This window comes from Kineosporia sp. NBRC 101677 (assembly GCF_030269265.1).
Taxonomy (GTDB): domain Bacteria; phylum Actinomycetota; class Actinomycetes; order Actinomycetales; family Kineosporiaceae; genus Kineosporia; species Kineosporia rhizophila.
On the sequence record NZ_BSTA01000001.1, the window covers coordinates 576037 to 633707 of the forward strand.

The following is a 57671-nucleotide window of genomic DNA, read 5'->3' on the forward strand; positions in this document are numbered from 1 at the left end:
AAATGTCGCTAGCCTAGCGTAACGGGCCGGTTCCACCACGAACCAGGCGATCTCGCCCGCGCGTCCTCCAGAAGCCGCAGCTCAACCGGCGGGCGCCGGTGGTCCGCGGGTCGTCGGCAGGTCTGTCCCGCGCGTGGCAGAGTCAGCGGCAGTCCCCCCGACCGACAGTAAGGACCCCCGTGCCGACCCTGCTGCATCTCGACTCCTCCGCCGACCTGCGCAATTCCGTCAGCCGCGCTCTCACCGCCCGGTTCGCCACCACCTGGACCGAGATCAGCACCGACCACCTGGTGGTGCAGCGCGACCTGCACCTCGACCCGCTGCCGCACCTGCCTACCAGCGCGCTGCACTGGGCGCCGCGACTGCGCACCAGCGAGGAGGTCGTGCCGCCGGGGGCCGAGCGGCTGCAGAAGGTCCTGATCGACGAACTGCTGAACGCCGACGTCGTCCTGCTCGGCGCCCCGATGTACAACTGGGCCATGCCCTCCACGCTCAAGGCGTGGCTGGACTACGTCCACGTCGGGGGGCTGACCTCCACCGTCGACGACCAGCCGAGCCAGCCGCTGGCGGGAAAGCCGGTGGTCGTGGTCTCCAGCCGGGGAGCCTCCTACGGGCCGGGCACCCCCGGCGAGCACGCCGACCACGAGGTGCCCGGCATCGTGCAGTGTCTGGGCACCTCGATGGGCATGGACGTCACCGTGGTCACGGCCGAGCTCACCCTGGCCACCCGGCTGCCTGCGCTGAACCAGTTCGCCGGCCAGGCCGCCGACGAACTGGAGAAGGCCGCGAAGGCGATGGTCGACCTGGCCCACACGCTGGGCAAGCACAAGTAGCAGGAGCGCTACAGCAGCATGGCGACCAGCAGCGTCGAGGCGAGCACGGCGACCGTGAGCACGGTCAGGCCGAGCATCGCCCGGCGCGGCCGGCGGCGGCGTTCCCGGAGCTCCCGCCGATGCGGCAGCTCCCCGGAGCCGTTGCCGATGGCCCGCCGGGGCAGGCCGTTGGGGTCGGTCCGCGGGATGGTGCGCGAACGGCGGTTTGAAGACGCATGTCGCCCCACCGGGGAATGCGTCGGTTCCGAGGGGGACGGCTGGAGGAGGGTGGACACCCCAAAGTCGGCTGCCAGCGCCTCCAGCTCCGGACTGGCCTGGGCAGGACTGCCCCCGCGGGACCGGCGCGGCTGCGCAGGCACCCCCACGTCCGGCGACTCCGGCCCGGACAACAGCGGCGCGGGCAGGTTGACCACCTCGGTGACGTTGGCCGCCGTTCCCTGCCCCTCCAGTTCGTGGAAGGTGCGCAGGTGGTCCGCGACCTCACCGGCCTCCGGGCGCTGCTGCGGGTCGCTGTCCGTCATCGCGGTGAGCAGCCCGGCCAGACCGGCCGGGATGTCCACGTCGATCCGGGGCGGGTTGAGCAGCCGGGCCACCGCGACCGCACCCGGCTCGCCCTGGAACGCGGGCTTGCCGCTGAGCGCCTCGATCAGCACCAGGCCGAGCGAGTAGATGTCGCTGGACTCCCGGATCTCCTCGCCGCGTACCTGCTCCGGAGAGAGGTAGCCGGCCGTGCCCATGGTCAGGCCGGTCCCGGTCAGGCGCTCGGCGCTGTCCAGGGCCCGGGCCACACCGAAGTCGCCGAGCTTGATCGTGCCGTCCTCGGCCATGAGCACGTTGCTGGGCTTGACGTCGCGGTGGATGATCCGCTGGGAGTGCACGTAGTCCAGGGTCTCGCCGAGCCGGGCCCCGACCCGGCTGACCTCGTGCGGTGACAACGGCTCCGGACGGCAGCGCCGGCTCAGCGTCTCGCCCCGCACCAGCTCCATGGCTATATAGGGCGAGTCACCGTCGGTCGCGGCGTCGTAAAGAGCGATCAGGCCAGGATGGTCCAGCCCGGCGAGCGTGTCCGCCTCGGAGGCGAACCTCGCTCGGTTGACCTCGTCCTCCAGGGCCACCTGATGCAGCACCTTCACCGCCACGTCGCGTTGAAGCACCGAGTCCCAGGCCTGGTACACCAGGCCCATCCCACCTTTGCCGATCACGTCCCCCAACGCGTACCGGTTGGCGAGCAAGTGGGGACCCGGGTTGTGGGTCTCGTCCCGCACGCTGCCTCCTCTGCGTGTCCGTCCGCGCTCGTCACTCTGCCCGTGATCACCGGGAGTGGCACTTCGGGACTGCACCTGTCGGTCTCCAGGAGCGTGCGAGAGGTGGTGGCCGGTCAGTTGCCGGCGGCCTGGTACTGCTCGATCACGTGGGCCGGGATCCGGCCGCGCTCGGACAGCTCGATCCCGTTGCTCGCGGCCCAGGCCCGGACCGCCCGATTGTCGACACCTGTCGAAACTCGCTTCGGCGCGTTCTGCTTACGCCCGCCGACCCGGCGCGCGACTTCCTGGTAGGGCGCCAGGGCCTTTCGCAGCGCGGCGGCATTCTTCTTGGTCACGTCGATCTCGTACTCGACACCGTCGAGACCGAAAGTCACCGTTTCATCGGCCGGCTGTCCGGTCAGGTCGTCGAGCAGTTCGGTCACTGTTCTGGTTGCCATGGCAGTATGTTTTCGTTTCCTGACTGCCCCGTCAAAGCGCGGCGGGCCATTTCCGCCGGCCGGACGGGACATGATGAATTGTTCCGCAGATAACCTGCCCGGCCGCCAATTCGACCTCGTGCCGGTAGGTTTGACCACTCCCCGAGCAGTGCCCGGTCAGTACCCGGCCACTGTCCGGCCGCTGTTCGACCGATCGGCGAGGTGCGCCGAAATCCGAATACCCGAGAAGGTACGCACCGAGGCTCCCACAGCCGGGGCCGGCAGTGTTCCGTTTTTGCCGCACCAGAATTTCCGGGCGCGAGAAATCCTTCGTTTCGGCAACGGATTCACGGAGTCAATCCGAACTCCACCTCGGCCGGCCCTTCACCCGTCCAGCCCTCTTCGCTCACTTTCGGCGACTCCGGTGTCACACCGCTGCGGAACTGGCACACCAGTCATTGACTTGGACCGATGTTCAAGTCTTGACTGGCGGCATGCGGGCATATCGACCGATCGCCGACCGGCGTCGGCAACTCATCGACGCCGGAATTGCCATCGGCGAACGTGAAGGTGTGGCGGCGGTGACCGCCCGCCGGGTCGCGTCCGAGGCCGGGGTCTCCCTCGGGCTGGTGTCGTACTGCTTCGCCACCAAGGACGACCTGACGGTCGCGATGGCCGCCCGTATCGCCGAGGACACGGCCGAGGCCGCCGAGGCGCCGGCCGATCTGCGCCCGCCCCCGATACCCACCCTCGTCCCCGCCGGAGCCACGGCCGAGCGCGCCGGCTCAGCCCGAGCTACCGCCCTCCGGGGCCCCGCGGAACGGTCCGCCGAACTGGAGGTGGCCCTGCGGGCCGCCCTGGAACGGCTGTGGGCGGTGCACGAGGCCAGCCCCGGGCGCCAGCTGCTGACCTACGAGATCACCACGCGCGCGTTGCGCGAGCCCCGCCTGAACGATGTGGCCCAGCAGCAGTACGACACCACCGTGCGCTCCTGCGCAGAAGTGCTGCAGCACGTGGCCGCCCAGGTGGGGGCCACCTGGGAGCGGGAGATCGACGACGTGGCCTCGCTGGTGGTGATGGCGATCGACGGAGCCACCCTGCGCTGGCTGGTGGACAAGGACTCCGCCGCGGCGCTGCGCCGGCTGAACGACGTTGCCCGGATGCTCGTCACGATGGCCCGCTGAGCCGATGCCGGCGCCGGGGGCAGGTCCGGAGTCAGGATCAGCACCGCGGGCCGTGCTGGAGCGCTCGATGGTGCACGCGCGCCTGGCCACCTCGGCCGCGTTCGTGGCGCAGGGGCTGCTGTTCACCGTTCTGCTGACCCACCTGCCCCAGTTCAAGGACCGGTTCGCGCTCGCCGACGGCACGGTCACCCTGATCGTCGTCATGGTCACCCTGATCGCCGGGGTCGGCAGCCTGGCCAGCGAGGCGCTGGCGGCGCGCACCTCCAGCCGGCTCGCTCTGCGACTGGCCCTGCTGCTGGCGGCCGTCACCGCCACGGTGATCGGTACGGCCGGCGAACTGTGGCTCTTCATCGCCGCTTTCGCGATGTACGGCATAGCCCTGGGCGGGATCGACGCGGCCTCCAACATGCAGGGCGTGGCAGTGCAGCACGGCTACGGGCGCAGCGTGCTCAACTCCTTCCACGCGGCCTGGAGCGCCGCTGCGATCGCCGGGGCGCTGTACGTGGCGGCCGGCGAGGAGGCCGGGCTGGATCTCGGGCTCTCGGTCGCCCTGGCCGCCGGCGTGGTGCTGATCATCGCCGCCGGGCCGGGGGCCTGGTTGCTCGAACCCCGATTGAAGACGTCCGGGGGCCTGGATGCGCGGTCGGCACCGGATGCGGTGGCACCGGTCGGTGAACTCCCGGGCTTCCTCAGCCGGGGGCCGCTGCTCATGCTCGGGCTGGCCCTGGCCGCCTACTGGGCCGTGGACTCGGGAGCCTCCAGCTGGGGCGCCATCTATCTCACCGACGTCCTTGACTCCTCGGACAGCGTGGCCCCGCTGGCCTACGGCGCCTACCAGGCCCTGGCTCTGGTTTCGCGGCTCTTCGGCGACCGGGCCGTGCAACGGGCCGGGGCGGTGACCACGGTGCGCGCGGGCGCGTTGATCGGCATCGCCGGCACGCTCCTGCTCGTCCTGGCGCCGGCGCCCGCGGTGGCCGTGACCGGCTTCGCCCTCGCCGGCCTCGGCCTGGCCGTGGTGCCCCCACTCTGCTTCGCCGCGGCCGGCGCCCGGGCCCGCGACCAACTGCAGGCCGACCAGCTGGTGGCCCGGCTGAACGTGTTCAACTACCTCGGCGCCCTGCTCGGAGCAGCGTTGATCGGGGCGGTGGGCAGCGGCCTGGGCCTGCGCGGCGGGTTCTTCCTGGCCGTCCTGCTGGCCGGATCACTCCTGCTCCTGGCCCGGGCCTTCCGTCCGACACTCACCGACCCGGCAGGAGCCGGATCAGCACCCCGGTGAACACCAGCACGCCGGCGACCGCGCCCAGGCTGACCGCCATCGCCTCGGGCACCGGCTGCGACTGCACCTGCGCCAGGTAGAGCGTGGTCACCCCCGCGACCCCGACCGCCCCGGCCAACTGCTGCACCGCCGTCATCACCCCGGAAGCCCCGCCCGCCTCCGCCTCGGGCACGTCGGCGATCACCAGGTCGAAGAGCGACCCCATCCCGGTGCCCATCCCCAGCCCGATCACCAGCATCGGCCCGACCAGCCAGAGCAGCTCCAGATCGGCCCCCTGCCAACGGATCACCAGAGCAAGAGCCACCACGCCGAGCACGTTCACGGCGGTGCCCACGGCCAGCAGCAGCCGCGGCCGGGTGGCGACCAGGCCGGACACCAGCCCGGCAGCGATTGCCATGCCCAAGGCCATCGGGGCCATGGTCAGGCCGGACCGGAAGGCGGAGTAGCCCAGGAAGCTCTGGGTGAACAGGGACAAGGTGAGCATCAGTCCGGCCATCCCCGCGAACACCCCCAACAGCACCAGCAGCCCGTTACGGAAACCGCTGAGGCGCAGCAGTTCCGGGGCGATCAGGGGATTGCGGCTGCGTCGTTCCCAGAGCGCGAACAGCCCGGCGAACAGCGCCCCGGCGTTCAGGCTCAGCCAGGTCCAGGCCGGCCAGTCCCGTTCCGGCCCCTGGATCAACGGGTAGATCACCAGCAGCAGGGCAGCGCCGAGCAGGGCTGCCGAGACCAGGTCGATCACCGCCCCCGGGCGCGGCCGGTCGCGCGGCATCCAGCGCAGGGCCCCGGCCAGGGCGGCCAGCCCCAGCGGCAGGTTGATCAGGAAGATCATGCGCCAGTGGGTGCCCCACAGGTCGAGCTCGATCAGGCTCCCGGCCAGGATCGGCCCACCCACCGCGGAGAGCCCGATCACCGGCCCGAACAGCCCGAACGCCTTGCCGGTCTCGGACGGCGGGAAGACCGTCTTCACGATGCCCATCCCCTGCGGCAGCAGCAGCGCCCCGAAGGCGGCCTCGAGCACCCGGAAGGTGATCAACTGGCCGGGTGAGGTGGCCAGGGCGCAGGCCAGCGAGAACACGGTGAACCCGCTGACCCCGATCAGGAAGAGACGCCGCCGGCCGAACCGGTCGCCCAGCCGGCCGCCGACCACCAGCAGCACCCCGAACGTGAGCGTGTAGCCCGCGGTCAGCCACTGCATGGTCGAGGGCGCGCCGCCCAGATCGGCCCGGATCGACGGGGCGGCGATCGTGACCACCGTGGCGTCGAGAAGATCGAGGATCTCGGCCACCAGAACGACAGCGAGGATCCGCCAGCGCCAGGGGTGGCCGGTTCCCTGACCCACCCAACCAGGCTCACGGACGTCTTCAATTGAGGCTCTGACCTGCTCCGACATACCAACCCCGCTCCGACCGGCGACCAGACGAACAGTGTTCGTTACGAACACCGTACGCCGCGAACGCCGTTCGTTCAATCGGGTTCGGCCCTATGCTGGGCCCGATGTCCGAGAAGGGGCCGGTCAGCCGGCGTGAGCGCCCGTCCAAACCCGCCCTGAGCCTGGAGACGATCCTGGACACGGCGATCGCCCTGCTCGACGCGGACGGCCTGGACGGGGTCACCATGCGCCGGGTCGCCCAGCAGCTCGACACCGGCGCGGCCTCGCTCTACGTCTACGTGCGCAACCGCGAGGACCTGCTGACCCTGGTCTGGGACCGGATCGCCGGGGAGATCGAGGTGCCCGGGCCGGAGTCCGGCGACTGGCGCGCGCGGCTGGTCCAGCTCGTGCTCAACTCGATCGAGAACCTCGGCCGGCACCGCGACCTGGCCATGCTCGGCCTGGCGGTGGTGCCACTGGGCCCGAACTCGCTGCAGGTCAGCGAGGCCATGGTCGGGATCCTGGCCGAGTCGGGGCTCGGCCGGCGGGCCCAGGTGTGGGCGGTCGACCTGCTCGCGCTGTACATCGTGGCCACTGCCGCCGAGAACGCGGCCCGGCAGCGCGAGGGCTCGCACGAGGTGGCAGAGTCGCAGACGATCCTGGCCGGTGTGGCTCCGCAGACGTTTCCGCACCTCCATGAGCTGCGCACCGAGTTCGCAGCCCTGGGCCCGGAGACCGGGGCCCGTCAGCGCTGGATGGTCGAGGCCCTGGTGAACGGCATCCTGGCCACCCCCACCAGCGAGAACTGACCTCGGGCTTCACCCGGGACCAGATCTGCCCGAAAGGACGAGATGAACGGCGTTCAGCTGCTGCTGGTGGTGATCGCGGCGATCGCGGTGACCGGTCTGGCCCACCGCAAGGGCCTCCAGGCCCCGCTGGTGGTGCTGGTGATGGGGCTGGCCGCCTCGTTCATCCCGGGCATGCCGCGGCTGGAGCTCGAGCCGCACATCATCCTCAGCATCGTCCTGCCCCCGCTGCTGTACTCCACGGCCCTCGACTTCTCGGTGCCCAGCTTCATCCAGAACATCCAGCCGATCCTGCGCCTGGGCGTGGTCCTGGTGCTGATCACCGCCTTCGCGGTGGGCGGGGTCGCCTTCTGGTCGGTGCCGGAGCTGACCTTCGGCGCCGCGCTGGTGCTGGGCGCCGCGGTCGGCCCGCCGGACGCGGTCACCGCCGTGGCCATCGGCCGGACCCTGGGGGTGCCGAACCGGGTGATGACCATCCTGACCGGCGAGAGCCTGATCAACGACGCCGCCGCCCTGACCCTGTTCAGCGTGGGCGTCGCGGCGGTCACCGGCAGCCACACCGTGGTCGACAACCCGGTGCTGTTCTTCGTCTACACCTCGGTGGTCGGTGTCCTGGTCGGCCTGGCCCTGGCCGTGGTGGTGCTGTGGGTGCGCCGGCGGCTGCACGAGCCCGGCCTGGAGACGGTGCTGGGACTGGTCGTGCCGTTCTCCGCCTACCTGCTGGCCGAGGAGTTCCACGGCTCCGGCGTGCTGGCGGTGGTGATGGCCGGCTTCTGGATCGGCCACAACCAGGCCACCTCGGGCTTCGCCACCCGGCTGCAGGAACGCCAGCTCTGGCGCAGCATCGACATCCTGCTCGAGGCCTTCGTGTTCGCCTACATGGGCCTGCAGATGCGCTTCGTGATCGACGACGTGTTCAACGTCCACCACGAGCCCGTCGACCTGATGATCATGTCGTCGCTGCTGGTGCTGCTCACCGTGCTGGTGATCCGGCCGCTGTGGGTGTTCGGCTTCGCCGGTGGCCGGCAGTTGGTACGCAAGGGCCTGGCCTCCACCCCGCCGGTGGAGAACCCGAAGGTGCCGTTCCTGGCCCACAGCATGGACAAGGCCCGCGACCGCACCGCCCGCGGCGCGAACTGGCAGACCAACGCGCTGATCTCGTGGACCGGTATGCGCGGGGTGATCACCCTGGCGGCGGCCTCCGGGGTGCCGTTCTACACCGAGAGCGGCGAGCCCTTCCCCGGCCGCTCGGCCATCCAGTTCATCGCCTTCGTGGTCGCCGTGGGCACCCTGCTGCTGCAGGGCCTGACCCTGCCCTACCTGGTCAAGCGGCTGGACATCTCCGGCGAGATCGAGCACCAGAAGGAGATGCAGCAGCGCCGGTTCGCCCGTGAGGTGGCCCGGAAGGCGTCGAAGAAGGCCGTCAAGCAGACCCTGGCCGATCCTCCCGACGGCTGTGACCCGACACTGCTGGAGGGCATCGCCGAACGTTTCCGGCACGCCCAGGAGACCCGCGAGGACCTCCTGCCGGACGACGAGGACGACCCGGCCCTGCGCGAGCTCGCCCGCAAGGACCTGACCCGCGCGGTACGGCTGCTGCGCGAGCGCATGCTCACCGCCCAGCGGCAGGCGCTGATCGCCGAGCGCGACGCCGGCAACCTCGACGACGAGGTGCTCCGCGACCTGCTGGAGCACCTGGACTACGAAGAGGCCGCCACCGCCACCGGTTCGGCCGCCCGTCTGCACTGAGCCTCAGCGCTGGCCGGGCAGCTCCACGGTCATCGTGGTGCCCCGGCCGGGGGCGGAGTCGACGCGGATCGTGCCACGGTGCGCGTCGACCACGCCCTTGACCACGGCCAGGCCGAGCCCGGTGCCCGGGATGCCCCGCTCGATCACCGAGTTCGACCGGAAGAACCGGGTGAACAGGCGGGCCTGCTCGCCCTGCGGGATGCCGATGCCCCGGTCCCGCACCTCCAGCCGTACTCCGCCGGGCCCGGCCGACACCTCCAGATCGATGACGTCGGCCCGGCCCCCCAGCGGACGGTTGCCGGTGGGTGGGGGCGAGAACTTCACGGCGTTGCTGAGCAGGTTCACCAGCACCCGCTCCAGCTGCGACGCATCACCGAGGACGACCGGGAGCCGTTCGGCGATCTTCACTTTCAGGGTCATCCCGGCCTGCCGGGCGGCCGGTTCCACGGTGGCCACCGAGGCCTCGACCAGGTCGGGGAACGAGACGGCGCGGAACTGACCGGATCCGGCGTGCCCGGACTCCATCTTGGACAGCACCTGCAGGTCCTCGACCAGGCTGAGGACGTTCGCACTGTTGCGGTCGATGATGTCCAGGAACTTCTGGTTCAGCTCCGGATCGAGGTCACGGTCGCGCAGCATCTCCACGTAACCGCGGACCGAGGTCAGCGGGTTGCGCAGCTCGTGGCTGACGGCGGCGACGAAATCGGTCTTCATCCGGTCGATCTCGCGCAGCTGGTTGTTGCCGGCAGCGAGCTTCTCGGCCCGCGACATGATGTCGGCCCGGGCCGCCCGCAGGTCCGACTCGACCCGCTTCTGCCGGGTGATCTCGGTGTAGATCGCGCCGATGCCGAAGATCTCGCCGTTCTCGTCGCTGATCGGGTAGCGCACGCACAGCAGATTGCGGGAACCGTCGCTGCCGGGGAACTCCTCCTCCCGCTCCACCACGATCGAGGTGTGCAGGCAGCGGGCGTCGAGTTCGGTCATCTCCCGGGCCTTCTCGGCCGGGAAGATCTCCGCGTCGATCTTGCCGGCCAGGGTGTCCGGGGCCAGCCCGCACAGCCGCTCGAACTGCCGGTTGGCCAGCAGGTAGCGGCCGTCCACGGCCTTCACGCTGATCGCGGCCGGGGAGTGGTCCACCAGCCCGGCCAGGATGGCCGCGGTCTCCCGCTCACGCCGCTCGGCCTCCCGCTTCTCGGCGGTGAGCCGGCGGGTGGCCAGGGCGTGGTCGACGGCCGGGCCGAGCCGGGCCAGCCGGTCCTTCAGCAGGTAGTCGACCGCGCCCAGGCGCAGCGACTTGACGCAGGTCTCCTCGTCCATCTGGCCGCTGACCACGATCACCGGCACCTCGAGGTGCATCTCGTGCAGCCGGGCCAGTACGGTCGGCGCGTCCAGACCGGGCAGCGAGTAGTCGCACAGGATCACCCCGGGCGGCGGGTCCAGGGCGGCCAGCATCGCGTCCAGGGTGTCCACCCGGGTCCAGTCCGGGCCGAAGCCGCTGCGGACCAGTTCGGCCACCATGAGCTCCGCGTCGGCCGGCTGGTCCTCGATGATGAGCAGCCGGAAGCTCCTACTCACGAAACCTTTTCCCCCATGCAGTTCGGCCGCGACGGTACCGGCGCTGCTGGCCGAGCGGGCACCGATGCGGGAGCCAGTTAACACCCGGCGGTCCCGTCGGCCCGGGAGAATCGCCGGGAGAAGGCGAGCCCGCCCCCCAAAGACGCCCCGATCGTCCGTTATTCGCCGATCGCCCGAGCCAGGCCCCACTGATGGTGGATCGGCCCCTGAGTGCGCCCCAGCGGCTGCACCAGTCCCACGCCGGAGCGCTCGGCGATGATCTCCGCGCAGATCGACACCGCCGTCTCCTCCGGGGTGCGGGCGCCGAGGTCGAGCCCGATCGGTGAGTGCAGCCGGGCCAGGTCGGCCTCGACGGCACCGGCGGCGCGCAGGCGGCTCAGCCGGTCTTCGTGGGTGCGGCGGCTGCCCATCGCACCGAGGTAGCCCACTTCGGTGCGCAACGCGGCCAGAACGGCGGGCACATCGAACTTCGCCTCGTGGGTGAGCACGCAGATCGCGTCGCGCCGGGTCAGGGTGGGCCCGATCCGGCCGAGCAGACGGTGCGGCCAGTCCACCACCACCTCGTCGGCGTGCGGGAAGCGGGCGCGGGTGGCGAACATTTCCCGCGCGTCGCACAGGGTGACCCGGAAGCCGAGCACCGAGGCCACCTGGCTGAGCGCCGCGGCGAAGTCGACCGCCCCGAAGATGATCATGCGAGCCGGGGGCAGGAACGACTGCACGAAGACACTCACGTCGCTGCGCCGGGCCTCGCCCCGGGGGCCGTAGCGACGCACCCGGGAGCTGCCCACGCCGAGCTCCCCCTCGGCATCCCGGGCCACCACCCGGTCGAGTTCGGCGTTGCCCAGAGAGCCCAGCAGAGGACGTCCGGGGCACAGCACGGCGGTCGCGCCCGACTGGTCGAGCGTGGTGAGCAGCGCCACCGGCTCGCCCGCCCGCACCGCCTCGGCCAGCCGGTCGTACCCGGACAGCCGGCCGGCCGGCTGGATCAGCAGGTGGATCGTGCCTCCGCAGGTCAGGCCGACGGCCAGGGCGTCGTCGTCGGAGTAGCCGAAACTGACCAGCTCACACTCGTCGCGCTCGATCAGCTCCAGCGCGGCCGCCACCACGGCCCCCTCGACGCAGCCGCCGGAGACCGAGCCCAGCACCTCGCCGTCCTGGTTCACCGCCATCGCGGCCCCGGGCTCACGAGGACCGGAACCGTCGACGTCGACCACCCGGGCCAGGGCCCAGCGCCGGCCCTGGGCGCGCCAGCGGTCCAGGCCGGTCAGCAGCTCACGCATCAGCCCTCCCCATCTGGGACGGAAGCCTACGGTGCGGGTGGGGCGCTGTCCCGGGTCGATCGACGTACGGGCGCTCAGGGCGCGGGGCGGCGCAGGGCCTGGGGCAGGAACGCGGCGCCGGGACCCCACTGGGCCGCCTGGTCCTCCAGGTTGGAGATGCGGCAGCGGGCCAGCGACAGGCAGCCGCAGCCGATGCACGAGTCGAGCTTGTCGCGCAGCGCCACCAGCGCCTCGATCTGCTCGTCGAGCCGCTGCGACCACGACTTCGAGATCGCCGTCCAGTCGGCCTTGGTCGGGGTGCGGGAGGCGGGCAGCCGGTCCATCGCCTCGCGCACCTCCTCGAGCGAGAGGCCGACACTGCGGGCTGCGCGGATGAAGGCCAGCCGGCGCAGCACCGCCCGCTCGTACCGGCGCTGACCGCCCGCCGTGCGCGTGGCCGAGATCAGGCCCTCGCGCTCGTAGAACCGCAGCGCGGAGGCGGCCAGGCCGCTGCGCCGGGTGAGCTCGCCGATGGTGAGCAGCTGATCGGCCCGGGGCTTCGGGTCGGAAGTCATGCCGCCAGGATACTAGACCTAAAGCTGAATTCAACTAACAAGATGGGACCGGGACGAGAACCCCTCAAGCTCAGGAGAAGACATGCCCACTGCACTGATCACGGGCGCCTCCAGCGGCCTCGGCCGGGCCCTGGCCACCGACCTGGCGCAGGACGGCTGGGACCTGGTGGTAGATGCCCGCGACGCCGACCGCCTGCACGCCGCCCTGGCCGGCCTGGGCCCGAAGGTGCACGCCGTTCCCGGCGACATCACCGATCCGAGTCACCGTCAGGCCCTGGCCGAGCACGCCGCCGAGCTGGATCTGCTGGTCAACAACGCCGGTGGCCTGGGCCCCAGCCCACTCCCCCCACTGTGCGAATTCCCGCTCGCAGCACTGGAAGACCTCTACCGCGTCAATGTCGTCGCCCCACTGGGCCTGATCCAGCTCACCCTGCCGGCCCTCAGCGCCCGCAACGGCACGATCGTCAACATCACGTCGGACGCGGCCAGCGCCGTCTACCCCGGCTGGGGTGGCTACGGCTCCTCGAAGGCCGCCTTGGAACAGATCGGCGCCGTACTGGGAGCCGAGAGCACAGGGGGCCTGCGGGTGTACTCGTTCGATCCTGGTGATCTTCGAACTCCCATGCACCAGGCCGCTTTTCTCGGCGAGGACATCTCCGACCGCCCGCTGCCCGAGACCGTCGTACCGGCCTTCCGCCGGCTGATCGAGCGCCGCCCACCCAACGGCCGTTACACCGCGGCCGAACTGAAGAACCGCGAAGGAGCGCCCGCGTGAGCACAATGATCCAGCCGTCGACCAGTTTCGAGCTTCCCGAGGGGTCCGAGGCCACCGAACCACCCGAGGCCCGCGGCCTGGCCCGGGACGGCGTCCGACTGCTGGTGGCCGGGCGGGACGAACTGCACGACACCCGTTTCCACCGGATCGGCGAACACCTCGACCCTGGCGACCTGCTGGTGGTGAACACCTCGGCAACCCGGGCCGCCGCGATCCCCGGTGAGCACACCCGGCTCGGCCGGGTGATCGTCCATTTCTCTCTCGAACTGCCCGACGGCTCCTGGGTGGTCGAAGTACGCACGTCGCCACATGCGTCCAAAAGCATTCGTACCTGCGTGCCCCGCGACGAGATCCAGCTCGACGCCGGCCCGCTGCTGCACCTGTCCACCCCGCACGGGCGATCCGGCCACCGCAGCGGCACCCGGCTCTGGCGCACCCGCCCGATCGACGCCCAGGCGCTGCAGAACGCTCCGGCTCAGCCCATCCGCTACGGCTACCTCGAGCGGCCCTGGCCCCTGGAGACCTACCAGACGGTCTTCGCCGACCCCCGGGACGTCGGGGCCAGTGCCGAGATGCCCAGCGCCGGGCGTCCGTTCAGTACCGATCTGGTGACCCGCCTGGTCTCCCAGGGCGTCCGCCTGGCCCCGATCACCCTGCACGCCGGGGTCTCCTCGCTGGAGACCGGCGAGGCTCCGCCCGCCGAACCGTACCGGGTGCCGGAGTCGACCGCGGCCCTGGTGAACTGGACCCGCCGGACGGGTGGCCGGGTGATTGCAGTGGGTACCACCGTCACCCGGGCCCTGGAGTCGGCGGTCGGGCCCGACGGACGGGTACGGCCCGCCCGCGGCTGGACCGACCTGGTGATCTCCCGCGAGCACCCGGTGCGGGTGGTCGACGGTCTGGTCACCGGCTGGCACGACCCGCAGGCCACGCACCTGCTCATGCTCGAGGCGGTGGCCGGGGCCGACCTGGTCCGGCGGGCCTACCAGCAGGCGGTGAGCAGCGGCTACCGGTGGCACGAGTTCGGCGACTCGTGCCTGTTCCTCCCCCAGGGGTGAGAGGACGGCCGTAGGCAATTCACCCTGTAGGCCATTCGGGTCCACGTCGATGCGGTGGGGAGTCGGGAAGCAGACCGCTTCCCCGGCGGAAACCGTCGTACGACCGAGGAGCCCACCATGAGCAGCATCGTCGTTGTGGACGACGACTCCGACATCCGGGGTCTGCTGGAATTCAAGCTGTCCGCGGCTGGTCACACGGTGACCGCCGAGGCCGACGGCGAGGCCGGACTGGCCGCCATCATGGACGTCCGCCCGGACGTCGTGGTGCTGGACTGGATGATGCCGCGGATGAGCGGCATCGAGGTCTGCCTGGAACTGCGCAAGGACCCGTCGATGGCCGACATCCCGGTGCTGTTCCTGACCGCCAAGGCCCAGGAGTCGGACGTCCAGCGCGGCTTCGCGGCCGGCGGCAACGACTACGTGATCAAACCTTTCAGCCCGCGCGAGCTTTCCAGCCGGATCGACGCGCTGTTGGCTCGGACACCACGATGAGCACCGAGGCGATCCTCCTCGTCGCCGCCACCCTGAACCTGGCCCTGATCATCGGGCTGTCGGTCAGCACCGCCCTGCTGAAGGCCCGGCGCGAGCGCCGGGCCCGTCGGCACGAGGAGGAACTCGCCCTGCTGCGACCGGTGATGATGCGCTACCTGGCCACCTGGGAGGACGGGGACGCGCACGACCTGGCCGACATGCTGATCGGCTACCGCGGCGTGACCACCTCGTTCGAGGAACTGGTGGCCGGGCTGCTGCCCAAGCTGAGGGGGGCCGACCGCAGCATGCTGGTCGACATCCTGCGCCGGCGGGGCACCATCGAGGAGGCCCGCCAGGGCACGTTCTCCCGCCTGCCGGTGCACCGCTACCGCGCGGTGGAACTGCTGGGCGCGGCCGGGGTGAGCGAGGGGATCCCGGAGGCCGGACGGCTGCTGGGCGACCGCAACACCGACGTCCGGCTCGCCGCGGTGCGCGCCCTGGGCCGGATCGGCACCGGGGAAGCGGCCACGGCGCTGCTGGAACACCTGGACTCGGAAGCAGTGCAGAAGTACCCGATCCCGCCGCACCCGGTCACCATGGCCCTGCTGCGGATCGGTACCGACGCGACCGAGCCGCTGACCCGGGCCCTGGAGGCCGACTCGGTGGAGGTCCGGACCATCTCGGCCGAGGTGCTCGGCGTGCTCGGCGTGTACCCCGCGGTCTCCGGACTGCAGGTGCGGATGCGGGTCGACCCGAGCGTCTCGGTCCGCCTGGGCGCCGCCCACGCCCTGGGCCGGCTGAGCATGCCCGGCTCGGTCGACGACCTGACCGCGATGCTGCGCACCGAGGAGGACGTCGAGGTCCTCGCGGCCGCCTGCACCGCCCTGGGCCGGATCGCCGATCCGGCCTCGATCCCCGACCTGGAGCAGGCCGTCGCCCACCCGCACCCCACCGTCCGGGTGGCCGCCGCGATGGCGCTGGCGGCCTTCGGGGACACCGGCCTGGACCGGCTGCGCCAGATCGCCCAGCAGGACGCCGAGGGCGGTGACGCGGCGAGGGAGGTCCTTGCCCGGAACTCGATCGCGACGGACACCACGCCGTTGATCTCCTACTGAGGGGGACTGGCCGAACCATGAGAGATTTCCTCGAATCCGCGGTGATCGGATTCAACTCGTTCGTGATCATCTACTTCCTGGCCCTGAACTCGCTGTACCTGGTGATCGTCCTGATCGCCGCGAGGGCCCAGCGGCGGGCCCAGCGGATGTCGTCGGAGACGGCGCTGGAGGACCTGTTCGCCAACCCCCTGACCCCCGGCGTCTCGGTCCTCGTCCCCGCGTACAACGAGGAACCGAGCATCGTCTCGAGCGTGCACTCGATCCTGGACCTGCGTTACCCGCAGCTGGAGGTGGTGATCGTCGACGACGGTTCCACCGACGGCACGTTCGACGTGCTGCAGCAGGAGTTCGAGCTGCAGCCGAGCACCCGGGTGGCGGCCGGCGTGGTGGAGACGGTGGGCACGGTGAACTCCGTGCACATCTCCCGCGACGGTCAGATCGTGGTGATCCGCAAGGAGAACGCCCGGCGCCGCGGCGACGCCCTGAACGTGGCCCTGGAGTACTCCCGCTATCCGCTGGTCTGCATGATCGACGCGGACTCGGTGCTGGAGAAGGACGCCCTGATGCACGTGGTGCGGCCGTTCGTCGACGACCCGGAGCGGGTCGCCGCCTCGGGCGGGGCGATCCGGCCGATCAACGGCTGCCCGACCGAGCGCGGGATGATCCTGGAGAAGCGCCTGCCCAAGGCCTGGGCGCCGCGGATCCAGGTGGTGGAGTACCTGCGCTCGTTCCTGCTCGGCCGGGTCGGCTGGTCGGCGTTCAACGGCCTGATGATCATCTCCGGCGCGTTCGGCCTGTTCCGCCGGGACCTGGTGCAGCAGATCGGCGGCCTGACCGCGGACTCGCTGGCCGAGGACGCGGACCTGGTCAACAGCCTGCACCACCGGCTGCGCAAGGAGAAGCAGGACTACCGCATCGTCTTCGTGCCGCACCCGGTGTGCTGGACCGAGGTGCCGGAGAACCTGAAGATCCTGAGCCGGCAGCGCCGTCGCTGGTCGCACGGGCTGATGGAGGTGCTGTGGCGCTTCCGGGCGATGATCGCCAACCCGCGCTACGGCCGGATGGGCATGCTGGTGCTGCCCTACTACGTGGTCTTCGAGCTGCTCACCCCGATCGTCGAGATCATGGGCCTGATCTGCCTGCCCCTGGGGCTGGCCTTCGGCATCCTGAACTGGCAGGCGGCGGTGCTCTACGCCCTGGTGGCGATCGGCTACGGGATCCTGTTGTCGGTGGTCGCGATCGCGGTGGACGACGTGTCGTACAAGACCTACCGGCGCTGGAAGGACCTGGGCATCCTGCTGGTGGCCGCGTTCCTGGAGAACTTCGGTTTCCGCCAGTTGCACGCCTTCTGGCGGCTGCGGGGTCTGTGGTCGGGCCTGCGCGGTTCGAACGCGGCCTGGGGAGAGATGCCCCGGGTCGGCTTCAAGGACACCTCCGGGGCCGCTGCGGGCTGATCGCGACAGGCCTTTCGGTTGACGGGGCTGACAGTTCAAGGGGCTTCCAGCCAACGGGGCTTCGAACAGAGGACGTCGGTGAGCACCTCAGGTGCCCACCGGCGTCTTTCGTTGTGGGTGGGGTTGGGCCAGTCGCGCCGGCGCCCACCCATGTCACTAGTTTTATTCTCGACTAGTCGTGTACTGTGACTAATCAAGGAACGGGTTAGAGCACAGGGAGTGCGTTCGATGGGGCGGGAACCGGGTGCGACATGGCGGAAAGCCGCCCTGGAACTGGCGATCCTGGCGGTTCTGACCCAGGGCGAGGGGCACGGTTACGCCCTGGCCCAGCGGCTGAGTGAGCTCGGCCTGGGGCAGATCAAGGGCGGCGCCCTCTACCCGGTGCTGAACCGGCTCGAGAGCGAGGGGTACGTCGAGGCGAGCTGGCAGGCCGGTGAGGGCGGTCCCGGCCGCAAGGTCTACGCGCTCACTGCCGACGGCCGCCGGAAGCTGACCGAGGAAAGGCAGCAGTGGCGCGACTTCTCGACCGCGCTGGACACGATGCTGAGCGATCTCGCCCAGGAGGGGCTGTGACGAGTTTCCGGAAATGGCAGAGCGAGGCCAGGTCGGCACTCCTGAACCGAGGGGTCGACGGGGACACCGTGCAGCACCTGCTGGACGAGGCCCGGGAGCACCATCGCACCAGCGGGACAGACCCGGCCGAGGCCTTGGGCACTCCGGCCGAGTTCGCTGCGTCGGTGGCCGCCGAGCAGGACGACTCACAGGTCGGACGGGTCGACACCCAGGGCCTGACCGTGGCCGAGTACCTCTGCGGCAGCGGGCTTCTCCTGGTGGTGATGACGTTCGTGATCACGGCGGTGCGAACCGTTCTGGGCCCGACGCCGCAGTTCCGGGTGTCCATTGCCGGTCTGGCGGGAACGGCTTCGTTCGTCCTGGCGTGGCTCGCCATCACCATCGGGGCCGACGCGCTCCGGGCTGCCGGACGTCCTCGGCTGGCCCCCTGGAGTTTCGTTGCGGCGGTGGCCCTGGTTCCGGTGACGGTTCTCGCGGCAACAGCACTTCCGCAGGACGAATGGTTCACGCTGTCGGCGCCGGTCATCCTGGTGGGGCTGTTCCTGATGGCCGCGGCCATGACCATCCCGCTGGGGCGAAACCTGCGCCCTGGAAAGGCAGATCCGGATCCGGCCGAGCCCGAGGCCTGGTTCTCTCGGCTGGAGGGGCTGCTGGTGGGCCGCCACGACCTGCCCGAGGCCCGAGCGGCGGAACTGGTGGCCGAGGCCCGCAACCACGCCGCCAGCAGCGATGCCGATCCCCGCTCCGAGTTCGGCGCACTGAACGCGTATGCGCAGCGTCTGGCCGAGAGTCTTCCCGACCGGCGACTGCCCTGGTGGCGGCGGCCGGAGCCGAGAGTCTGGTACTACCTCGTGCTCACGCTCATCTTCGTGGCCATCTCCGCGAACGCCTGGGTGCACTCGGAGGGCTGGAACACTGTCTGGCCCGTCCTGCTCGCGGTCGGCAACGCCGTCGCTGCCCTGAGAACCTACCGGCGCACGGGCAGACGCACCGTGACCGTGCTGCCCTGACCCAGCACCGAGTCCATCGTGACGCTGCCGCCGTGGTTCTCGACGATCTCGCGGACCACGGCCAGCCCCAGTCCGGTGCCCGGGATCTTGTGCGCGGCATCGCTGGCCGAGCGGAAGAAACGGTTGAACAGCTTGGGCAGTTCCTCTGCGGAAACGCCCAGGCCGCTGTCGATCACCCGGATCACCACCTGCTGGTCGGACGCCTCACCCTCCACCGTGCCCCGCACGATCACCCCGCCACCCTCGTTCGAGAACTTGACGGCGTTGCTCAGCAGGTTCAGCAGCACTCGTTCCAGCTGGCCCCGGTCACCCAGAACCGGTAGTTCACCGTCCATCTCGAGCTTCAGGCTGACATTGGCCGTCTCGGCGCTGGGTTTCAGCACCAGCAGCGCCCCCTCGGACAGGTCGGCCAGGTCGACCTCCACGGCCTCGTGGGTCAGCGTGCGTGAGTCGATCTTCGACAGCAGCAGCAGGTCCTCGACCAGGTTCAGCAGCCGGCGGGCGTTGCGGTCGATGATGTCGAGCATCTTGGTGGTCTGGCTGTCGGCCCCCTCGGCCTCGTCCAGCAGCAGCTCGGCGTAGCCGCGGATGCTGGTCAGCGGGGTGCGCAGCTCGTGGCTGACCGACGCGACGAACTCGGTCTTCAGCCGGTCCACCTCGCGCAGCTCGGCGTTGGCCACGTCGAGTTCCTGGTTCCGGGCCTCCAGTTCGGTGCGGGCCCGGCGCAGGTCGGCCTCGACGCGTTTCTGCTCGGTGATGTCGACCAGGATCGACCCGACCGCGAACACCGTGTCGGTGCCGTCGCGCACCGGGTAGCGCACGGCGTGGAACGTGCGCTGCTCACCGTCGATCGCGAACAGTTCCTGGCGCTGCACCACCTCGGCCCCCGCGGTGCGGATCGGCGCGGCGCTGGCCAGGGGCGGGTGGTCGGTGGAGAGCTGGTTGTACAGGTCGTTGCTGACCATCGTGCGGCCGCTCAGGTTCTGCACGCTGATCGCCGCGACCGAGTGCTCCACCAGGCCGAGCAGGATGTTCATGGTCTCGTCGCGGCGCTGCTCGGCCAGCCGGGCCACCCGGTCCAGTTCCCGCCGGGCCAGGGCGTGGTCGATCGCCGGGCCCAGCCGCGACAGCCGGTCCTTCAGCAGGTAGTCGGCCGCCCCCAGGCGCAGCGAGTTCACGCAGGTCGCCTCGTCCATCGTGCCGGAGACCACGATCAGCGGCAGGTCCGGCTGCTTGGCCTGCAGAATCGCCAGCGCGTCGGGCGCGGTCATCGTGGGCAGCGTGTAGTCGCAGATCACGACCTCGGGCTCGTCGTCGAGCGCGCGCAGGAACTTGCCCGCCGTGTCCACGATCGTCGCCACCGGTTCGTACCCGGCCCGCCGCACCTCGGTCAGGATCAGCTCGGCGTCCGGCGGGAAGTCCTCAGCGACCAGCAGGCGCAGTGGTGTTGGCACGTGGGTACTCCGTGGGGGTTCGGTTCAGGGCGACCCAGTAGCGTCCGACGTCCGCGATCGACCGGAAGTACTCGTCCATGTCGACGGGCTTGACGACATAGCTGTTGGCGCCGAGGGCGTAGCAGGACGCGATGTCCCGTTCCTCCGCCGAGGAGGTCAGCATCACCACCGGGACCACCACCAGGTTCGGCGTGGAGCGCAGTTCCCGCAGCGTCTCGATCCCGGTCATCCGGGGCATCTTCACGTCCAGGAAGACCGCCCGGGGCAGGTCGGCCGGGTCAGCGTCGGCCCAGCGGCCCCGGCAGGTCAGCCGGTCCATCGCCTCCAGGCCGTCCCGGGCCTCCTCGATCCGCCCCCGGAACTTGTTGCGCCGCAGCGTGTGCTGCAGCAGCTCGCGGTCCTCCGCGGAATCGTCGACCAGCAGGATCCAGTCCTGCTGGCTCGCCACCTCGTTCATCGTGCTGCCCCCCGCTCGAACCCGAGTCGTCCCTCACAGCACGAGCCGGACCGGCCGTCCCCGCCGGCCTGGTTCGGGCAGCGCCCTCTGCTGGGCCGCCCGGCGAGAATGCTCCCAGATGATCACAGTTCGGCGACGTCGACCACGTCGTGCGTCCGGGTGATATTGACGTCCACCACCACGTGCTCCCGGGGTGAGCTGTTCAGCCAGCCGCGCACCCGGGCGATCCGTACCGCCTCTTCCCGGCTGTGCACCCCGAGCTTGCGATAGAGGTTGCGGCAGTGCGACTTGAGGGTGTTCTCGGAGACGAACAGCTCGGCGGCGATCTGGGCGTGGGTCAGTTCGCCGGTGAGCTTCTCGAGCACCACCAGTTCCCGTCGGGTAACCCCCACCCCGTCGTCCGGCTGGGCCCCGGCCTGGTCCAGCCGGGCGATCAGGGCCCGGCGCCAGGGCGAGGCCTCCGGGGATCGGCGCAGCATGGTCGAGGCGAGCACCCGCAGCGGCGCGGGCCCGTCGAGGAAAACCCGTATCTGACCGTCGGGTTCGGCAGTCACCAGGGCCTCGTTGAGAATTTCGGACGCTTGTGCGCGCCGGCCGGCAGCGAGCGCCGCGGCGGCTTCGCCGAGGATCCGGCGCAACCTGTCCTCCAGACCGGTCCCGGTAGGCCAGTTCTCGAGGACCTCGGAGACCTGGTTCCCGTCCTGGCGCTGGAGAGCGAGCCCCAGGCGTACGGCGGCCGTGGCGGGCACGGTCGGGGCAGCATCCAGGCAGGCCTGCGCCGCAGCGTGGTCCCCGTCCAGTTCGGCCAGGCGGGCGCGAGCCAGGGCCAGGCGCACCCGCAGGGCGGCGGGCAGGTGGTCGTCACCGTCGGCCCGTAGACGTTCCAGCTCGGCACGGGCCTGGGGCAGATCACCGAGATCGAGCAGGAGTCGCGAACGCAGCACCCGATGGGCCTGGGCCAGAACCGCTCCCCCGTCCTGGTTCACCACGAACTGCGCTGGACCGTCGGACGATTGGGCCAGGCACCGCAGCCCCTGCTCCGGTTCCCCACGAGCCCGGAGCACCTCGGCCCGGGCCAGGTCCACCAGATTCGCCAAGGCAGAATCCGTCAGGCCGGCCTGAGCAGCCAGCCGGGTGGCGCGCTCGGCCAGGCGCTGGGCGGCGGACAGTTCCCCAGCCCAGGCCGCGGCCAGGGCCTCCACCCCGAGCCCGATCAGGAGCACATAGGACGGAAGGCGATCGGCGCCCATTTTCCACGCGGCGGAGAGGTGACGGGTAACGGCGAGCTGGTCCCCCTCGAACAGCGCCGCCCGAGCAGAGAGCACATTCAGCACCGCAGAGACGGATTCGTGATCACGCATGCCGAAGAAGGCCGGCAGCGCATCCGCCGAGGCCGGCAGAGGGCCGATACGTCCGGCGAAAGATCTGATCACGACGACCGCAGTGGCCCACCAGGACGCCGGCCGGTCCCCACCGAGAACCTGGGCCGCGAGCAGATGGTCTCCACAGCCGGCAGCGGCCAGGGCGACCAGAGCCCGATGTGAATCGTCGGGCTCCCACGAGCCTGCTGGCAGGGCCGACAGGACGGTATGCAGTTGCGCTGCCTTCCAGTCCCGAAAGCCTTGAGGTGCAGCCCGTTCCAGTTCGGCCAGCACCTGGGGCCAGGCTCGGGCGACCAGGAAGCAGTCCACCGCCAACCGCCCCTGCCCCGCCCCCGAGGCCGCTTCTCCGGCCCGGCGGAACGCGTCTGAAGGTCGATCCCCCTGCAGCACTGCGACCTGGCGGGCGGCGGCCAGAACGAACGGATGATAGTCGTTACGCGGCAACGCTTCCTGCGAACGACCAGGCCAGTGCTCGTTGGTCAGCCCCCAGCGACGGGCCTCTTCCAGCAGAAGGGCCGGGTTCCCGCCGGGCACGAGCGCCTCGCACAGGCCAAGGTCCTGCGTGATGCCGGGAACGACGCTGGTCCGGAGCACGAAGTCGCGCAGATCCGACGGCAGCTCATCGAGCACGAGATCAGCCGCCAAACGGGCCAGTTCGTCATCGACGGCCAGTTCGGCAGTTGGGTCGTCGGGGCTGACCCGGGGCAGGGGCACACCCCTGCTGCGGCCGAGCGCCAGCACCCCGGCCGGCCAACCCCCACTGTGCCGATGGATTCTCTCCACCCGGGCAGCATCTACGCGTATTCCACTCAGCGCCGCCAACTGGGACTGCACCACGTCGACCGGCCACCACAGGTCGTCCCCGCGGACCTCGGCCAGCTGCCCGGCCAGCCGCACCGCCAGGGCAGCCGGCAGCACCTCTCCGCGACCGACGAGAACCAATTGTGGACGTCTCTCAGCTGCCAGTACGAGGTCCACGACCCGCTCCAGCCCGGCCGGGCCCAGCGACTCAGCGCCGTCGAGCACCACGAGACCGGCCAGATCCTGAGCCGCATGACCACGAACGGCGGGCTCGACGACGTCTTCAAGCAGACGCTCTTCGGCCGCCCCCCGCAGCGACACCCAGGTCCACGCGACCCTGGGCTGCCGGGACAGCCAGCTACGCACCAGACGGGCCCGGCCCGAGCCCGGAGGGGCGGCGACCACAATCACCCGGAGTCCGGGACGCGCCTGGGGCAGGCGCAGCACCGACTCCCGGAACCACCAGCCCTCGGCCTCGTCCGATCCGGGCAGGGCTGAGCTCCGGTCATGGCGCCACACTCTCGACACCTGACAAAACGTAGCAGGCTATTGACAATGCGTGACGACGCGCCACGACGTGCCGCCGCCCGCCCGGTCCGAAATGATGTCCGGGACAGTGATGACGACACCGGCTCGAAGGACAAGGAAACACTGATGCCCGAAGCTCTTTACAGTGCGACGTCGACGGCCTGGGGCGGGCGTGAGGGCCGGGCCGCGTCGTCCGACGGCCGGATCGACGTGTCCCTGTCGATGCCGGCCGGTCTGGGCGGCGACGACGGGCCGGGCACCAACCCCGAGCAGCTGTTCGCCACCGGCTACGCGGCCTGCTTCCACAGTGCGCTGAAGGGCGCCGCCCGCAGCCAGCAGGTCGACCTGAGCGACTCGGCGGTGTCGGTGACGATCAGTCTGCTCGGTTCCTCCGAGACCGGGCTGGACCTGGCCGCGCGGATCGAGGCCCAGGTCGGCGGGGTGGATGCGGCGACGGCCGGGCGTCTGCTGGAACTGGCCCACCAGATGTGCCCCTACAGCCGGGCCACCCGGGGCAACATCAGCCAGGAGGTCGTGCTGATCGGCCCCGATCCCGAATAGACCCCGAACAGAGTTATGGACGTCATCCGGCGGGAGGGTGCCCGGGTCATCCTGCTCGACGCGCTCGGGCGGGTGCTGCTGATCCAGGGCGGCGATCCGGCCGCACCGGAAGTGGGCCTGTGGTGGTTCACTCCGGGCGGCGGGGTGGACGAGGGTGAGAGCCAGCAGGCGGCGGCGGTCCGGGAGCTGCGCGAGGAGACCGGCTTCGTGGTCACCGGCGAGCTGGGGCCGGTGGTGCACGAACGCACCGCCGGTTTCACCTTTCAGGGCCGGCCGCACCTACAGCACGAGGTGTTCTTCCGGGCCGTGCTCGGCGAGAACGTGCAGGGCGGTGACCTCGACCGTTCCGGCTGGACCGAGCTCGAGCGCGACTCGCTGACCGACGTCCGCTGGTGGTCCGCCGAAGAACTACGCACCACCAGCGAGACGGTCTATCCCGAGTACCTCGTCGAACTGCTCGACCTACTCGACGGGTAGGAGCCCCCGACGTTCCAGCAACGGCTCCAGACGCGGCGGGCGTCCGAGCACCTTCTCCACCGCGGCCATCGGATCCACTCCCCCACCGCGGGAGAGCAGCTCGTCGCGGAACTTCTGGCCGGAGCGGCGGTTCAGCCCGCCCTGCCGCAGGAACCACTCCTCGGTGTCCGCGTCGAGCACCTCGCTCCACAGGTAGGAGTAGTAGCCGGCGCTGTAGCCGCCGCCGAAGATGTGCTCGAAATACGTGCTGCCGTACCGCGGAGCCACCGCGGGCAGGTCCAGGCCGTGCCGGGCCAGCACCTGCCACTCGAACTCCTCCACCTGCTCGGGAGTGATCGGCGGCTGATCGGCCCGGAGCTGGTGCCAGGCCTGGTCGAGCAGGCAGGCGCCGAGCATCTCGACGGTGGCGAAACCCTGCCCGTACGACTGCGCCGAGATCACCGAGTCCAGGGCCGACTCCGGCAGCGGCTTGCCGGTCTCGTGGTGCACCGCGTAACGACGCAGGAGTTCCGGCTGCCAGGCCCACATCTCGTTGACCTGGGAGGGGAACTCGACGCAGTCGCGCGGCACCTCGGTGCCGGAAAGAGCCGGATAGCGGACGTCCGACAGCAGACCGTGCAGCACGTGACCGAACTCGTGGAACGCGGTGCGCACCTCGTCGAGGGTGAGCAGCGTGGGGGCGCCGGTGGGTGGGTGGCTGAGGTTCAGATTGATGACGATCACGGGCGCCTGTCCCAGCAGGCGGGACTGGTCGGCGAAGGAGCTCATCCAGGCTCCGCCACGCTTGGCGTCCCGGGTGTACCAGTCGGTCAGCACCAGGCCGAGCCCGGCGCCGGAGTCGCTGAACACCTCGTAGACGTCCACCTCCTCCTCGTAGCCGGCCAGGTCGTCACGCCGCACGAAGTGCAGCCCGTAGAGCCCCTCGGCGGCGGCGAAGATGCCGTTGCGCAGCACCGAGTCGAGCTCGAAGTACGGCCGCAGCCAGGCCGAGTCGCGGGCGAAGCGCTCCTGCGCGACCTGCTCGGCGTAGTAGGCCCAGTCCCAGGGCTGCAGCTCGCCCTCGAACCCGTCGGCGTGCAGTCGTGCGGTCAGCTCGGCCTGGTCGCGGCGGGTGTTCTCGACCGCGGGCCCGACCAGCCCGGTGAGCAGCTGCATCACCGAGTCGACCTGCTTGGCGGTCTGGTCGGCCACGGCGTAGTCGGCGTGCGAGTCGAAGCCGAGCAGCCGGGCCCGCTCGGCGCGCAGGGCGGCCTGGCGGGTCAGCGTGGGCCGGGTGTCGTAGACATTGCCGCGCCGGCCGCGGGTGACCGAGGCCAGGTACAGCCCCCGCCGCACCTGCCGGTCCTTGAGCGCGGTGAGCGCCGGCTGCACGGTGGGCAGGCGCAGGGTGAGCAGGTAGCCGCGCACGCCCCGGCTCTGGGCGGCGGCCTTGGCAGCAGCGATCTCGTCGTTCGGCAGGCCCTCCAGCCGGGCCCCGTCCTCCACGTGCACGGCCAGGTCGTTGGCGTCGGCCCGCAGGTTCTCCCGGAAGGTGGCGGCGAGCTGGGCCAGCTCGGCGTTGATCTCCCGCAGCCGGGCCTGGTCGGCCGCCGGGAGGGCCGCTCCCGACCGGACCATCTCGTCGTGGTGACGCTCCAGCAGCCGCCGGGTCTCCTCGTCCTCGATCGCGTCACGGTCCGCGTACAGCGCGCTGATCTTGGCGAACAGCCCGGCGTCCATCGTGATCGCGTCCCGGTGCGCGGTCAGCAACGGATTCACCTCGTCCTCGATCTGCCGCAACCCCTCGGTCATCGAGGCGGCCGACAGGTTGAAGAAGACTCGGGAAACCCTGCCCAGCAAGGCTCCCGAGGACTCGAGCGGGTCGAGCACCGTTGCAGGCGACACCGCGCGCTGATCGGCCACCACGGCAGCCACCTCGGCGGCCTGGGCGGCCATGCCGGCCCGGAAGGCGGGCAGGAAGTGCTCCTCACGAATGCGGGTGAACGGTGGCAGACCGTAAGGAAGATCACTCTTTCGGGCGAAAGGATTCACCGGATCCAGGGAACTCTGCGGTGTCACGAGCGTTGCCTCCAGGAGAACGAATCCTTGCTTACAGGTGGCCCCGGAGGTACAAACAACAGATGACCCAGACCTCCGTGCGCCTTGGAACCCGGAACGCCGGGGAGTCGAAATGGGTCGATCTCGCCGACGGGCCGGTGCACTACGTCGATCATGGCGGACCGGCGGGAGCACCGCTGGCCGTGCTGGTGCACGGCCTCGGGGGCTCGCACGCCAACTGGGCCGCGATGGCCCCGCTGCTCACCCACCGCCTGCGGGTGGTCGCGGTCGACCTGGCCGGGTTCGGGCTCACCACCGCCGGGGTACGGCCCTCCAGTGTCAGCGGCAACGCCGATCTGCTGCACCGGTTCGTCACCGCGTTGTCCGACCAGCCGGTGATCCTGGTGGGCAACTCCATGGGCGGGATGATCAGCTCGATGGTCACCGCCGCCCACCCCGAGGCGGTCCGCGACCTGGTGCTGGTCGATCCGGTGCTCCCGCTCACCGCCGCCCTGCCGGACGGCAAGGTCACCGCCAACATCCTGCAGGGGGCGCTGCCGCTGCGGGCCCGGATGGCGCTGGCCCGCCGGCGCGGGATCATCCCCAAAGACAAGCAGGCCATGCAGCTGGTGACGTTGTGCTGCGACGACCCGGACAAGGTCACCGCCGACGTGATCGACGTGCACCTGGCGCTGGCCGAGCGGCGTGGCTACGTGGACGAGACGGCGCGCGACTTCGCGATGGCAGGGCGCTCGATGGTGTTCACGGTGATCAGGTGGCGGGAGTACGCCCGGCTGCTGTCCTCGATCCAGGTGCCGGTCCTGCTGATCCACGGCACCCGTGACCGGCTGGTGCCGTTCCGGGTGGCCCGGGTGGCCGCCGCGGCGTACCCGCACTGGGCCTTCGCCCCCGCCACCGGAGTCGGCCACGTGCCGATGCTGGAAGCCCCGCAGTGGTCGGCCGACCGCCTGCTGGAGCGGCTCTAGAACCCGATTGAGGACGGAGGTGAGCCACCCACGTGGGTGGCTCACCTCCGTCCTCACTTTCGTTCTGGCTCTTTCTAGACCCGGGCCGGTTCGTTGACCGCGGCCGCGATCTCGCTCAACACCCGGTCGGTCTCGTCGTGCGGTACCTGGCAGGTGCCGGCCGCGTGGTGCCCGCCCCCGCCGTACTTGAGCATCAGCTGCCCGACGTCGACCGGTGAGGTGCGGTCGAGGATCGACTTGCCCACCGCCAGCACGGTGTTCTGCTTCTGCTTGCCCCAGATCACGTGGGCCGAGACCCGGCACTGCGGGAACAGCGCGTAGACCATGAACCGGTTGCCGGCGTGGATGATCTCCTCGTCCCGCAGGTCCACCACCACCAGGTCACCGCGCACCGTGCAGACCCGCTGCAGCTGGGCCACGAACAGCTCGGACTGCTCCTCGAACAGCCGCACCCGCTCGGCCACGTCCGGCTCGGCCAGGATGTCCTGCACCGTGGCCTCGTTCAGCACGCTGTCGATCAGCTGCATCATCAGCTGGTAGTTGGAGATCCGGAAGTCCCGGAAGCGGCCCAGGCCGGTGCGGCTGTCCATCAGGAAGTTCAGCAGCGTCCAGCCCTCGGGCCGCAGGATGTCCTCGAGGTCGTAGTCGGCCGAGTCGGCCTGGTCGACCGCCCGCATCAGCTCCTCGGAGATCATCGGGAAGGCCGCGGACCCGCCGTAGTGGTCGAACACCACCCGGGCGGCCGAGGGCGCGTCCTCGACGATCACGTGGTTGGCCGGAGTACCGCCGACCCGCAGGGTCTCGCTGTGGTGGTGGTCGAAGACCAGGTAGGCCTCCGGGGCGTAGGGCAGGTTGGTCAGGATGTCGTTCTCGGAGACCTCGATCAGGCCGTCCTGCACGTCCTTGGGGTGCACGAAGGTGATCTCGTCGATCAGGTCGAGCGCCCGCAGCAGCACGGCGCACACCAGACCGTCGAAGTCGCTTCGCGTGACGAGGCGGTACTTGCCTGCCGACATCTGCTGTCCTCCCGGGTTCGAGCGAGGACCGGATCAGCCCACCAGTTCCCCTCGACCCGCGCGGGCGCCCGGCCAACCGCCTGAACGGGTGAGCCGGGCGGGCTCAGAGCGCCTGGGGCCCGCGGCGGGAGATCCGGTTCATCGCCTCGACGAAGGCCTCGCCACGGTGTCGGTAGTCCCGGAACCGGCCGAAACTGGGCGCCGCCGGCGAGAGCAGGACCACGCCGTTGGGCCGGGCCCAGGCGTACCCCTCCTCCACCGCGTCGTCCAGCCCGGGCGTCTCCTTCACCGTGACCTGGGGTCCGCAGCCGGCCCGGTTCAGCTCGGCGGCGATCCGCGGGCCGTTGTCCGGGACGGTCAGCACCAGCACCTCGGTGTCGTGCCCGCGCAGACCCTCGGCGAGCGGCGCGTAGTCGATGCCGCGGTCCTGCCCACCGACGATCAGCGCCACCCGACGGCCCTCGAACGCCGCCACCGCGGCGAGCGTGGGCAGCACGTTGGTGGACAGGCCGTCGTCGACGAAGCTGACCTGGTCGATCATCCCGACCTGCTGCAGCCGGCTCTCCAGCCCGGCGAAACCGGCCGCCGCCCGGGTCAGCGCCTCGTCGTCGGCCGGCACGCCGAGCTTGCGCAGGAGCACCCGGGCGATCGCCGCGTTGCGCCGGTTGTGCACGCCCAGCAGGCCCAGCTCGTCGATCCAGGCCTGCCCGGCGTCGGCCTCGGTGACCCACTCGATCTGCGGCCCGAGAAGCCCGGCCCGCTCACGGATCTCGGCACTGTCGCCGTTGGCCACGGTCCAGCGCGCGCCCGGCCGGCCGGCCACGCTCAGCTTGTCGCGGTAGTACGTCTCCAGGTCGCCCCCGTGCCAGGGCAGGTGGTCGGGGTTGAGCGAGGTCACGCCGACCACGTGCGGCGCGGTGAGGATGTCGGTGGCCTGGTAGCTGGACACCTCGATCACCCAGAAGTCCTGGTCCGGGCCGCCGACCGCCGGGTCCAGCGCCGGGTCGAAGGGCGGCACGCCGATGTTGCCGCCGACCAGCGTGCGGTGGCCCAGGCCCTTGAGCAGGTGCCCGGTGATCGCCGCGGTGGTGCTCTTGCCCTTGGTGCCGGTGATCAGCACGACCTTGTCCGGGTCGGCGCCCTGCACCCACAGCCCGAGCCCGCCGACCACGGCCACGCCCTGGTCGGCCAGGTCGGTGACGAGGTCCGAGTACCGGCTGATCCCGGGCGACTTGATGACGATCTCGCAGACGGCCAGCGCCTCGGCGCCGCCCTCGGCGGTGGCCAGGACCTTACGGCCCTCCACCTCGCCGGACGGCGGGTTGTCGTCGACCAGCAGCGGCTCGATGCCCCGGGCCTGGCAGGCCCGCAGCGAGGCCTCGCCCTCCCGGCCGAGGCCGTAGATGCCGATCCGGTGACCGTCCAGGTCGTCCCAGGAAAGCGGTTCGCTCACGGCTGTTCCCGCAGGATCTGGGGCCGGTAACGCTCGGGCACGAAGTGCCGGCTCATCGGCTTCTGGAGCTCCTCGGGCGACGGGTCGCGGTAGCCCGCGGCCGCCCGCACCAGCGTCTGCAGGATCTCGTCACCGGCCCGGTCGGGACGGGCCGCGGCCAGCCGGGCGGCCACCCGGCTCTCGCTCACGTCACCCACGCACTCCCAGGGCTTGGCGTCGGCCACGAACCCGAGCAGGCGCCGGAAGGTGTCGAGCAGCTCCGGGTTCTGCAGCGGCTCCTTGCCCGACTTGGCGAAGATCCGCTCCAGGTCGGCCTTGTCGACGAACGGGGCCAGCACCAGGTCGATGAAGGCGCACTTGTCGCACACCCCGCACCAGTGGTCGTAGCGCTTGGTCACGTCGATCAGGAAAGCCTTGTTGCAGCTGCGGAAGTGGTCGAAGTACTGCGGCTGCTCGGCGAAGCGGGCCGCGATCCAGACCTCGCTGAGCGCGCGCAGCAGGGAGAAGTACTGCAGGCCCTCGCCGAGCGCCTCGGCCAGCACGTCCCGGAAGCCGGCCTCGAAGGCCTCGCTCTTGGAGTACTGGTGGTTCACCGGGCGGCCGTTGTCGTAGAGCGTGGCGCTCGAGGCGGACCACTCGTTCGACAGCACCACCGCGTCCCGGCCCTCGAGCACCGCGGCCAGCACGGTGATCGCCGAGATGATGCCGGTGACCGGCACGTGCCCGTTCAGGAAGCCGAGCTCGCGCGAGCGCAGGATGGTCGGGTCGATCGAGCGCTCGGCCCGGACCACCGGCCAGCCGACCACGGCGGCCGGCTCCTCGATCGCGTCGAAACGGTCGCCCGGGCGGGTGACCACGAACAGCGCGGCGTCTGCGCCGTCCTGGAGGAGGGGACGGATCTGCTCGACGCTGACGATCGAGTCGACGCCACCACCGAAGGGCACCAGGGGGCTGTTCTGCCGGGGTGTGTACCCGGCGGTGCCGTTGCGCTCCAGCGGTTTGCTGACGAATTCCAGGCCTTGAAGGTCGATGCCGTTGCGGTAGGCGAACTCCCCCAGACCGCCGAGGTAGAACTCCTTCAGGAAGGCCAGTTCGGTCTCGGTGAGCGCGGTTTCGCCGAGGTCGACGACCGGCGGTGCGCCCGCCTTGTAGTAGGAGACGCCGGTGAGCAGGAACAGGATGCGCGCCGCCTCCCGCACCGCGGGCGTGCTCCAGTCACCGCCGCCGGGGAAGCCCACGACCTCGCTGAACTCCAGCTCGTCGAGCCGGTAGCGGCAGACCACGCGGTTCGCCTCGGGCTCGAGGTCGAAGCCCAGATAGGTGAATCGCTCGGCGCGCTGCGGTTCCTTGCGCTCGTCGGCGCTCGCGGCGGGGGTTGCGGTCATCGGGAGTCCTCTTCGGGCTGGTTCGGGGTGGTGTTCGGGTGAGTCAGCTGGACCAGGACGGCGAACCGGCCGGTCGGCCCCTCGGAACGATGGCTGAAGAACGGGGTGCCCGGGCCGGTGTCCAGCCCGGCGAGCTCGATCGCCTCGGGACGCACACCGGCCTCGGTGAGCTGGATGGTGTTGGCCCGCCAGAGGTCGAACAGCCAGCGGCCGGTGCCGTCGGGGCGGACCACCTCGTCGGCGCGGGCGCCGAAGGCCTGCCGGGCCTGCTGCTCCACGTCGGCGCCGACCTGGTAGCGGTCGGGGGAGATCGAGGGGCCGATGCCGACCAGCAGGTCGGCCGGGTCGGAACCGCCTTCGGCCAGTCTGCGGACGGTCTCGCGGGTCACGCCGGCGACGGTGCCGGGCCAGCCCGCGTGCACCGCGGCGGCCACCCGGCGCACCGGGTCGAACAGCACCAGGGGAACGCAGTCGGCAACCATGATCACCAGGACCGGGCCGGGTTCGGTGGTGATCATCGCGTCGGCCTCGATGCCGGGACCGGCCGCGGTCAGCGCGGTCACCGTGGCGACGCCGCGACCGTGCACCTGCTTGGCGAAGACCAGCTGCTGCGGGCGCACCCCGAAAGCAGCCGCCGTCCGCTCGCGGTTGGTCTGCACCGCCTGCGGATCGTCCTGGACGTGCATACCCAGGTTGAGCGAGGCGTAACGCCCGGAACTCACGCCGCCCTCACGCGTGGTCACCGCCGCCCGCACACCGTGGCCAGCAAAGATCGACCACGTGAGCAGGGGGACGTCCGTCGTGGGTGCGGCAATCATGATGCCGCCACTCTACTGATGTCGCTGCCCGGCCCTTGGCCGGTGCGGCCTCCCGGGGACCGATCAGGCCTCGGGGTACTCCAGGCCGATCTGGTCGCGCACCTCGTCCAGGATGCCCATGATCGCGATCGTCTCGTCCAGCGGCATCACGCTGCTCTCCCGCTCACCGGCCCGGATCCGCTGCACCGCCTCGGCCACCTGGAACTTCATCCCCTTGGCCTTGCCCTCGACCAGGCCGGGCACCGGCGCGAAGGTCTCGGTGCGGCCGTCGGCCCGGGTCAGGGTGAGCGTGCTGGTCGAGGTGTACCACTGCCGGGACAGCTCGATCCGGCCCTCGGTGCCCGCCAGCCACGCCCCCATCGGGGTCGCCACCAGCGCGCTGCAGGTGATCAGCGCATGCGCGCCGTCCCCGTAGGTGAGAACGGCCGAGGTGGTGCCGTCGACCCCGGTGAAGGCCGGGGTGGCCGAGGCCCGCACCGTCTCGGGCTGGCCGAGCACCATCGAGGCGAACGAGAAGGGGTAGATGCCGAGGTCGAGCAGCGCCCCGCCGCCGAGCCCGAACGAGAACAGCCGGTGCTCGGAGTCCTGCTTGAAGCGCATGCCCTGGTCCACGCCCATCGCCAGGACCTGACCGATCGCCTCCTCGGCGAGCAGCTCACGCAGGCGCACCATGTGCGGCAGGAAGCGCGTCCACATCGCCTCCATGCAGAACACCCCGGCCTTGCGGGCGGCCTCGACCACCGTGCGGGCCTCGACCGCGTTCATCGTGAAGGGCTTCTCCACCAGCACGTGCTTGCCCGCGGCGATCGCGAGCAGGGCGTGCTCGGCGTGGAAGGGGTGCGGGCTGGCCACGTAGACCGCCTGCACCGCCGGGTCCTCGACCAGGGCCTGGTAGCTGCCGTGGTGGGCGGGCACCCCGTTGGCAGCGGCGAAGTCGGCGGCCTTCTCGGCCGTGCGCGACCCGACCGCGACCACCTCGGTACCTTCCAGCAGCGCGGTGTCCGCCGCGAAACGGGCGGCGATCCCCCCGGTACCGATGATCCCCCAGCGCAGCACTTCGGTCATGGACGAACACCATAGGGGTTGCACTGGGGGATGTCGGCCCGGGGCACACGGCTCAGTCGTGACAGCCGAGCCCCTGGGCGGCACCGGTGATGGGCTGCCGGTCGGCGACGGCCGCGGCATAGGAAAGAATCGCCTCGTCCCACCCGTCCTCCGGGTCCATCGACTTGAGGAAGCGCCAGTCGGTGGCGCTGCCCAACGCCTGGTCGACCTGCTTCATGGTGGCCTCGTCGCCCTTCTCCCGGGCGGCGGAGTACTGGTCCAGCCAGGCGCAGGTCACCTTGCCGGTCACCCGTGCGCCGAACACGTCGTACGAGGCGGTGAGGTTGCTGGTCAGCGTCGAACGGTCGAACCCGGCCGGCACCGGGACGTCCTGCAGAACCCGCTCGGCCGCCGCCTTGCTGCGGTAGGGCACGACCACCGACTCCGGTTGCGCGGCGTACCACTCGCCCGGCTCGACCTGCTCGAGGCCGCCGAGCCACTTCTGGAAGACAGCGGGATCGGCCGAGCCGGAACCCCGGATCTTGAGGTACGTGCGCCCGAGCCGGGCCAGCACCTCGTACTCCTTCTGTCCGGTCCGGAACAGCTCGGCCTCGCTCCCGAGCAGGGTGGCGACCTGAGGCTGACCGTATTCCTCGATGCGCTTCTGCCTGTCGTTCTGGTACTCGTCGTCCGAGGACCAGAAGAGCTGTATCTCGGCCTTGCCCTTCAGGTATTCCAGTTCACCGTAAACTCCTTCCCCCCAGTCCTCTTCACTGATGTGGTCGATCTCCCACCCCGGGGCGTCGACCACGATCCACGGGTTGGTCGTCCGCTTCAAGAACGAAGGATCCACGGTGGGCGTGGGCACCGGCGCTTCGGAGGCCGCCGGGGTGGTCACCACCGGTTCCTCTTGATCGCGTTCGAAAGCCATTGCCGGAATGACGATCGCGGCCACCACGGCAGCCGCCGCAGCCACCCCTACGAGCGGGCGACTTACGGCAGCTCTCCACCGCCGAGCCTGCGAACGCTCGGGCAGCGGAACGGGCCGGACCGGCTGGTCGTCAAAGCTGTTCCGAGGTAACTCGTTCATGATTTCCTCCAGGAGCTCCTGCCCGGCCCCACGGAGTCGGTCTTCCAGCCTCGGACCCCCGTCGAACTCGATCTGCCCGAGCAGCCGGTCGATCTCGTGGTCGTTCATACTGTCCCCTCCTTAGGCACGGGCACTGCGCGGACACCTGGTTCATGTCGCCCGCCCCCAGGATCGTGACCCGGATACCTGCTCTCACTCAGCCGGACCCGCATCCGCGAGCGGGCACGAGTCAGCCGGGCCCGCACCACGTCCGACGAGACCCCCAGCGCCACGGCGATCTCACGGGGTGCCAACTGTTCCCACACCGTCAGCTCCAGCACCTCGCGGTCGCGGGCATCCAGCCCGGCCAGTACCGCGCGCACGGCCCCCTCGTCGACCAGGTCCGAGGTCGGGTCGTAGTGGGTCAGGTGCTCGCGCAGCTCCACCCGCAACCGCTCGCCTAATTGCGCCCGGCGCTGCTGACCCCGGCCGTGGTTGGCCAGCACGTTCCGCGCCACCCCGTACAGCCACAGCCGCGCCTCCACGCCCGGGGGCAGCTCGTCGTAGCGGCGCCAGGCGACCAGGAAGATGTCGGCCACGAGATCGGCCGCGTCGTCCGGATCCCGCACCCGGCGCAGCGCGTACCTCAGGATCGCCCCGAAGTTGTCCGAGTAGAGGCGTCGGAAAGCCTCGCCGGCGCCGGTCCCGCCGGCAGTCGTGTTCCCCACGTCTGGTTCGTTTCCGGCCACCGCCCCATCGTGACGGTGGCCGGAGAGGAATTTCCTGAAGTCAGTAGTCGCAGCCGATTCCTGCCCGGTAGTCGCCGACGGCCTCGCGCTTCGACATCTTCTGCAGGTAGGGCTCGGCCCCGATCAGCTCGGCCGAACCCATCTGGTGGGTCGCCGGCCAGGCCGCAGACCCGGCCAGCGCATCCTCGGCCTCGGCCATACCGGCTTCGTCCTTCTCGGCCCGGGCCTGCGCGTAGCTGCCGATCCAGGCGCAGGTCACCTGCCGGACGACCTGGAACTCGACGTGGTACCTGGTGTTGCTCCGGTCGGAGACGAAGATCGACGGGTCGAAGCCGGCCGGGAGCGGAACCCCGTCCAGCAGTTGCGCCGAGACGGCCGCACTCTCGTCCGGGGTGACGACGGAGTCCGGCATCGCTGCGAACCACTCCTGAGCTGGCGCCTGCCGCAGGTGACCGATCAGCTTGTCGAAAGCCTGACGCTCGCCGGTCCGGCTGCGCACGCTCAGGAAGAGGTCACCGCGCTCGGCCCGGATCTCGAACTCCCCTCGGCCCAGACCCGAGAGCAGCGCCTTCTGGCCGAGGAAGGTGACCTGCTCGGGCTCGGGGTCGTCCGGGTCACCCTCGTACCAGCTCTCGTCGGCCTCGACGGGCATCCAGACGACTTCCAGCAGCTTGCCGGTCGTCGACTGCCGGAAGATCATCTCCCCCTCCTCCTCGGTACTTTCAGTGACCCGGTCGACAACCCACCCTTGGGCATCGAGCAGGAGGAACGGATTACTGGTCGACGCCGGTTCGGGCGCGGCGGACACCGGTGGCGCAGCGGGAGTCACGCTCTCCCCCTCGCGGAACACCACCGTGGGCACCGCCACGGCCGCAACAACGGCTGCGGCAACACCCAACGTGGCCAGGCCACGACGCCCCTTCGTCCTCTGACGTCGCGGGTGAGGAAGCAGGACCACGTCGTTGTCCTTGCGATCGACCTGCGGATCCACGGACACGATCTCCTCCAGAAGTTCCTGCCCGGCCTCGGAGAGAGCACCGCGAGGAACATCGGTGGGCTGAGCCAGCCCGATCAGACGGTCCATCTCGGAGTCGTTCACGCCTTCCCCTCCTTCGGCGCGGGAATGATGCGGACGAGGTGCCCATGTCCGCCCCCTCCAGGATCGTTACCGTTCTGCCCAAGCTGTTTTCGCATCCGGGCCCGCGCCCGGCTGAGCCGGGTACGCACCACCTCGGGCGCAAGCCCCAGTGCCACTGCGATTTCCGCCGGCGTCAGCTGTTCCCACACAGTCATTTCCAGCACCTCGCGGTCGTTGGGCGACAGGCCGGTCATCGCCTCTCGCACCGCCCGTACGCCCAGGACCTCGTCGCTCGGGTCGGCCTCGATCGAAAAAGCGCGGTGCTCCCGGCGCAGCCTCTCCCCCAGGCGCAACCGGCGCCGCTCGCCCCGCCCGTGGTTGGACAGCACCAACCGGGCCACGCCGTACAGCCACAGACGCGCGTCGTCGCCCGGCGGCATCTCGCTGCGGCGGCGCCAGGCGACCAGGAAGGTCTCCGCCACCACGTCCGACGCGTCGTCGGGTCGTTGGACCCGACGACGCGCGTAGTTCAGGATCGCGGTGAAGTTGTCGGCGTAGAGACGGCGGAAGTCGTCTTCAGAGGGGTTCCCCACGCCCGCTCCCTGTCCGGCCACCGCCTCAGCGTGACAGGGGCCGGACAGGAAATCCTCAGGATCAGTCGCAGGCGAATTCGCTGATGAAGGCGTCGAGGCCGCCGTCCTGGGCGGACCTCTCCTCGAGAGCTTCCAGATGGCCGGTCATGTTCTCCTCGCCGAGCGTCTCCGGGTCGTCCTTCTCCATCTGGCGCATCTTGCGCATCACCGGCCAGGTGTCGCCATCGGCGATCGCCTCGGTGACCTGGTGCTCCCGCTGCTCGTCACCGGCGCTGCGCGCGTCCCGGAGCTCCAGGGCCCAGCCGCAGTACACGGCCGCGGTCACTTCCGAGGCGAATGGGAAGTATCCACGGGCGTAGGGGACGGAGAAGTCACCAGGCTCGACCCCGGGCGGGGTGTCCACCTGGGTCAGCATCTTCGTGGCGACCTCGGTCGCAGTGCCAGGCCGGACTGTGTCTTCCGGCAACGCCTGCGTCCATTCGTCCTCGCCGGCCGGACGCAGCCGGGTGAGCGCGTCCTCGAAGTCCTGGCGGCTCACCCCGGAGGCATAGAACTGCAGGTAGACCTTCGATCCCTCGGGCAACAGCATGGCCACGAAGTTGCCGTCCTCACGGCGGAACACCGTGGCCTCTCCGCCCAGCAACTGCAGGGCGCTGAGCTCCGACTCGTGGTCGTAGCTCTCTCGCTGGGCCTCGAACAGGTCGCCGTAGCCGTCTGCGGCCCCCCAATGCACAGTCAGCCAGCCTTTCTCCGAGTTGGAGAAGTCCTGGAAACCCTCCAGCTCGCTCTGCCCCAGAGACTGCGGCTGCCACTTCGGGTCATCCATGACCAGGAACGGATTCCCCGCTGCGTTCACCGAGGCGGCAGCCGGCACCACCACGCCCTCTCCGGCCTGACGGTCGAACACGGTCATCGGCAGGGCAACCGCGAGCACGACTGCCGCCGCAGCCGTCGCCGCCAGCCACCACCGGGTCGGGCTCCGGCGCCGTGTGTTCAGCGGCACCACCTCGACGGCTTCGATCTCAGTTTCTGGACAGACTTTTTCGGTTTCGGACACGATCCCCTCCAGGAGGTCTCGCCCGGCCTCACGAAGCATGGGGGCCACGTCCGGCACCTTGGCCGCCGACGCCGGCTGCGCCTGGCGCAGCAACTGGTCGAGTTCGTGGTCGTTCATGCCTTCCCCTCCTTCGGCTCGAGCATCGTCGGGACACCTCTCACATGTCCGGACCGTGCCATTCTGTGATCCGAAAAAGCCTGCCCAGAAGTATTTTCCAGAAGCAGGCGCATCCGGTTGCGGGCCCGCGACAGGCGCGCCCGCACCACCTGGGACGAAAGCCCAAGGGCCACGGCGATCTCCCGCGGCGCCAGCTGCTCCCATACCGCTAGCTCCAGCACCTCGCGGTCGACCGGTTCCAGCTGGGCCATCACCTCACGCACCGCCCGCACCTCCACCAGATCACCGGTGGGATCGTGGGTGATCAGGTGCTCGCGCAGTTCCAGGCGCAGCCGCTCACTCAGCTGATGCCGGCGCTGCTCTCCGCGGCTGTGATTGGCCAGGGTCAGCCGGGCCACTCCGAAGAGCCAGAGCCGGGCCTCGTCTCCCGGTGGCATCTCGGCCCGGCGTCGCCAGGCGACCAGGAAGATGTCGGCCACCAGGTCCGCCGCGTCGTCCAGACCTCCGACCCGACGCAGGGCGTACGAGAGCATCGCCGGGAAGTTGTCGGCGTACAGGCGACGGAAGCTGTCGTCGGCAGAGGTCCCCACAAAACCGTTCATGTCCGGCCGCCGTCGTTCTGTGACAGCGACCGGACATGCGATTCACAGGTCGAACGGCAACCAGTCAGGTGGCTGGGTGGGTCGGATCCGGGGCCAGTGTCGGGGCACCCTGATGATGGTTTGGCCAAGTCGTACGATCCGTAACGCCGGATACTTGAGTTCTTACGGATCGTCCGACCCTGAACAAAGTGCATCAGTCCTTCCGGGGCAGCGGCCGTCTGCTGTCCCGTGGATCTGGCTGGGCGACGACGGTGACGACGGCTGCGACGCAGACCACCCAGCCAGCCAGCCAGCTGGAGATCTTCGTCAGGCCGAGAACTTCCAGTCCGTGACGGTCAGGTAGCGCTCACCGGGCCGCAGCACGATCGAGGGGAACTCCTCGTGGTTCGGCGCGTCGGGGAAGTTCTGGGTCTCGATGCACAGCCCGGCTCCCGGCCCGTAGACCACGCCGCCCTTGCCCACGTCCGAGCGGTCGAGCTGGCTGCCGGTGTAGATCTGCACGGCCGGCTCGCTGGTGGTCACGGTGAGGGTGCGGCCGCTGGCCGTGTGCTTCAGCTCGGCGCAGAAGTGCTGGGCGGGCAGGCCGTCCTCGGCCGAGCCGACGGTGTGGCCGTGACCGTGGCCGTGTCCCGCCTCGGCCTCGGCCTCGGCCGGCTCCTCCTCGTCGAGGACCAGGTTGTGGTCGAGGTTGAGGAAGTCCAGTTCCTGAGCCGTGCGCAGGTCCATCGGGGTGCCGACCACGTGGGCGATCTCGCCGGAGGGCAGCAGTTCCTGGTTGACCGGGGTGTAGTGGCCGGAGGCCACCCGCAGGGTGTGGCCGTCGGTCGAGCCGGTGCCCGCGCCGGCCAGGTTGAAGTAGGCGTGCTGGGTCAGGTTGACCACGGTCGGCGCGCTGGTGGTGGCGTCGTAGCGGATCCGGAACGTGCCCCCGGGCAGCAGCAGGTAGTCGACCACCACGGTCAGCTCGCCGGGGTAGCCCTGGTCACCGTCCGGGCTGGTCAGGCTCAGGCGCAGGCCGCCCGGGATCTGCTCGGCGGCCCAGATCCGCTTGTTGAAGCCCTCCACCCCGCCGTGCAGCGAGTTGGCCCCCTCGTTGGCGCTGACCTGGTACTCGGTGCCGTCGAGGGTGAACTTCGAGCCGGTGAGGCGGTTGGCCACCCGGCCGATCAGGGCGCTGATGAACGCCTTGGTGTTCTCGTAACCGGCCACCTCGTCGAACCCGAGGACCACGTCCACCCGGCCCTCGCCCGAACCCGCAGGCACCTCCAGCGCCTGGATGTTGCCGCCGAGCGTCAGCACGCTCACCCGCAGCGTCCCGTCGTCCAGGATCCACCGCTCCACCGGCTCGCCGGTGGAGGTGACCCCGAACGGGCTGCGTTCGTAAACGATGCCGCCGGAGGCGTCGGACTGGTCTGCGGAGATGTCTGTTGAGGTCACGGCGCCAACTCTAGATCCAACCCAACTGGGGACGCTGGTGAGCCCGGATTGCGCGCACAGAGGCCCACCAGCGTCCCAAGTTCGGTTTTCTAGTCGACCGCGTCCACCGGCTGGGCGAACTGGGCCGCGTACAGCCGCGCATAGGCGCCCTGCTGTTCGATCAGCTCCTTGTGCGAGCCCTGCTCGACGATCCGGCCCGACTCCATCACCAGGATCACGTCCGCGTCGCGGATGGTGGAGAGCCGGTGCGCGATCACGAAGCTGGTGCGGCCCTTGCGCAGCGAGCCCATCGCCTGCTGGATCAGCACCTCGGTGCGGGTGTCGACCGAGCTGGTGGCCTCGTCGAGGATCAGGATCTGCGGCCGCGCCAGGAACGCCCGGGCAATGGTGATCAGCTGCCGCTCGCCCACGCTGACGTCGCTGCCCTCGTCGTCCAGCACCGTGTCGTAGCCGTTCGGCAGGGTGCGCACGAACGTGTCCACGTGGGTGGCCCGGGCGGCCGCCACGATGTCCTCGCGCGAGGCCGCGTCGGCCCCGTAGGCGATGTTGTCCGCGATCGTGCCGCCGAACAGCCAGGCGTCCTGCAGCACCATCCCGAACTGCTCACGCAGCTCGTCGCGGGTCATCCCGGCGGTGTCCGCGCCGTCCAGCCGGATCTGCCCGCTGTTCAGCTCGTAGAACCGCATCAGCAGGTTGACCAGGGTGGTCTTGCCCGCGCCGGTGGGCCCGACGATGGCCACCGTCTGGCCCGGCTCGACCCGCAGCGAGAGGTTGTCGATCAGCGGCCGGTCCTCGGTGTAGCGGAAGCTGACGTCGTCGAACTCGACCAGCCCGCTGACCTTCTCGGGGTGCACCGGGGTGACCGGGTCGGGCTCCTGCTCCCGGGCGTCGAGCAGGGCGAAGATCCGCTCGGCCGAGGCGATCGCCGACTGCAGCAGGTTGGCCATGCTGGCCACCTGGGCCAGCGGCTGGCCGAACTGGCGGCTGTAGGTGATGAACGCGGTGACCTCACCGACGCTCAGGTGCCCGTTCGCCACCCGGATCCCGCCGACCACGGCCACCAGCACGTAGTTCAGGTTGCCGATGAACATCATCGAGGGCTGGATCAGGCCGGAGATGAACTGGGCCCGGAAGCCGGCCTCGGCCAGTTCGTCGTTGTGCTGGTCGAAGGTGCGCCGGGCCTCTTCCTGCCGGCCGAACACGGTGACCAGCTGGTGCCCGGTGTACATCTCCTCGATGTGCCCGTTGAGCCGGCCGGTGCTGCCCCACTGCTTCACGAACTGCGGTTGCGCCCGCTTGCCGATCAGCCCGGTGACGGCGATCGACAACGGCACCGTGACCAGCGCGATCAGGGCCAGCAGGGGCGAGATCCAGAACATCATGGCGAGCACGCCGACGATGGTCAGCAGCGAGGTGACCAGCTGGCTGAAGGTCTGCTGCATCGACTGCTGCAGGTTGTCCACGTCGTTGGTGACCCGGCTGAGCACCTCGCCGCGCGGCTGGCGGTCGAAGTAGCTCAGCGGCAGCCGGGCCAGCTTGGCCTGGGTCTGCTCCCGCAGCCCGAAGACCGCGCGCTGCACCAGCGCGGCCACCAGCCGGCCCTGCACCAGGGCCAGCCCGAACGCCGCCAGGTAGACGGCCAGCACCTGGTAGAGCAGGTTGCGGACGCGGTCGAAGTCGATGCCGGCCGCCGGGTCGATCACCCCGTCGAAGATCACGTCGGTGGCGTCGCCGAGCAGCTTGGGGCCGATCACGCTGCAGACCACCGAGCCCAGGCCGAGCAGCATCGCCCCGATCAGCAGATTGCGCTGCGGGCGCAGCATGCCGAACAGGCGCTTGGCCGAACCGGTGAAGTTGAGCGCCTTCTCGGTGGGTGGGCCGGCCATGTGCGCACCCGGGCCACCGCCGGGCCGGGGCCCGACCGGGCCCGGGCCGCGGGCCGGAACCTTTTCTTCCGAGCCGGTTTCCGTGGTCATGCCACCGCCTCCTGCTCGGTCAGCTGGGAAAGGACGATCTCGCGGTAGGTCTCGTTGCCGGCCATCAGCTCGCGGTGCCGGCCGGTGCCGACCACCCGCCCGGCGTCGAGCACGATGATCTGGTCGGCGTTGCGGATCGTGCTGACCCGCTGGGCCACGATCACCACGGTGGCGTCGCGGGTCTCGGCCGTCAGAGCGGCCCGCAGCGCAGCGTCGGTGGCGTAGTCGAGGGCCGAGAACGAGTCGTCGAACAGGTAGATCTCGGGTCGCCGGACCAGGGCCCGGGCGATCGACAGACGCTGGCGCTGGCCCCCGGAGACGTTCGTACCCCCTTGGGCGATCGGGGTTTCCAGGCCCTCGGGCATGGCCCGCACGAACTCGGCGGCCTGGGCGATCTCCAGGGCGTGCCAGAGTTCCTCGTCGGTGGCCTCGGGCCGGCCGTAGCGCAGGTTGCTGGCCACCGTGCCGGTGAACAGGTAGGGCTTCTGCGGCACCAGGGCCACCGCCTCGGCCAGGCGGGCCGGGGCGAGCTCACGCACACTCACCCCGTCGACCAGCACTTCGCCCTCGGTCGCGTCGAACAGGCGAGGTACCAGGTTGAGCAGCGTGGTCTTGCCGCTGCCGGTACTGCCGATGATCGCGGTGGTCTGTCCCGGCAGGGCGCTCAGGTCGAGGTTCTCCACCACCGGACGCTCGGCGCCGGGATAGCGGAAACTCACGTCGCGCAGCTCCAGACGCCCGTGCAGGGCGCCGGTCTCGCGCGGCTGCACCGGCGGGACCACGCTGGTGTCGGTACCCAGCACCTCCTCGATCCGCTCGGCCGAGACCTCGGCGCGCGGCACCATCATGAACATGAAGGTCGCCATCATCACCGCCACCAGGATCTGCATCAGGTAGCTGAGGAACGCGGTGAGCTCACCGACCTCGAGCTGACCGTCGGCGATCCGGTGCCCGCCCCACCAGAGCACAGCCACGCTGGAGAGGTTCAGCACCAGCATCACGGTGGGGAACATCAGGGCGAGCAGGCGCCCGATCGCCAGCGAGACGTCGAACAGGTCGGTGTTGGCCCGTTCGAAGCGCTGCCGCTCGCGCTCGTCGCGGACGAAGGCGCGGATCACCCGGATCCCGGCGATCTGCTCGCGCAGCACCTGGTTGATCCGGTCCAGCCGCTCCTGGGTGAGCCGGAACAGCGGGCGCATCCGGACGATGATCAGGGTGACCGCCACGCCGAGGGCGGGCACCGCGACGGCCACGGTGCCGGACAGCGGCACGTCCAGGCGCAGCGCCAGGATGATGCCGCCGATGCACATGATCGGCGCCGAGACCATGAAGGTCAGCGTCATCAGGACCAGCATCTGGACCTGCTGCACGTCGTTCGTGGTGCGGGTGATCAGCGACGGGGTGCCGAACTGGCCGACCTCACGGGCGGAGAACGACTGCACCCGGCCGAAAAGCGCGGCCCGGACGTCGCGGCCCAGGCCGGCCGCGGTGCGGGCGCCGAAGTACACGGCCGCGGCCAGGGCGGCGATCTGGACCAGGCTGATGCCGAGCATGGCCAGGCCGATCCGGAGGATGTAGCCGGTGTCGCCGGTGACCACGCCGCGGTCGATGATGTCGGCGTTCAGCGTGGGCAGGTAGAGGGTGGCCACGGTCTGGACGAGCTGGAAGAGCACGACCCAGCCGATGGCTGCGGAATATGGGCGCAGACGTGCGCGAAGCAATTGGACGAGCACGCGGACACAGTACTGCGCCGAAAGCATTCCAGCGCATGAATTAAATTGTCAAGAGCCACGGGCAGATACCGGCCCGCAACCGCGCCCGGCGTCGGTAAAATAGAAGGGGAACGAACGACCCGCGGCGCTTTCTGCGGGCATGAAGAAGGGGCGTGCGCGGGCACGCCCCTTCTTCATGGTTCGGTGACCTGGCTCAGGCCCGGCCGGCCTCGCGTTCGTTGATCGCCGAGATGACCAGCTCGCACACCTCGCGCACGGCGCCGTAGCCACCGGACTTGGTCAGCGTGAGCCGGGCCAGGGCCATCACGTCGGAGTGGGCGTTGGCCACCGCGATCGGCCAGCCGACCATGCGCAGGCAGCCCAGGTCGTTCACGTCGTTGCCGACGTAGGCCACCCGCTCCGGGTCGAGCCCCTCGGCGGCCAGCCACTCCTTCAGTGCCTGGGCCTTGTCGGACTGACCGTGGATGACCGGGATCTGCAGCTTGCGGCCGCGGGCGGCGACCACCGGGTTGACCTCGGTGGACAGGATCAGCATCTTCAGGCCGGCCTGACGGGCCAGCTTGATGCCCATCCCGTCCTCCCGGCTGACCCGCACGCTCTCGGTGCCGTCCTGCAGGACGATCGAGGAGTCGTCGGTGTGCACGCCGTCGAAGTCCATCACCAGGGCGTCGACGTCGATCACCGGCAGGCCGTCGATGCGCTCCTGCTCCTCCAGCACGGCCGCGCGCAGCCGGGCGATGTGCAGGTCGTCCGGGGTGTCGATCTCCATCGCGTGGTCGTCGTTCACCCGCTGGGCCACCAGCGTGCCGAAGAACCGCCGGCCGTGACGCCGCAGGCCGTCGGTGCGCATCGCGTAAAACGCACCGGTCTCACGGAATTCGGTGTCACGGTCCTGCCGGCGGGGCCGGAAGCTGGCGTCGTGGTTGATCCCGATCAGGCCGTCCGGGCCGTACTTCCAGAGGAAGGCGTGGCTCTCGACCGCGGAGAAGGCGCAGTCGGCCTCCCCGGCCAGCACCCGCCCGACCGCGGCGTCCAGGTCGGCCGGGTTCATGAACGGGCTGGTGCACTGCACCAGGACGGTGACCTCGGGGGCCGGGCCGTCGCCCTGGATCTCGTTGATCGCGTGCAGCACAGCCGATTCCGAGGAGGCGGTGTTGCCGGAGATGGCGGCCGGGCGGACCACCACGTGGGCCCCGGCGCGGCGGGCCTCCTCCTGGATGCCGGCGTGGTCGGTGCTGACGTAGACCTCGTCGATCAGCTGCGACTGCCGGCAGGCGGTGACCGCCCGCATCAGCAGGCTGCGGCCACCGACCGGCTCGAGGTTCTTGAGGGGGACGCCCTGCGACCCGCCACGGGCGGGGATGACGGCGACGACTCGGGGGCGGGTCTGGGCAGGTGGTGCGTCACTCACGACGGTCCTCGGGACTAGCTCGAAACAGGGGCCAGCAGCTTGACCAGGAACATCAGGCACCATGGCCGGGCCCCGGCAGGGCCTACCCAGCAGAATACCGTCCGGGCGGAGTGCTCAGGACTGCTCAGCTCGATGAATGTTGCGCGATCTCAAGGAAATCCGCGTCGCCGTCGGGCACCAGGACCTGGCGGGCGGCGTCCGGCACGTCGGGCATCCACCACTCCTGCGGCACCGCGAACTCGCGGATGTCGGCCTGCGGGGCGATCAGCCGCAGGGTGGAGACGGCCGTGCTGGGAAGTGACACGACGCGGTGGCGTTCGCCCATCCCGCGCAGGCTGACCTCGACCGGGACGTGGCCCCGGACCACGTCGATCCCGGGATAGTTGGTCAGTGGGCTCAGCGTGGAGGCGTTCTCCCGGCGGTGCGCCCGGTAGACCACCGGGCCCTTGTCGGCCAGGCCGCGGATCCAGGCCAGGTAGGGCTGGGCCTTGATCAGCCGGTTGGCCACCATCGAGGTGCCGAGCACCACGGTGCGGTCGGGGTCGGTGCGGTCCTGCTCCGTCTCGGGCAGGGAGCGCAGCCAGGTGAAGTCGTTGCGCTCGACCGGCAGGCCCACCTGGGCGGCGGCCCGCAGCACGTCGGCGGGCAGTTCGAGGGCGGTGATCACGCGCAGCCGCTGCTGGCCGATCATCCGGCGCAGCCGCATCTTGGCCATCCGGGCCAGGACGGTGCGGTGGGCGGTCTGCTTCACGTGCGGGCGGACCAGCGGGACCTCGTCCTTCAGCAGGGCGTTCATCACCCGCCGGGTGGCCCGGCCGTCGTCCAGCAGCACCAGGTTGCGGGGTGGGGCCTGCACCAGCAGACGGTGCACGGCCCCGGAGAATGCGTCGCCGACGGCGAGGTCCTCGCCGCCGCGACGCGGCGCCCCGGAGGGAAGTTTGATGGTCACACCGTCCGGCAGTCCCAGACGGGTGACCTCGGCGACCGCCGTCACCAGAGGCTCGACGCCCTTCCGCGGAAGGACGACGAGCCGGCCACCGAGCCGGCCCGAGGCGTGCGCCTCCAGAGCTCCCAGGAGCTGGAAGGGCGACTCAACCCAGGCCTGCACGGTGGTTGATCCGGCGACGTCGGTCACGGGGATGACTAGCCGACGCGGCGCAGACGCGCCTTGGGCTTGAGCTCACCCTCGAAGACGCGCTTGACGCCGTCGCCCAGGGCCTCCTCGATGATCCGGATGTCGCGGACCAGGTGACGCAGGCCTTCGGGCTCCAGTGAGGCGGAGTGGTCCGAGCCCCACATGGTGCGGTCGAGGGTGATGTGCCGCTCGACGGTGACCGCGCCCAGGGCCACGGCCGCCAGGCTGATCTGCAGGCCGCGCTCGTGGCCGGAGTAGCCGACCGGCACGCCGTAACGCTCGCGCAGCGTGTTGATCGTGCGCAGGTTGGCCTCGTGCGCCGGCATCGGGTACGTGCTCGTCGCGTGCATCATCACGAGCTTCTCGGTGCCCAGGGTCTCGACCGCCTTGTCGATCTCCTCCAGCGTCGACATGCCGGTGGAGAGGATGACCGGCTTGCCGGTGTTCTTCATCGCGGTGAGCAGCTCGATGTCGGTGACCGACGCCGAGGCGACCTTGAACGTGACCACGTCGAACTTGGCGGCCAGGAACTCCACCGAGGGCACGTCCCACGGCGAGGCGAACCAGTGCATGCCCAGCTTGGAGCAGTAGTTGTCGATCTCCGTGTACTGCTCCTCCTCGAACTCCACGCGGTAGCGGTAGTCGAGGTAGCTCATCGTGCCCCAGGGGGTCTCCCGCTGGACGTCACGCATGTCCTTCGGGGTGGAGATCTCGGGGGTGCGCTTCTGGAACTTCACAGCGTCGCATCCGGCCTCGTGGGCGATGTCGATCAGCTGCTTGGCGATCGCCACGTCACCGTTGTGGTTGAGACCGATCTCGGCGATGACGTACACCGGCTGGTCGGGTCCGACCAGCTTGCCGCCGATCTCGACCGGCGCGATCGTCTTGGTGGGTCCAGCAGTCATTGTTGCTCCTTCAAGCCTGAGGGCCCTCTAGTCTCCGGGCCGGAATTAGCCCCGGAGTGATCCCAAGTGTGTGGGACACCGGCAGGATTCGGGCAGCCCCTCGTCGGCCACGATCCCGGAGAGCGAGAGTTTAGGTTACGGATGCCGTCAAGGGCCCGTGTGAACAACCGGCATCCAGATGTCGACACTTCAGGAACTTCGTGCCGATGTACTTGCCAGCGACTGTGAGGACTGCTTCACCCTCTGTCGCATTCTGACCCGGGCGCGCACGATCGCGCTGCCCGCCGGGGTCAGCCGTAGGCGGTCAAGCCGACGGCGCTTCGCCGACCGGCCCTTGTTCAGGCCGGAGGCGATGGTGGGCAGACGGCCCTCACGGGCCTGCGCCACCAGCTCGTCGAGCATACCGATCCAGTCGTTGTCGCTGCGCGGGTGGAAGTAATTGTCGGCCAGCCACCAGGTTTCGGGATGACGGAAGTCACCCTGCTCGAGCTGGTCCAGTCCACCCATCACGCCACTACCGACGAACACCTGGTTGATCAGGTTCTCGGAGACGCCGAACTCGTCGATCAGAAGCACCGGAATGTCCAACGCCATCGCTTCGAGTACGGCCGTGGAACTCACCGTGACCAGGGCCACCGCGTCGGCCAGCTGCTCGGCCATCGACCCGGCCGCGAAGGTGAGGGCCTCGGGCGAGTGCACCTCGCCGGACGCCACCAGCTCCTCCCAGAGGGCCTGGTAGTGGTGCGGCTCGTGGTGCGTGTGGAACTCGCCGATCCCGCCGCGGGTCTTGACCACGACCTCCAGGTCGGGCCGGTTGGCGGCCAGACGGGCCAGGCTCTGCAGGATCAGGATCCGGTCCTTCTTGACCCGCGGCACCTTCCCCTGAGTGGCGAAGAGCACACGATTGCGGTGCGGCTTGGCCACCGAGTTCAGCGGCTCGACGCTGGTGTCGCCCTCCAGCGCCTCGGCCGGGGTGTGCTCGAAAGCCTGCTGCTGCCCGGCGTTCTGCCCACCGGTCAGCTCCTGGGCGGGCAGGATGTCGGCCGGGCGGGCCAGGAACGGGATGGTGGCCAGGCCGAGCCGGCCCTTCATGTCCATCTGCCGGCGGACCTGGTCGTACTCCTCCGCCTCGCGGTGGCTGTGCACGATCCACAGGTCGACGGCACCGCGGTAGCCCCAGGCCCGCCGCCGGGCCGGGATGGCGATGCCGGGGATGCCGGTGATCAGCACCGGCCGGTGGCTGGCCCGGCTCAGCGCCTCGGAGTAGGCGTGCACGCTCGGGCCGGTCAGGGCCAGCAGCACGGCGTCCGGCCGGTCGCGCTCGACCCGCTTGAGCAGCTGACCGGGCGAGAGCACCTCAGGGTCATGACCCGCGTACGCAGTGCCACTGAGCGCTGCAATGCGTTGCGAGGCCGACGGTCTGGCCGGGGAGCAGGCGACGACGACCTCGGTCTTCGTCCCGGCCGGCAGTTGCCCGAAGAGACTGACGGCCCACTTCAGGAAGGAGTCAGATTCCGCGACAGCGATCACATGATGGGGCACCAGCGGAGTGTAAGGTTTTTGGCCGTCCCCTTGTGCACGCACGAGAGGATGCACAGGGGAATGCAAAGTTCCCCGGACCCGACCGAGCGGAGGCTTCACGTGGTGACCGAGCAGTTGCGCCGGCTGGGTAGACGCCGAGGTCAAGTGCAGGAACAGCCCCCTGCGGAGATCCCCCCCGCCGACGCCAAGCTGCTCGAGCAGGCCAAGTCCCGTCAGCGCCTGGAGCAGAACTTCGAGGCGTTCCCGCCCCGGACCGAGCGCATCGGCCAGCACATCAAGACCATGCTGGGTAAATCCGGGGTGAAGGGTGGGCGAATTCTCGAGATCGGTGGGCGCGCCAACCCCTACAAGGACTGGTTCCCCGGTTTCGAGTACAACGCCCTCGACCTGGAGATCTCCGAGCCCGGGGTGATCCAGGGCGACATCACCAACTGCCCCGAGATCGAGTCCGAGAGCTTCGACGCGATCATCAGCGTCGACGTCTTCGAGCACATCCGGGAGCCGTGGCTGGCCGGGCCGGAGATCACCCGGCTGCTGAAGCCGGGCGGCTTCACCTACCACTCCACCCTGTTCAGCTGGCGCTACCACCCCTGCCCGGTCGACTACTGGCGCTACACCCCCGAGGCGCTGTCGTTCATCTTCCAGGACCTGCGGGTGATGCAGGCCCAGTTCGACACCGTGGAGCGGCGGCGCAACCTGGTCGGCAAGGGCAAGCACAAGCTCGAGCCGGACGCGTTCGGCGGCTGGCGGGAGAACTGGCGGGTCTTCTACGCCGGGGTCAAGAACGACCCGAACGCCCCCAAGGGCGTCGGCGCGCTGACCGCGCAGCAGCAGGCCGAGGCCGACCAGAAGGCGCTGCGCGACAACCCGTACGGCAAGCCCACCGAAGAGCAGTAGAAGCAGAGCACCAGCAGAGCCCGGGCCCGGCGGCCCGGGCTCTGTCATGCCCGGGCTCTGTCATGCCGGGACTCTGTCGTGTCACGTCTGCTCCTACCCGGGTCTGACGCCGAATGGGGAGCAGATCAGCCGCGGGTCTGACGTGCGGCCGGGCCGCCGAACGTACGGTGGCCGGGTGAGTCAGGCGAGCGAGGACATCCCCCGGGTGGAGGCCACCTACCAGTGGCTGCGCCTGCACCCCTTCGAGGTGGACAGTGCCGCCGCAGCCCTGGCCGCGCTGGCGATGCTGTTCATCGCCCTCGTGGGCGGGCCGGTCACGATCTCCTGGCTGCCCACCATCGTGATGGTCGGCGCCCTGGCCTGGCGCCGCCGACGTCCGCTGCGCTCGGCGCTGGCCGTGGCGGCGGCCGGGTTCGTCGTGATGCTCAGTGCCGAGTCCATGTACCTGCTGGTCGCCACGCTCGCGGTGTTCTGCTCGCTGTACGCGGTGACCGCCTACGGCCCCCGCTGGGCCGGCTGGACCGGCGCCGTGATCGCCTGGCTGGCCGGCGGCGTGACGATGAGCTTCCAGGGCATCATCTCCGGCGGCGCCGACACCCCGTTCGCGCTCACCTTCACCGCCACCGTGCTGTTCGGGATCTGGGCGCTGGGCCGGATGCGCCGGCTGCGGCTGCGGGACGAGGCCCGGCTGGAGGAACGGGCCCGGCTGCTGGAGTCCGAGGCCGAGCAGCAGGCCCAGCTGGCCGCCACGGCCGAGCGGGCCCGGATCGCCCGGGAGATGCACGACGTCGTAGCGCACTCACTGTCGGTGACGATTTCGCAGGCCGACGGTGGCCGATATGCCGCACAGCACAACCCCGAGGCGGCTATCACCGCACTTGAGACCATTTCCGCCACCGGCCGGCAGGCTCTGGCCGACATGCGGGCCCTGCTCGGAGTGCTGCGCGACGACAGTACCCAGCAGCTCACCCCGCAACCGGACACCGAGGCGATCAAGGATCTGGTCGACCAGGTCCGCGGCAGCGGGCTGACCGTGACCCTGGAGGTGCTCGGCGAGCCGGTGGTGCTCCCGGCCGGGCCCGGGCTGGCCGCCTACCGCATCGTTCAGGAGTCGCTGACCAACGTGCTCAAGCACGCCGGGCCGAGCGCCGAGGCCCGGGTCCGCCTGATGTGGCTCAGCGAGGCGCTGGAGATCCGGGTCGAGGACGACGGCCGGGGCGCGGCCGCCACCCCGGCCACCCCTGGCAGTCAGGGGCTGATCGGGATGCGCGAAAGGGCGACGCTGTACGGCGGGCAGCTGGAGGCCGGGCCTCGGCAGGGCGGTGGGTTCGGAGTCCGGGCGTATCTGCCCTACCGTCAGAACTCGTGAGCGAACCCACAGACAACCCGGCCACCCCGATCCGGGTCGCACTGGTGGACGACCAGCAACTGGTCCGGGCCGGCTTCCGGATGGTGATCGACTCCCAGCCGGACCTGTCGGTGCTGGTCGAGGCGGCCAACGGGGAAGAGGCGGTGACCCGGCTGAGCGGCACCGTGGTGGACGTGGTGCTGATGGACGTCCGGATGCCGAAGATGGACGGGATCGAGGCCACCCGCCGGATCGTCGCGCTGCCGCAGGCCCCCAAGGTGGTCGTGCTGACCACGTTCGACCTGGACGAGTACGTGATGTCGGCGATCGGCGCCGGGGCCAGCGGCTTCCTGCTCAAGGACGCCCCGCCCGAGGAGATGCTGGCCGCGGTGCGCACGGTGTTCGCCGGCGACGCGGTGATCGGCGCCAGTTCCACCCGTCGTCTGCTGCACCACATCGGCCCGATGCTGGCCAACGGCACCGCCGAGTCGGTGCTGGGCGCCCCGGTGCTGGACCCGGGCACCCCGCCGCCCGCAAACGTCCCCAAGGGCTTCTCGGTCGCCTCGGGTGTGCCGAACCCGGCCGAGGCCCTGGCCCAGGCGCCCTCCCCCGGCCCGGACAACCCGATGCCCCGGGTGCTGGCCGACCTCACCCCGCGCGAGTACGAGGTGTTCGTGCTGATGGCCAACGGTCTGAGCAACGCCGAGATCGCCTCGCACTTCGTGGTTTCCGAGGCCACGGTGAAGACCCACGTGGGCCGGGTGCTGACCAAGACGGCGGCCCGCGACCGGGTGCAGATCGTGGTGCTCGCCTACCAGCTGGGCATCGTGCGGCCCTAGGCGGTGCGTAATCCCCCGGGACTACGGCCGCGACCGGGGTCATCCCACGGGCTGACGCCCGGCGGCCGACCCGGATCATCCCGCGGCGCGATGTGCCCGGGACCCCCTGGTCAATAGCTTCTTCCTCAGAGACGAATGTCCTTTCCTGAGGAGGAGAACCGATGTCCTGGACCTCGGCCCAGCAGACCCAGCCGGGTCACGCCGGTGAGTACGGCCGGCCCCAGACCCGCGAGACCGCCGTCCGGGCGCTCGGTGTGCAGAAGGTCTACGGCCGCGGCGAGAACCAGGTCGCGGCCCTGCGCGGGGTGGACGTGAGCTTCGAGAAGGGCGCGTTCACGGCGATCATGGGCCCCTCCGGCTCCGGCAAGTCGACCCTGATGCACGTCCTGGCCGGCCTGGACACCGTCTCGGCCGGGAAGGTCTTCCTCGGCGACACAGAACTCACCAGCCTGAACGACGCCAAGCTGACCCGGCTGCGGCGCGACCGGATCGGCTTCGTGTTCCAGGCCTTCAACCTGATCCCGGCGCTGAACGCCAAGGCCAACATCGAACTGCCGCTCACGCTGGCCCGGCGCTCGCCCGACCAGCAGTGGTACGACGACATCGTCCAGCGCCTGGGGCTCACCCAGCGGCTCACCCACCGCCCCAGCGAACTGTCCGGCGGCCAGCAGCAGCGGGTGGCCATCGCCCGGGCCCTGCTCCCCCGCCCCGACGTGGTTTTCGCCGACGAGCCCACCGGCAACCTCGACTCCACGGCCGGTGCCGAGGTGCTGAGCATGCTGCGGGCCAGTGTGCGCGAGACCGGGCAGACCGTGGTGATGGTGACCCACGACCCGGTCGCCGCCTCCTACGCCGACCGCGTGGTGCTGCTGGCCGACGGCGCGATCGCCGGCGAGCTGTTCTCCCCGACCACCGACAGCGTGCTCGACGCGCTGCGTCACCTGGGAGGCTGACCGATGCTCGCGCTCAGCCTGGCGCAGCTGCGCACCCAGGCCCACCGCCTGATCGCGACCGCTCTGGCGATCATCATCGCGGTCGGTTTCGTGGTGGCCACCCTGGTGCTCAACTCCACCTTCCGCAACACCGTCTTCGGCGCCCTCACCAGCCAGTACCGGACCACCGACGGGGTGGTCGCGTTCGACTGGAACACCGGCGGCGAGCTGCCCACCGAACAGCAGTGGACGAAGTTCGGCGAGCAGATCTCGCAGCTGCCCGAGGTGGCCGCCGTGGCCGTCGACCACACCGCCTACGTGAACACCCGTGAGGTGGGCGCCGACGGCTACCGCTACGCCCAGGTGCAGTCCCTGGCCGAGGGCGAACTGCGCTGGCAGAAGCTGGAGTCCGGCACCTGGCCGCAGGGGCCGGGCCAGGTCGTCGCCGCCCCCAGCGGCGATCTGGAGGTCGGCACCCGGATCGAGATGCAGATCCAGGCCGCCTTCGACAACGAGGGCAACGAGACCGCCCCGGCCCGTTCCGTCGAGGCCACCGTGGTCGGCCTGACCGACCGCGCCTCCGGTATCAGCGCCATGGGCGGCGGGCAGTTCTGGACCACTCCGGAGCAGGCCGCCGACTGGAACGCCACCGAGGTCGACGCGATCCGGGTGGCCGCGGCCTCCGGGGTCGACCCGGCCGACCTGGTCGAGAAGGTCCGTACCGAGCTGGACGGCTCCAAGGCCGGTCAGACGCTGACCGTGCGCACCGGCGACGAGGAGTCCGAGGAGGCGGCCAACAACCTGGCCAGCGGAAGCACCGAACTGACCGCCGTGCTGCTGGTTTTCGGCGCCATCGCGGTGTTCGTCTGTGCCCTGGTGATCGCCAACACCTTCGCCGTGCTGCTGGCCCAGCGGGTGCGTGAACTGGCCCTGCTGCGGGCGATCGGCGCGGCCGGCAAGCAGTTGCGCCGGGGTGTGCTGGTGGAGTCGTTCGTGATCGGTGTGGCCGCCTCGGCGCTCGGCGTGGCCGTGGGCATCGGCCTGGCCGCCGCAGTCTCGGCGATCGCCGCCGGCTACGACCTGACGATCCCGCTGAGCGGGGTCTCGATCGGGGTGACGCCGATCCTGATCGGCATGGCGATCGGCACGGTGGTGACCATGCTGGCCGCCTTCAACCCGGCCCGCAAAGCCACCCGGGTGGCGCCCCTGGCCGCGATGCGCCCGATGGACGAGGAACCGATCACCACCCGGGCCGGCCTGTTCCGCCGGATCGCCGGGCTGATCCTGGCCGTGCCCGGGGTGGGCATCGCCTACTACGGCGGCAAGGAGAACGACATCCTGATCGCCGCGGGCGGCGGGATGGTCACCTTCCTGGCCGTCCTCCTGCTGGCCCGCTGGCTGGTCCCGATCGCCGTCGCGGCGGTGGGCCGGGTGGTCGGCCCGGCCGGCCAGGTGCCCGGAAAGCTGGCTGCGCTCAACGCCACCCGTAACCCGCAGCGCACCGCGGCCACCGCCACCGCGCTGATCATCGGGGTCACCCTGACCACCATGATGGTGGTCGGCGCGGCCACCACCCGGGCCTCGGCCTCGGCCGCGATCGACGACAGCTTCCCCACCGACGTGGTGGTCTACGTCGGCTCCAGCGAGAACGCCCCGACCACGCTGGCCGGCACCATCGCCGGGGTCGAGAACGTGGCCGCCGCGATGCCGGTCGAGGGCGCCTCGCTGCAGATCGGCACCATGAAGGAGAGCTGGGCCCAGGTCGTCGACCCGGCCAAGGCCGCCACCGTGGTGCGCTCCGACGACCAGGGCCTGGTGCCCCAGGCCGGCACGATCGTGCTGCCGGAGTACTACGAGAGCGAGGCCGGGGCCGCCGACGGCAAGCCGCTGGTCCTCAAGGCCAAGGGCAAGAGCATCGAGCTCACCGCCCACGTGGTGCCCGACACCGAGATCAACAGCCCGCGGGTGGCCTCTGCCGACATCGCCCGGCTGGGCGTGAGCACGCAGCTCAGCGAGGTCTGGGCGAAGCTGGCCGACGACCTGGACAACGACGAGCGCAACGACACCCTCGACGCGGTGGCCAGCGCCGCGGCCGACGTGGACCCGGACAGCGGCCTGAGCGGCTCGGCCAACGAGCGGGCGGCGTTCGACCAGCTGCTGGACATCCTGCTGCTGATCGTCCTGGGCCTGCTGGCGGTGGCCGTGGTGATCGCGATCATCGGGGTGGGCAACACGATGGCCCTGTCGGTGCTGGAGCGCCGTAAGGAGTCCGGGGTGCTGCGGGCCCTGGGCCTGACCCGCGGGCAGCTGCGCTGGATGCTGCTGTGGGAGGCGATGCTGATCGCCGGTGTGGCCGCCGCCATCGGCATCGTGATCGGCTCGACCTACGGCGTGCTGGCGGTGAAGGCGGTGCTGGGCAGCCAGGGCACGGTCCACATCGACATCCCGGTGCTGCAGGTGCTGGCCATCCTGGTGGCCGCGACCGTGGCCGGGGCGGTGGCCTCGGTCCTGCCCTCGCGGCGGGCGGCGAAGATCTCGCCGGTGGCCGCGATCGCCTCGGCCTGACCCCAGGGCAACCACACGAACAGGGGACGTCGGTGCGCAAGGAGCGCACCGACGTCCCCTGTTCGTGTGGTCGGCGGTTCTCGACAGGTTGGCCCGCGCAATCGGACTTACCGTCACCGGCATGGATCTCGAACTCACCGGCCGGACCGCTCTGATCACGGGCGCCGACTCCGGCATCGGCCTGGCCACCGCCCGTCAGCTGATCGCCGAGGGGGTGCGGGTGGCGATCACCGACCAGGACCCGGAGCGGCTCGGCGCCGCGGCGGCCGAGCTGGGCGACGTGGTCGCGGTGGCCGCCGACCTGACCGTTGCGGCCGAGGTCGCCCACCTGCACAGCCAGGTGACGGCCGACCTGGGGTCCCCCGACATCCTGGTGCACGCGGCCGGGATCACCGGCGCCCAGGGGCTTTTCCACGAGATCGACGAGGACGGCTGGCAGAAGACCTTCGACACCGACTTCTTCAGTGCCGTGCGGGTGGTGCGGGCGTTCGTCGGGCCGATGCGCGAGCGCGGCTGGGGCCGGATCGTGCTGCTGGCCTCCGAGGACGCGGTGCAGCCCTACGTGGAGGAACTGCCCTACTGCGCGGCCAAGGCCGCGGTGGTGACCCTGGCCAAGGGCCTGTCGAAGACCTACGGCCCGGACGGGGTGCTGGTCAACACCGTGTCCCCGGCCTTCATCGCCACCCCGATGACCGACGCGATGATGAAGCAGCGCGCGCAGGAGAACGGCACCAGCTTCGACGAGGCGGTCAGCAGCTTCCTGGACGAGGAGCGGCCCGGGATGGCCCTGAAGCGACGGGGCGAGGCCGGCGAGGTGGCCTCGGTGATCACCTTCCTGTGCTCCGAGCGGGCGAGCTTCGTCAACGGCAGCAACTACCGCGTGGACTCCGGATCGGTGCTCACCGTCTGAGATGAGAGCATGGGCAGATCATGAGCCTGCTGGACCGTTTGCCCAAGAGCCCTGGCCCCGACGCCGACCCGGACGAGATCTTCGAGGCGTTCACCGAGTGGACCGCCGAGAAGGGGCTGGAGCTGTACCCGGCCCAGCAGGACGCGCTGATCGAGATCGTCTCCGGCTCGAACGTCATCCTGGCCACCCCGACCGGCTCGGGCAAGAGCATGGTGGCGGCCGGGGCGCACTTCTACGCCCTGTCGCGGGGTGAGCGCAGCTACTACACCGCGCCGATCAAGGCCCTGGTGTCGGAGAAGTTCTTCGCCCTGATCGACATGTTCGGGGCGGCCAACGTCGGCATGATGACCGGCGACGCGGCGGTGAACGCCGACGCGCCGATCATCTGCTGCACCGCCGAGGTGCTGGCCAACCTGGCCCTGCGGCAGGGCGCCGACGCGGCGATCCACCAGGTGGTGATGGACGAGTTCCACTTCTACGCCGACCCGGACCGCGGCTGGGCCTGGCAGGTGCCGCTGCTGGAGCTGCCGAAGGCGCAGTTCCTGCTGATGTCGGCCACCCTGGGCGACGTCACCCGGTTCGAGAAGGCGCTCACCGAGCGCACCGGCCGGCCCTCCACCACGGTCAGCTCCGAGCAGCGCCCGGTGCCGCTGTTCTTCTCCTACGCCACCACCCCGCTGCACGAGACCCTCACCGAACTGCTCGACACCAAGCAGTCGCCGATCTACGTCGTGCACTTCACCCAGGCCGCGGCCATGGAGCGGGCCCAGGCGCTGATGAGCGTCAACATGTGCAGCAAGGCCGAGAAGGAGCGGATCGCCGAGGCGATCGGCGACTTCCGGTTCAACGCGGGCTTCGGCAAGACGCTGTCCCGGCTGGTCCGGCACGGCGTCGGGGTGCACCACGCGGGCATGCTGCCGCGCTACCGCCGGCTGGTCGAGCAGCTCACCCAGGCCGGGCTGCTGAAGGTGGTCTGCGGCACCGACACCCTGGGCGTGGGCATCAACGTGCCGATCCGCACGGTGGTGTTCACCGGCCTGTCCAAGTACGACGGGGTCCGCCAGCGGCACCTGAAGGTGCGCGAGTTCCTGCAGATCGCCGGCCGGGCCGGGCGGGCCGGGTTCGACACCGCGGGCACCGTGATCATCCAGGCGCCCGACCACGAGGTGGAGAACGAGCGGCTGCTGGCCCGGGCCGGCGACGACGAGAAGAAGAAGAAACGGATCGTCCGCAAGAAGCCGCCGGAGGGCTCGGTCTCCTGGAGCAGGTCCACCTTCGAGCGGCTCAGCACCTCCCCGCCCGAACCGCTGACCTCGAGCTTCGCCGTCACCCACTCGATGGTGCTGAACGTGCTGGCCCGCCCGGCCGACGCCTACGCGGCGATGCAGAAGCTGCTGGAGGGCAACGACGAGGAGGGCGGCGCCCGGCAGCGGCACCTCGACCAGGCCGAGGCGATCTGGGACGCGCTGCTCACCTCCGGCGTGGTGGAGAAGCTGGACACCCCGGACGAGTTCGGCCGCACGGTGCGGCTGACCGTCGACGTACCGGCCAACTTCGCCCTGAACCAGCCGCTGTCGCCGTTCGCGCTGGCCGCCTTCGAGGTGCTGGACA

General features: G+C 70.3%; 50 protein-coding genes (1 of these 50 running past the window's edge). 22 read left to right on the forward strand and 28 right to left on the reverse strand.

Annotated features, from left to right (window positions below; genetic code table 11):
• Positions 1 to 179 precede the first annotated feature (179 nt).
• Positions 180 to 833 (forward strand): FMN-dependent NADH-azoreductase, encoded by a 654-nt coding sequence (locus QSK18_RS02620; protein ID WP_232808285.1) that lies wholly within the window; start codon positions 180 to 182, stop codon positions 831 to 833.
• 8 nt (positions 834 to 841) lie between these two features.
• On the opposite strand, the gene QSK18_RS02625 is transcribed toward QSK18_RS02620, so the two are convergent.
• Together QSK18_RS02625 and QSK18_RS02630 are read right to left on the reverse strand one after the other, a co-directional pair.
• Positions 842 to 2098 carry a serine/threonine-protein kinase gene (locus tag QSK18_RS02625; protein WP_285616466.1) on the reverse strand — a complete coding sequence of 419 codons (1257 nt, stop codon included), beginning with the start codon at positions 2096 to 2098 and terminating at the stop codon, positions 842 to 844.
• Between the two features lie 113 nt (positions 2099 to 2211).
• Positions 2212 to 2535, reverse strand: coding sequence for a histone-like nucleoid-structuring protein Lsr2 (locus QSK18_RS02630; RefSeq protein ID WP_232808287.1), 324 nt, complete (start codon positions 2533 to 2535; stop codon positions 2212 to 2214).
• A gap of 473 nt (positions 2536 to 3008) precedes the next feature.
• Between QSK18_RS02630 and QSK18_RS02635 the strand changes: the two genes are divergently transcribed.
• Both QSK18_RS02635 and QSK18_RS02640 read left to right on the forward strand, forming a co-directional pair.
• Positions 3009 to 3698, forward strand: coding sequence for a TetR/AcrR family transcriptional regulator (locus tag QSK18_RS02635; protein ID WP_285616467.1), 690 nt, complete (start codon positions 3009 to 3011; stop codon positions 3696 to 3698).
• Between the two features lie 67 nt (positions 3699 to 3765).
• On the forward strand, positions 3766 to 4974 hold the full coding sequence (locus QSK18_RS02640) for an MFS transporter (RefSeq protein WP_285616468.1): 1209 nt from the start codon (positions 3766 to 3768) through the stop codon (positions 4972 to 4974).
• Here the strand turns inward: QSK18_RS02640 and QSK18_RS02645 are convergent.
• Positions 4937 to 6316: an MFS transporter gene (locus QSK18_RS02645; RefSeq protein WP_285616469.1), complete on the reverse strand. Its 1380-nt coding sequence runs from the start codon at positions 6314 to 6316 to the stop codon at positions 4937 to 4939. The two genes, QSK18_RS02640 and QSK18_RS02645, sit on opposite strands and share 38 nt — an antisense overlap.
• Positions 6317 to 6471: 155 nt before the next feature.
• Between QSK18_RS02645 and QSK18_RS02650 the strand changes: the two genes are divergently transcribed.
• Together QSK18_RS02650 and QSK18_RS02655 are read left to right on the forward strand one after the other, a co-directional pair.
• Positions 6472 to 7155 (forward strand): TetR/AcrR family transcriptional regulator, encoded by a 684-nt coding sequence (locus QSK18_RS02650; RefSeq protein ID WP_232808291.1) that lies wholly within the window; start codon positions 6472 to 6474, stop codon positions 7153 to 7155.
• 42 nt (positions 7156 to 7197) lie between these two features.
• A complete protein-coding gene (locus QSK18_RS02655; protein WP_232808292.1) occupies positions 7198 to 8901 on the forward strand; it encodes a cation:proton antiporter in 1704 nt (567 codons plus the stop codon).
• Between the two features lie 3 nt (positions 8902 to 8904).
• Here the strand turns inward: QSK18_RS02655 and QSK18_RS02660 are convergent, their stop codons facing one another.
• The 3 genes from QSK18_RS02660 to soxR form a co-directional block, all read right to left on the reverse strand.
• Positions 8905 to 10476, reverse strand: a complete 1572-nt coding sequence (locus tag QSK18_RS02660) for an ATP-binding protein (protein WP_232808293.1) — start codon at positions 10474 to 10476, stop codon at positions 8905 to 8907.
• Positions 10477 to 10634: 158 nt separating this feature from the next.
• The gene (locus QSK18_RS02665) at positions 10635 to 11756 is read right to left on the reverse strand and encodes an XdhC family protein (protein ID WP_232808294.1); all 1122 of its coding nucleotides are present in this window, start codon (positions 11754 to 11756) and stop codon (positions 10635 to 10637) included.
• 74 nt (positions 11757 to 11830) lie between these two features.
• Positions 11831 to 12310 carry a redox-sensitive transcriptional activator SoxR gene (gene soxR, locus QSK18_RS02670; RefSeq protein ID WP_232808295.1) on the reverse strand — a complete coding sequence of 160 codons (480 nt, stop codon included), beginning with the start codon at positions 12308 to 12310 and terminating at the stop codon, positions 11831 to 11833.
• Between the two features lie 82 nt (positions 12311 to 12392).
• Here soxR and QSK18_RS02675 point away from each other — a divergent pair, with 82 nt between their 5' ends.
• From QSK18_RS02675 to QSK18_RS02705, 7 genes are all read left to right on the forward strand, one after another.
• Entirely contained in the window at positions 12393 to 13085 is a 693-nt protein-coding gene (locus QSK18_RS02675; RefSeq protein ID WP_232808296.1) for an SDR family NAD(P)-dependent oxidoreductase, read from the forward strand.
• A gap of 5 nt (positions 13086 to 13090) precedes the next feature.
• On the forward strand, positions 13091 to 14143 hold the full coding sequence (locus tag QSK18_RS02680) for an S-adenosylmethionine:tRNA ribosyltransferase-isomerase (RefSeq protein WP_232808845.1): 1053 nt from the start codon (positions 13091 to 13093) through the stop codon (positions 14141 to 14143).
• A 117-nt stretch (positions 14144 to 14260) separates the two neighbouring features.
• Entirely contained in the window at positions 14261 to 14635 is a 375-nt protein-coding gene (locus QSK18_RS02685) for a response regulator transcription factor (protein ID WP_232808297.1), read from the forward strand.
• On the forward strand, positions 14632 to 15729 hold the full coding sequence (locus tag QSK18_RS02690; RefSeq protein ID WP_232808298.1) for a HEAT repeat domain-containing protein: 1098 nt from the start codon (positions 14632 to 14634) through the stop codon (positions 15727 to 15729). Before QSK18_RS02685 ends, QSK18_RS02690 begins: the two co-directional genes overlap by 4 nt.
• A gap of 17 nt (positions 15730 to 15746) precedes the next feature.
• Entirely contained in the window at positions 15747 to 17183 is a 1437-nt protein-coding gene (locus tag QSK18_RS02695) for a glycosyltransferase family 2 protein (protein ID WP_232808299.1), read from the forward strand.
• Positions 17184 to 17411: 228 nt separating this feature from the next.
• Positions 17412 to 17756, forward strand: a complete 345-nt coding sequence (locus QSK18_RS02700; RefSeq protein WP_232808300.1) for a PadR family transcriptional regulator — start codon at positions 17412 to 17414, stop codon at positions 17754 to 17756.
• A complete protein-coding gene (locus tag QSK18_RS02705; protein ID WP_285616470.1) occupies positions 17753 to 18766 on the forward strand; it encodes a hypothetical protein in 1014 nt (337 codons plus the stop codon). Before QSK18_RS02700 ends, QSK18_RS02705 begins: the two co-directional genes overlap by 4 nt.
• Here the strand turns inward: QSK18_RS02705 and QSK18_RS02710 are convergent.
• From QSK18_RS02710 to QSK18_RS02720, 3 genes are all read right to left on the reverse strand, one after another.
• Positions 18724 to 20220, reverse strand: coding sequence for an ATP-binding response regulator (locus QSK18_RS02710; protein ID WP_285616471.1), 1497 nt, complete (start codon positions 20218 to 20220; stop codon positions 18724 to 18726). The two genes, QSK18_RS02705 and QSK18_RS02710, sit on opposite strands and share 43 nt — an antisense overlap.
• On the reverse strand, positions 20189 to 20677 hold the full coding sequence (locus tag QSK18_RS02715) for a response regulator (protein ID WP_232808303.1): 489 nt from the start codon (positions 20675 to 20677) through the stop codon (positions 20189 to 20191). The genes QSK18_RS02710 and QSK18_RS02715 overlap by 32 nt, the downstream gene beginning before the upstream one ends.
• 122 nt (positions 20678 to 20799) lie before the next feature.
• Positions 20800 to 23388: a LuxR C-terminal-related transcriptional regulator gene (locus QSK18_RS02720; protein ID WP_285616472.1), complete on the reverse strand. Its 2589-nt coding sequence runs from the start codon at positions 23386 to 23388 to the stop codon at positions 20800 to 20802.
• Between the two features lie 126 nt (positions 23389 to 23514).
• Between QSK18_RS02720 and QSK18_RS02725 the strand changes: the two genes are divergently transcribed.
• Both QSK18_RS02725 and QSK18_RS02730 read left to right on the forward strand, forming a co-directional pair.
• On the forward strand, positions 23515 to 23949 hold the full coding sequence (locus QSK18_RS02725; RefSeq protein ID WP_232808305.1) for an organic hydroperoxide resistance protein: 435 nt from the start codon (positions 23515 to 23517) through the stop codon (positions 23947 to 23949).
• Between the two features lie 15 nt (positions 23950 to 23964).
• Entirely contained in the window at positions 23965 to 24426 is a 462-nt protein-coding gene (locus tag QSK18_RS02730; protein WP_232808306.1) for an NUDIX hydrolase, read from the forward strand.
• On the opposite strand, the gene QSK18_RS02735 is transcribed toward QSK18_RS02730, so the two are convergent.
• The gene (locus QSK18_RS02735) at positions 24412 to 26484 is read right to left on the reverse strand and encodes a M3 family metallopeptidase (RefSeq protein WP_285616473.1); all 2073 of its coding nucleotides are present in this window, start codon (positions 26482 to 26484) and stop codon (positions 24412 to 24414) included. The two genes, QSK18_RS02730 and QSK18_RS02735, sit on opposite strands and share 15 nt — an antisense overlap.
• Positions 26485 to 26546: 62 nt before the next feature.
• On the opposite strand from QSK18_RS02735, the gene QSK18_RS02740 reads away from it, so the two are divergent.
• Entirely contained in the window at positions 26547 to 27449 is a 903-nt protein-coding gene (locus tag QSK18_RS02740; RefSeq protein ID WP_232808308.1) for an alpha/beta fold hydrolase, read from the forward strand.
• A 74-nt stretch (positions 27450 to 27523) separates the two neighbouring features.
• On the opposite strand, the gene QSK18_RS02745 is transcribed toward QSK18_RS02740, so the two are convergent.
• From QSK18_RS02745 to QSK18_RS02830, 18 genes are all read right to left on the reverse strand, one after another.
• Positions 27524 to 28465 carry an exopolyphosphatase gene (locus QSK18_RS02745; RefSeq protein WP_232808309.1) on the reverse strand — a complete coding sequence of 314 codons (942 nt, stop codon included), beginning with the start codon at positions 28463 to 28465 and terminating at the stop codon, positions 27524 to 27526.
• Between the two features lie 103 nt (positions 28466 to 28568).
• On the reverse strand, positions 28569 to 29918 hold the full coding sequence (murD, locus tag QSK18_RS02750; protein WP_232808310.1) for a UDP-N-acetylmuramoyl-L-alanine--D-glutamate ligase: 1350 nt from the start codon (positions 29916 to 29918) through the stop codon (positions 28569 to 28571).
• A complete protein-coding gene (locus QSK18_RS02755) occupies positions 29915 to 31303 on the reverse strand; it encodes a MurL-like N-terminal domain-containing (protein WP_232808311.1) in 1389 nt (462 codons plus the stop codon). Before QSK18_RS02755 ends, murD begins: the two co-directional genes overlap by 4 nt.
• Complete coding sequence (gene pgeF, locus QSK18_RS02760) at positions 31300 to 32121, reverse strand: peptidoglycan editing factor PgeF (protein ID WP_232808312.1); 822 nt, start codon at positions 32119 to 32121, stop codon at positions 31300 to 31302. Before pgeF ends, QSK18_RS02755 begins: the two co-directional genes overlap by 4 nt.
• A gap of 63 nt (positions 32122 to 32184) precedes the next feature.
• Positions 32185 to 33186, reverse strand: a complete 1002-nt coding sequence (locus tag QSK18_RS02765) for a Gfo/Idh/MocA family protein (RefSeq protein ID WP_232808313.1) — start codon at positions 33184 to 33186, stop codon at positions 32185 to 32187.
• 52 nt (positions 33187 to 33238) lie between these two features.
• Positions 33239 to 34363, reverse strand: a complete 1125-nt coding sequence (locus QSK18_RS02770) for a hypothetical protein (RefSeq protein ID WP_232808314.1) — start codon at positions 34361 to 34363, stop codon at positions 33239 to 33241.
• On the reverse strand, positions 34360 to 34962 hold the full coding sequence (locus QSK18_RS02775) for an RNA polymerase sigma factor (protein WP_232808315.1): 603 nt from the start codon (positions 34960 to 34962) through the stop codon (positions 34360 to 34362). The genes QSK18_RS02770 and QSK18_RS02775 overlap by 4 nt, the downstream gene beginning before the upstream one ends.
• Before the next feature lie 61 nt (positions 34963 to 35023).
• Complete coding sequence (locus QSK18_RS02780) at positions 35024 to 36082, reverse strand: hypothetical protein (RefSeq protein WP_232808316.1); 1059 nt, start codon at positions 36080 to 36082, stop codon at positions 35024 to 35026.
• Positions 36079 to 36654, reverse strand: coding sequence for an RNA polymerase sigma factor (locus tag QSK18_RS02785; protein ID WP_232808317.1), 576 nt, complete (start codon positions 36652 to 36654; stop codon positions 36079 to 36081). The genes QSK18_RS02780 and QSK18_RS02785 overlap by 4 nt, the downstream gene beginning before the upstream one ends.
• A 61-nt stretch (positions 36655 to 36715) precedes the next feature.
• Positions 36716 to 37828, reverse strand: coding sequence for a hypothetical protein (locus QSK18_RS02790; protein ID WP_232808318.1), 1113 nt, complete (start codon positions 37826 to 37828; stop codon positions 36716 to 36718).
• Positions 37825 to 38430 (reverse strand): RNA polymerase sigma factor, encoded by a 606-nt coding sequence (locus QSK18_RS02795; protein ID WP_285616474.1) that lies wholly within the window; start codon positions 38428 to 38430, stop codon positions 37825 to 37827. Before QSK18_RS02795 ends, QSK18_RS02790 begins: the two co-directional genes overlap by 4 nt.
• Positions 38431 to 38736: 306 nt before the next feature.
• Positions 38737 to 39867, reverse strand: a complete 1131-nt coding sequence (locus QSK18_RS02800) for an aldose epimerase family protein (protein WP_232808320.1) — start codon at positions 39865 to 39867, stop codon at positions 38737 to 38739.
• Between the two features lie 89 nt (positions 39868 to 39956).
• Positions 39957 to 41843 (reverse strand): ABC transporter ATP-binding protein, encoded by a 1887-nt coding sequence (locus tag QSK18_RS02805; RefSeq protein ID WP_285616475.1) that lies wholly within the window; start codon positions 41841 to 41843, stop codon positions 39957 to 39959.
• Positions 41840 to 43576 (reverse strand): ABC transporter ATP-binding protein, encoded by a 1737-nt coding sequence (locus tag QSK18_RS02810; RefSeq protein ID WP_285616476.1) that lies wholly within the window; start codon positions 43574 to 43576, stop codon positions 41840 to 41842. Before QSK18_RS02810 ends, QSK18_RS02805 begins: the two co-directional genes overlap by 4 nt.
• Before the next feature lie 193 nt (positions 43577 to 43769).
• Positions 43770 to 44987, reverse strand: a complete 1218-nt coding sequence (locus QSK18_RS02815; RefSeq protein ID WP_232808322.1) for an acylneuraminate cytidylyltransferase — start codon at positions 44985 to 44987, stop codon at positions 43770 to 43772.
• A gap of 124 nt (positions 44988 to 45111) precedes the next feature.
• Positions 45112 to 46122: a hypothetical protein gene (locus QSK18_RS02820; protein WP_232808323.1), complete on the reverse strand. Its 1011-nt coding sequence runs from the start codon at positions 46120 to 46122 to the stop codon at positions 45112 to 45114.
• 8 nt (positions 46123 to 46130) lie between these two features.
• A complete protein-coding gene (locus tag QSK18_RS02825; protein WP_232808324.1) occupies positions 46131 to 47027 on the reverse strand; it encodes an N-acetylneuraminate synthase family protein in 897 nt (298 codons plus the stop codon).
• Between the two features lie 189 nt (positions 47028 to 47216).
• Positions 47217 to 48569 carry a DUF6716 putative glycosyltransferase gene (locus QSK18_RS02830; RefSeq protein ID WP_232808325.1) on the reverse strand — a complete coding sequence of 451 codons (1353 nt, stop codon included), beginning with the start codon at positions 48567 to 48569 and terminating at the stop codon, positions 47217 to 47219.
• A gap of 60 nt (positions 48570 to 48629) precedes the next feature.
• On the opposite strand from QSK18_RS02830, the gene QSK18_RS02835 reads away from it, so the two are divergent.
• The 7 genes from QSK18_RS02835 to QSK18_RS02865 form a co-directional block, all read left to right on the forward strand.
• Positions 48630 to 49466, forward strand: a complete 837-nt coding sequence (locus QSK18_RS02835; protein ID WP_232808326.1) for a class I SAM-dependent methyltransferase — start codon at positions 48630 to 48632, stop codon at positions 49464 to 49466.
• Positions 49467 to 49641: 175 nt separating this feature from the next.
• A complete protein-coding gene (locus QSK18_RS02840; protein WP_285616477.1) occupies positions 49642 to 50835 on the forward strand; it encodes a sensor histidine kinase in 1194 nt (397 codons plus the stop codon).
• A complete protein-coding gene (locus QSK18_RS02845) occupies positions 50832 to 51653 on the forward strand; it encodes a response regulator transcription factor (RefSeq protein ID WP_285616478.1) in 822 nt (273 codons plus the stop codon). The genes QSK18_RS02840 and QSK18_RS02845 overlap by 4 nt, the downstream gene beginning before the upstream one ends.
• Before the next feature lie 161 nt (positions 51654 to 51814).
• The gene (locus tag QSK18_RS02850) at positions 51815 to 52606 is read left to right on the forward strand and encodes an ABC transporter ATP-binding protein (RefSeq protein ID WP_232808329.1); all 792 of its coding nucleotides are present in this window, start codon (positions 51815 to 51817) and stop codon (positions 52604 to 52606) included.
• A gap of 3 nt (positions 52607 to 52609) precedes the next feature.
• On the forward strand, positions 52610 to 55150 hold the full coding sequence (locus QSK18_RS02855; RefSeq protein WP_232808330.1) for an FtsX-like permease family protein: 2541 nt from the start codon (positions 52610 to 52612) through the stop codon (positions 55148 to 55150).
• Positions 55151 to 55271: 121 nt separating this feature from the next.
• Positions 55272 to 56060 carry an SDR family NAD(P)-dependent oxidoreductase gene (locus QSK18_RS02860; protein ID WP_232808331.1) on the forward strand — a complete coding sequence of 263 codons (789 nt, stop codon included), beginning with the start codon at positions 55272 to 55274 and terminating at the stop codon, positions 56058 to 56060.
• 20 nt (positions 56061 to 56080) lie between these two features.
• Positions 56081 to 57671: the 5' portion of a DEAD/DEAH box helicase gene (locus tag QSK18_RS02865; protein WP_232808332.1), read on the forward strand. Its footprint extends 941 nt past the window's final position; 1591 of the gene's 2532 nt are visible here — the first part of the coding sequence; its start codon is at positions 56081 to 56083; its stop codon lies beyond the right edge, outside the window.

Coding starts and splice junctions, on each gene's coding strand:
- QSK18_RS02630 (WP_232808287.1), bottom strand. CDS start 2,535: ATGGCAACCAGAACAGTGACCGAACTGCTCGACGACCTGACCGGACAG.
- QSK18_RS02635 (WP_285616467.1), top strand. CDS start 3,009: ATGCGGGCATATCGACCGATCGCCGACCGGCGTCGGCAACTCATCGAC.
- QSK18_RS02640 (WP_285616468.1), top strand. CDS start 3,766: ATGGTGCACGCGCGCCTGGCCACCTCGGCCGCGTTCGTGGCGCAGGGG.
- QSK18_RS02650 (WP_232808291.1), top strand. CDS start 6,472: ATGTCCGAGAAGGGGCCGGTCAGCCGGCGTGAGCGCCCGTCCAAACCC.
- QSK18_RS02655 (WP_232808292.1), top strand. CDS start 7,198: ATGAACGGCGTTCAGCTGCTGCTGGTGGTGATCGCGGCGATCGCGGTG.
- QSK18_RS02665 (WP_232808294.1), bottom strand. CDS start 11,756: ATGCGTGAGCTGCTGACCGGCCTGGACCGCTGGCGCGCCCAGGGCCGG.
- soxR (WP_232808295.1), bottom strand. CDS start 12,310: ATGACTTCCGACCCGAAGCCCCGGGCCGATCAGCTGCTCACCATCGGC.
- QSK18_RS02675 (WP_232808296.1), top strand. CDS start 12,393: ATGCCCACTGCACTGATCACGGGCGCCTCCAGCGGCCTCGGCCGGGCC.
- QSK18_RS02680 (WP_232808845.1), top strand. CDS start 13,091: ATGATCCAGCCGTCGACCAGTTTCGAGCTTCCCGAGGGGTCCGAGGCC.
- QSK18_RS02685 (WP_232808297.1), top strand. CDS start 14,261: ATGAGCAGCATCGTCGTTGTGGACGACGACTCCGACATCCGGGGTCTG.
- QSK18_RS02690 (WP_232808298.1), top strand. CDS start 14,632: ATGAGCACCGAGGCGATCCTCCTCGTCGCCGCCACCCTGAACCTGGCC.
- QSK18_RS02695 (WP_232808299.1), top strand. CDS start 15,747: ATGAGAGATTTCCTCGAATCCGCGGTGATCGGATTCAACTCGTTCGTG.
- QSK18_RS02700 (WP_232808300.1), top strand. CDS start 17,412: ATGGGGCGGGAACCGGGTGCGACATGGCGGAAAGCCGCCCTGGAACTG.
- QSK18_RS02715 (WP_232808303.1), bottom strand. CDS start 20,677: ATGAACGAGGTGGCGAGCCAGCAGGACTGGATCCTGCTGGTCGACGAT.
- QSK18_RS02725 (WP_232808305.1), top strand. CDS start 23,515: ATGCCCGAAGCTCTTTACAGTGCGACGTCGACGGCCTGGGGCGGGCGT.
- QSK18_RS02730 (WP_232808306.1), top strand. CDS start 23,965: ATGGACGTCATCCGGCGGGAGGGTGCCCGGGTCATCCTGCTCGACGCG.
- QSK18_RS02740 (WP_232808308.1), top strand. CDS start 26,547: ATGACCCAGACCTCCGTGCGCCTTGGAACCCGGAACGCCGGGGAGTCG.
- QSK18_RS02745 (WP_232808309.1), bottom strand. CDS start 28,465: ATGTCGGCAGGCAAGTACCGCCTCGTCACGCGAAGCGACTTCGACGGT.
- QSK18_RS02755 (WP_232808311.1), bottom strand. CDS start 31,303: ATGACCGCAACCCCCGCCGCGAGCGCCGACGAGCGCAAGGAACCGCAG.
- pgeF (WP_232808312.1), bottom strand. CDS start 32,121: ATGATTGCCGCACCCACGACGGACGTCCCCCTGCTCACGTGGTCGATC.
- QSK18_RS02765 (WP_232808313.1), bottom strand. CDS start 33,186: ATGACCGAAGTGCTGCGCTGGGGGATCATCGGTACCGGGGGGATCGCC.
- QSK18_RS02770 (WP_232808314.1), bottom strand. CDS start 34,363: ATGAACGACCACGAGATCGACCGGCTGCTCGGGCAGATCGAGTTCGAC.
- QSK18_RS02790 (WP_232808318.1), bottom strand. CDS start 37,828: ATGAACGACCACGAACTCGACCAGTTGCTGCGCCAGGCGCAGCCGGCG.
- QSK18_RS02795 (WP_285616474.1), bottom strand. CDS start 38,430: ATGAACGGTTTTGTGGGGACCTCTGCCGACGACAGCTTCCGTCGCCTG.
- QSK18_RS02805 (WP_285616475.1), bottom strand. CDS start 41,843: ATGACCACGGAAACCGGCTCGGAAGAAAAGGTTCCGGCCCGCGGCCCG.
- QSK18_RS02825 (WP_232808324.1), bottom strand. CDS start 47,027: ATGACTGCTGGACCCACCAAGACGATCGCGCCGGTCGAGATCGGCGGC.
- QSK18_RS02835 (WP_232808326.1), top strand. CDS start 48,630: ATGCAAAGTTCCCCGGACCCGACCGAGCGGAGGCTTCACGTGGTGACC.
- QSK18_RS02850 (WP_232808329.1), top strand. CDS start 51,815: ATGTCCTGGACCTCGGCCCAGCAGACCCAGCCGGGTCACGCCGGTGAG.
- QSK18_RS02855 (WP_232808330.1), top strand. CDS start 52,610: ATGCTCGCGCTCAGCCTGGCGCAGCTGCGCACCCAGGCCCACCGCCTG.
- QSK18_RS02860 (WP_232808331.1), top strand. CDS start 55,272: ATGGATCTCGAACTCACCGGCCGGACCGCTCTGATCACGGGCGCCGAC.